The 57,671-nt window shown below is 64.2% G+C and carries 44 protein-coding genes and 1 pseudogene (1 of these 45 running past the window's edge); 22 read left to right on the forward strand and 23 right to left on the reverse strand.

Annotated features, from left to right (window positions below):
- Window positions 1-192 (forward strand): hypothetical protein (locus KUV74_RS08735; RefSeq protein ID WP_222516146.1); only part of this gene is annotated, 192 nt, incomplete at its 5' end.
- 154 nt (window positions 193-346) lie between these two features.
- On the opposite strand, the gene KUV74_RS08740 is transcribed toward KUV74_RS08735, so the two are convergent.
- From KUV74_RS08740 to KUV74_RS08760, 5 genes are all read right to left on the reverse strand, one after another.
- Window positions 347-3,262 (reverse strand): FAD-binding and (Fe-S)-binding domain-containing protein, encoded by a 2,916-nt coding sequence (locus tag KUV74_RS08740; RefSeq protein ID WP_222516147.1) that lies wholly within the window; start codon window positions 3,260-3,262, stop codon window positions 347-349.
- 85 nt (window positions 3,263-3,347) lie between these two features.
- On the reverse strand, window positions 3,348-5,411 hold the full coding sequence (locus KUV74_RS08745; protein WP_222516148.1) for a hypothetical protein: 2,064 nt from the start codon (window positions 5,409-5,411) through the stop codon (window positions 3,348-3,350).
- Window positions 5,412-5,552: 141 nt separating this feature from the next.
- Window positions 5,553-6,209, reverse strand: coding sequence for a lactate utilization protein C (locus tag KUV74_RS08750; protein WP_108449986.1), 657 nt, complete (start codon window positions 6,207-6,209; stop codon window positions 5,553-5,555).
- Complete coding sequence (locus KUV74_RS08755; protein ID WP_108449987.1) at window positions 6,206-7,636, reverse strand: LutB/LldF family L-lactate oxidation iron-sulfur protein; 1,431 nt, start codon at window positions 7,634-7,636, stop codon at window positions 6,206-6,208. The genes KUV74_RS08750 and KUV74_RS08755 overlap by 4 nt, the downstream gene beginning before the upstream one ends.
- Window positions 7,633-8,388 carry a (Fe-S)-binding protein gene (locus KUV74_RS08760; protein WP_045992224.1) on the reverse strand — a complete coding sequence of 252 codons (756 nt, stop codon included), beginning with the start codon at window positions 8,386-8,388 and terminating at the stop codon, window positions 7,633-7,635. The genes KUV74_RS08755 and KUV74_RS08760 overlap by 4 nt, the downstream gene beginning before the upstream one ends.
- A gap of 428 nt (window positions 8,389-8,816) precedes the next feature.
- Between KUV74_RS08760 and KUV74_RS08765 the strand changes: the two genes are divergently transcribed.
- From KUV74_RS08765 to KUV74_RS08775, 3 genes are read left to right on the forward strand one after another with little or no spacing between them, the layout of a single operon-like run.
- Window positions 8,817-9,593, forward strand: coding sequence for a GntR family transcriptional regulator (locus KUV74_RS08765; RefSeq protein ID WP_045992225.1), 777 nt, complete (start codon window positions 8,817-8,819; stop codon window positions 9,591-9,593).
- A 3-nt stretch (window positions 9,594-9,596) separates the two neighbouring features.
- A complete protein-coding gene (locus tag KUV74_RS08770) occupies window positions 9,597-11,492 on the forward strand; it encodes an ATP-binding protein (RefSeq protein ID WP_222516149.1) in 1,896 nt (631 codons plus the stop codon).
- Window positions 11,489-12,877: a sigma-54-dependent transcriptional regulator gene (locus KUV74_RS08775; protein ID WP_213227304.1), complete on the forward strand. Its 1,389-nt coding sequence runs from the start codon at window positions 11,489-11,491 to the stop codon at window positions 12,875-12,877. The genes KUV74_RS08770 and KUV74_RS08775 overlap by 4 nt, the downstream gene beginning before the upstream one ends.
- Here the strand turns inward: KUV74_RS08775 and KUV74_RS08780 are convergent.
- The 3 genes from KUV74_RS08780 to KUV74_RS08790 all read right to left on the reverse strand — a co-directional run bounded on the left by KUV74_RS08780 (window position 12,841) and on the right by KUV74_RS08790 (window position 16,163).
- Window positions 12,841-13,524: a metal-dependent hydrolase gene (locus KUV74_RS08780; RefSeq protein ID WP_045992228.1), complete on the reverse strand. Its 684-nt coding sequence runs from the start codon at window positions 13,522-13,524 to the stop codon at window positions 12,841-12,843. The genes KUV74_RS08775 and KUV74_RS08780 overlap by 37 nt on opposite strands.
- Before the next feature lie 672 nt (window positions 13,525-14,196).
- Entirely contained in the window at window positions 14,197-14,781 is a 585-nt protein-coding gene (locus KUV74_RS08785) for a gamma carbonic anhydrase family protein (RefSeq protein WP_222516150.1), read from the reverse strand.
- A 41-nt stretch (window positions 14,782-14,822) separates the two neighbouring features.
- Window positions 14,823-16,163, reverse strand: coding sequence for a sodium-dependent transporter (locus KUV74_RS08790; RefSeq protein WP_045992230.1), 1,341 nt, complete (start codon window positions 16,161-16,163; stop codon window positions 14,823-14,825).
- A gap of 111 nt (window positions 16,164-16,274) precedes the next feature.
- Here KUV74_RS08790 and prlC point away from each other — a divergent pair, with 111 nt between their 5' ends.
- From prlC to KUV74_RS08810, 4 genes are all read left to right on the forward strand, one after another.
- Entirely contained in the window at window positions 16,275-18,323 is a 2,049-nt protein-coding gene (gene prlC, locus KUV74_RS08795; protein WP_045992231.1) for an oligopeptidase A, read from the forward strand.
- Window positions 18,324-18,383: 60 nt separating this feature from the next.
- Complete coding sequence (locus KUV74_RS08800) at window positions 18,384-18,632, forward strand: YheV family putative zinc ribbon protein (RefSeq protein WP_045992232.1); 249 nt, start codon at window positions 18,384-18,386, stop codon at window positions 18,630-18,632.
- 277 nt (window positions 18,633-18,909) lie between these two features.
- The gene (locus tag KUV74_RS08805; RefSeq protein WP_045992233.1) at window positions 18,910-19,902 is read left to right on the forward strand and encodes a TAXI family TRAP transporter solute-binding subunit; all 993 of its coding nucleotides are present in this window, start codon (window positions 18,910-18,912) and stop codon (window positions 19,900-19,902) included.
- 73 nt (window positions 19,903-19,975) lie between these two features.
- Complete coding sequence (locus KUV74_RS08810) at window positions 19,976-22,162, forward strand: TRAP transporter permease (RefSeq protein ID WP_124805095.1); 2,187 nt, start codon at window positions 19,976-19,978, stop codon at window positions 22,160-22,162.
- Window positions 22,163-22,412: 250 nt separating this feature from the next.
- Here KUV74_RS08810 and metF read toward each other — a convergent pair whose 3' ends face one another.
- A complete protein-coding gene (gene metF, locus KUV74_RS08815; RefSeq protein WP_222516151.1) occupies window positions 22,413-23,261 on the reverse strand; it encodes a methylenetetrahydrofolate reductase [NAD(P)H] in 849 nt (282 codons plus the stop codon).
- A gap of 248 nt (window positions 23,262-23,509) precedes the next feature.
- On the opposite strand from metF, the gene KUV74_RS08820 reads away from it, so the two are divergent.
- Window positions 23,510-24,439: an AEC family transporter gene (locus KUV74_RS08820; RefSeq protein WP_108131759.1), complete on the forward strand. Its 930-nt coding sequence runs from the start codon at window positions 23,510-23,512 to the stop codon at window positions 24,437-24,439.
- A gap of 35 nt (window positions 24,440-24,474) precedes the next feature.
- Here the strand turns inward: KUV74_RS08820 and KUV74_RS08825 are convergent, their stop codons facing one another.
- The 6 genes from KUV74_RS08825 to metK all read right to left on the reverse strand — a co-directional run bounded on the left by KUV74_RS08825 (window position 24,475) and on the right by metK (window position 32,863).
- Window positions 24,475-25,128, reverse strand: a complete 654-nt coding sequence (locus tag KUV74_RS08825; protein WP_222516152.1) for a glutathione S-transferase family protein — start codon at window positions 25,126-25,128, stop codon at window positions 24,475-24,477.
- Window positions 25,129-25,402: 274 nt separating this feature from the next.
- The gene (locus KUV74_RS08830) at window positions 25,403-26,206 is read right to left on the reverse strand and encodes a UDP-2,3-diacylglucosamine diphosphatase (RefSeq protein WP_045992239.1); all 804 of its coding nucleotides are present in this window, start codon (window positions 26,204-26,206) and stop codon (window positions 25,403-25,405) included.
- A gap of 269 nt (window positions 26,207-26,475) precedes the next feature.
- Entirely contained in the window at window positions 26,476-27,903 is a 1,428-nt protein-coding gene (gene ahcY, locus KUV74_RS08835) for an adenosylhomocysteinase (protein ID WP_222516153.1), read from the reverse strand.
- Between the two features lie 39 nt (window positions 27,904-27,942).
- A complete protein-coding gene (gene ligB, locus KUV74_RS08840) occupies window positions 27,943-29,997 on the reverse strand; it encodes an NAD-dependent DNA ligase LigB (RefSeq protein WP_222516154.1) in 2,055 nt (684 codons plus the stop codon).
- Window positions 29,998-30,272: 275 nt separating this feature from the next.
- Complete coding sequence (locus KUV74_RS08845; protein WP_222516155.1) at window positions 30,273-30,740, reverse strand: hypothetical protein; 468 nt, start codon at window positions 30,738-30,740, stop codon at window positions 30,273-30,275.
- Between the two features lie 902 nt (window positions 30,741-31,642).
- A complete protein-coding gene (metK, locus tag KUV74_RS08850) occupies window positions 31,643-32,863 on the reverse strand; it encodes a methionine adenosyltransferase (RefSeq protein ID WP_045992242.1) in 1,221 nt (406 codons plus the stop codon).
- A 371-nt stretch (window positions 32,864-33,234) separates the two neighbouring features.
- On the opposite strand from metK, the gene tkt reads away from it, so the two are divergent.
- Window positions 33,235-35,226, forward strand: coding sequence for a transketolase (tkt, locus tag KUV74_RS08855; RefSeq protein ID WP_222516156.1), 1,992 nt, complete (start codon window positions 33,235-33,237; stop codon window positions 35,224-35,226).
- 165 nt (window positions 35,227-35,391) lie between these two features.
- Here the strand turns inward: tkt and KUV74_RS08860 are convergent, their stop codons facing one another.
- A complete protein-coding gene (locus KUV74_RS08860; protein ID WP_222516157.1) occupies window positions 35,392-36,444 on the reverse strand; it encodes a class I fructose-bisphosphate aldolase in 1,053 nt (350 codons plus the stop codon).
- A 174-nt stretch (window positions 36,445-36,618) separates the two neighbouring features.
- Between KUV74_RS08860 and KUV74_RS08865 the strand changes: the two genes are divergently transcribed.
- From KUV74_RS08865 to KUV74_RS08890, 6 genes are all read left to right on the forward strand, one after another.
- Complete coding sequence (locus KUV74_RS08865) at window positions 36,619-37,002, forward strand: CidA/LrgA family protein (protein WP_045992245.1); 384 nt, start codon at window positions 36,619-36,621, stop codon at window positions 37,000-37,002.
- Entirely contained in the window at window positions 36,999-37,715 is a 717-nt protein-coding gene (locus KUV74_RS08870) for an LrgB family protein (RefSeq protein ID WP_045992246.1), read from the forward strand. The genes KUV74_RS08865 and KUV74_RS08870 overlap by 4 nt, the downstream gene beginning before the upstream one ends.
- Before the next feature lie 136 nt (window positions 37,716-37,851).
- Window positions 37,852-38,880, forward strand: coding sequence for a type I glyceraldehyde-3-phosphate dehydrogenase (locus tag KUV74_RS08875; RefSeq protein WP_222516158.1), 1,029 nt, complete (start codon window positions 37,852-37,854; stop codon window positions 38,878-38,880).
- A gap of 67 nt (window positions 38,881-38,947) precedes the next feature.
- Window positions 38,948-40,111 carry a phosphoglycerate kinase gene (locus KUV74_RS08880; protein ID WP_045992248.1) on the forward strand — a complete coding sequence of 388 codons (1,164 nt, stop codon included), beginning with the start codon at window positions 38,948-38,950 and terminating at the stop codon, window positions 40,109-40,111.
- 145 nt (window positions 40,112-40,256) lie between these two features.
- Entirely contained in the window at window positions 40,257-41,321 is a 1,065-nt protein-coding gene (gene fba, locus KUV74_RS08885) for a class II fructose-bisphosphate aldolase (protein WP_222516159.1), read from the forward strand.
- 72 nt (window positions 41,322-41,393) lie between these two features.
- On the forward strand, window positions 41,394-43,172 hold the full coding sequence (locus tag KUV74_RS08890; RefSeq protein ID WP_222516160.1) for a hypothetical protein: 1,779 nt from the start codon (window positions 41,394-41,396) through the stop codon (window positions 43,170-43,172).
- Between the two features lie 130 nt (window positions 43,173-43,302).
- Here KUV74_RS08890 and KUV74_RS08895 read toward each other — a convergent pair.
- The 3 genes and pseudogenes from KUV74_RS08895 to KUV74_RS08905 form a co-directional block, all read right to left on the reverse strand.
- Window positions 43,303-44,855 (reverse strand): annotated as a pseudogene (locus KUV74_RS08895) (IS3 family transposase).
- An 84-nt stretch (window positions 44,856-44,939) separates the two neighbouring features.
- Window positions 44,940-46,028, reverse strand: coding sequence for a hypothetical protein (locus KUV74_RS08900; RefSeq protein WP_222516161.1), 1,089 nt, complete (start codon window positions 46,026-46,028; stop codon window positions 44,940-44,942).
- A gap of 549 nt (window positions 46,029-46,577) precedes the next feature.
- A complete protein-coding gene (locus KUV74_RS08905; protein WP_052704310.1) occupies window positions 46,578-46,865 on the reverse strand; it encodes a DUF4235 domain-containing protein in 288 nt (95 codons plus the stop codon).
- 250 nt (window positions 46,866-47,115) lie between these two features.
- Between KUV74_RS08905 and KUV74_RS08910 the strand changes: the two genes are divergently transcribed.
- From KUV74_RS08910 to KUV74_RS08935, 6 genes are all read left to right on the forward strand, one after another.
- Window positions 47,116-47,808 (forward strand): HAD-IA family hydrolase, encoded by a 693-nt coding sequence (locus KUV74_RS08910; protein ID WP_045992255.1) that lies wholly within the window; start codon window positions 47,116-47,118, stop codon window positions 47,806-47,808.
- 258 nt (window positions 47,809-48,066) lie between these two features.
- The gene (locus tag KUV74_RS08915; RefSeq protein ID WP_108131775.1) at window positions 48,067-49,152 is read left to right on the forward strand and encodes a LacI family DNA-binding transcriptional regulator; all 1,086 of its coding nucleotides are present in this window, start codon (window positions 48,067-48,069) and stop codon (window positions 49,150-49,152) included.
- Window positions 49,149-50,111 carry a sugar kinase gene (locus tag KUV74_RS08920; protein ID WP_108450004.1) on the forward strand — a complete coding sequence of 321 codons (963 nt, stop codon included), beginning with the start codon at window positions 49,149-49,151 and terminating at the stop codon, window positions 50,109-50,111. The genes KUV74_RS08915 and KUV74_RS08920 overlap by 4 nt, the downstream gene beginning before the upstream one ends.
- A 200-nt stretch (window positions 50,112-50,311) precedes the next feature.
- Window positions 50,312-51,289 (forward strand): 2-hydroxyacid dehydrogenase, encoded by a 978-nt coding sequence (locus KUV74_RS08925; RefSeq protein WP_222516162.1) that lies wholly within the window; start codon window positions 50,312-50,314, stop codon window positions 51,287-51,289.
- A 26-nt stretch (window positions 51,290-51,315) separates the two neighbouring features.
- A complete protein-coding gene (locus KUV74_RS08930) occupies window positions 51,316-52,023 on the forward strand; it encodes an HAD family hydrolase (RefSeq protein ID WP_108450006.1) in 708 nt (235 codons plus the stop codon).
- Between the two features lie 241 nt (window positions 52,024-52,264).
- Window positions 52,265-53,440, forward strand: a complete 1,176-nt coding sequence (locus tag KUV74_RS08935) for an acetyl-CoA C-acetyltransferase (protein WP_108450007.1) — start codon at window positions 52,265-52,267, stop codon at window positions 53,438-53,440.
- Between the two features lie 170 nt (window positions 53,441-53,610).
- On the opposite strand, the gene KUV74_RS08940 is transcribed toward KUV74_RS08935, so the two are convergent.
- The 4 genes from KUV74_RS08940 to pnp form a co-directional block, all read right to left on the reverse strand.
- Window positions 53,611-55,152: a sodium:solute symporter gene (locus KUV74_RS08940; protein WP_222516163.1), complete on the reverse strand. Its 1,542-nt coding sequence runs from the start codon at window positions 55,150-55,152 to the stop codon at window positions 53,611-53,613.
- Window positions 55,145-55,447, reverse strand: a complete 303-nt coding sequence (locus KUV74_RS08945) for a hypothetical protein (RefSeq protein ID WP_222516164.1) — start codon at window positions 55,445-55,447, stop codon at window positions 55,145-55,147. The genes KUV74_RS08940 and KUV74_RS08945 overlap by 8 nt, the downstream gene beginning before the upstream one ends.
- Before the next feature lie 115 nt (window positions 55,448-55,562).
- Entirely contained in the window at window positions 55,563-56,795 is a 1,233-nt protein-coding gene (locus KUV74_RS08950) for an MFS transporter (RefSeq protein WP_222516165.1), read from the reverse strand.
- A 109-nt stretch (window positions 56,796-56,904) separates the two neighbouring features.
- Window positions 56,905-57,671: the end of a polyribonucleotide nucleotidyltransferase gene (gene pnp, locus KUV74_RS08955; protein WP_045992263.1), read on the reverse strand. The gene runs 1,366 nt beyond the window's last position; the window shows 767 of its 2,133 coding nt (coding positions 1,367-2,133); its start codon lies beyond the right edge, outside the window; its stop codon occupies window positions 56,905-56,907.

The following is a 57,671-nucleotide window of genomic DNA, read 5'->3' on the forward strand; positions in this document are numbered from 1 at the left end:
TTTTCGCCGTGCAAGCAATGCCTGCAGGACCCAAGAGAAAGCGAAGCGAGCCTGACGCGCATCCTGCGATGCCGTCCTGGCGACTCCGATCGAGTGGCGAGCATTTTACCGATTTCTCGCTGCCCGTCAAGTGGAGAATTTTTCGAAGACTTGAAAAAGCCTTTTCAAAACAATCACTTTTACCACCCTTAACCGCCTGTGACGTTTGCTCGTCGCCGGCAGCGGATGCGTACTTTACGCATCCCCTCCGCCCTTGGCAATACCCTTATGCAAAAAAGTTCATCGAGCTGTCTTCGGGGCGTCATCGACAGCGGTTCAGGCTTCAGTCGCGACCTGGAGCAGGGCCTTACAGCGAGACGGTGCGCTCTTCCGATACGCCCCCTTGAGCAGTCGGCTGACTCGCGCGGTCCAGCAACTCCAGTATGGAGTGATAGGTAAGACCGGAGTGCTGGGTCATGCCCATCTCGCAGGTTCTCGAATTGGAGACACCAAAGTCACAGCCCGCCACCTGCCCCGACAGATCGCGCAGCGATGAAGCCGTCAGTTCCGGTACGCGCAAGCCCTTGTCGCCGGCAAATCCGCAGCAACTGATACCATCCGGCACCACCACCTCCCTAGCACACGCACGCGCCAGCTCCACGAAGGAGTCGGTCAGCCCCTTGCGATGGCTGGAGCAGGTCACGTGCACCGCCACCTTGCAGTCCAGCGGCGTCACCTCCAGGCGCGGCAACAGGTGGTCATGGGCGAAGGCCACCGGCTCCTGCACCTTCAAGCGCTCATCCAGATGCCCCTCGACCTGCAAGCTGCAAGGACTGGTATCGAACAGCACCGGGAAACGACCGTTCTGGCTCGCGACCAGCAACTCCCGGTTGAGTTCGCGCGCCTTGTGCGTCGCCTCGTTATCCATCCCCTTGGAGGAAAACGCCATCCCGCAACACAGGTGGCCTGGCATTTCGGGAATGATGACGTCATACCCGGCTCTGTCGAGCAGACTCAGTACGATCTCCATCACCGCACGCGCCGAGTCGTCCCGCTTGTCGGCGCCAAACACCCGAGTGGCGCAGGAAGGGAAGTACACCACCGAATCGCGCGGCCCCTCGGTGGACGATGCGCCCGCCGATGGCCGCGACGACTTGAGCACCCGAATCGGGGCGGCGGCGGGTATCGCCGGTATCCACTGTGGGACACGCTTGCCGCTGGCCTTGTGAACACCCTGACTGGCTCGGGCCATCAAAGCGTCGCCGATGATCCCACGCCCCAGGCTGGCCGCACGCAGGCCGCCCCGGGCAATCTTGGTAGCCCCGGAGAAGTGACGCCCGATTCGCCTTGCCAATTCCTGCTTGCCGACATGACGTTCCTGGCGCATGGCGAGCACCATCTCGCCGGTATTGATACCGACCGGGCAGCGCGTCCCGCACATGCCATCGGCGGCGCAGGTGACATCGATATCGTAAAGCGCACTCTGCTCGAAGGCATCGCGACGCTCTCGCTCTTCATCGCTCAACTCATCCAGGGCTGCCAGGCGAGCTCGCTCGCGGGTCAGCACGATGCGCTGGCGAGGCGTCAGCGTCAGCTCGCGTGAAGGACACACGGCTTCGCAGAAGCCACACTCGATGCAGCGATCGACGATAGGGTCGGCCTCGGGCAATGGCTTCAGATTTTCGAGGTGCAGCGTCGGGTTGCGCGTCAGCATCACATCGGGGTTGAGCAGATGGCCCGGATCGAACAACGCCTTGATCTGCCACATCAGAGCATAGGCCTCTTCGCCCCACTCCAGCTCCACAAAGGGTGCCATGTTGCGGCCGGTGCCGTGCTCGGCCTTGAGCGAGCCACCGAAGTCCACGGCTACCAACTGGGCCACGTCGGCCATCAGCGCCTGGTAGCGCTCCTTCTCCCCCGGACGCTCAAAGCCCTGAGGGAAGACGAAGTGCAGATTGCCTTCCAGGGCGTGACCAAACAGCAGGGCGTCGTCGTAGCCATGGCGCTTGAACGCCTCGGTCAGGGCGGCGACACCCTCCTCCAGCCGTTCGATGGGAAAGGCCACGTCCTCGATCACCACGGTAGTTCCGAGATCACGCACAGCACCGACGGCGGGGAACAGTCCCTTGCGTACCTTCCAGTAGAGCGCGTAGCTGACCGGGTCTTCGGTGAAGGCGATGGGCTCGAGGGTGGTGATGCCTTCCAGCGCCTGGCCGACCTCCTCGATACGCGCCTCCAGCCGAGGCCCATCCTCCTCGCGGACATCCACCAGCAATGCCGTGGCGCCGTCCGGTAGCTCACGCAGCTGCTCCGGCATGCCCGGCTGCCGCTCCACCGAACGCAGCCCCGCACGATCCATCAGCTCCACCGCCGCCACGCCGGTGCCACGCAAGGCGATGGTGGCACGGCAGGCGCTGCCGAGATCCGGGAAGAAGATCAGGGCGGCGGCCTTGCGTGGCGGCTCCGGCACCGACTGATAGGTAATCCGCGTGATACAGCCCAGAGTGCCCTCGGAGCCGATCATCAGGTGGGCCAGGATATCCACACCGTCACGGAAATCCACCAGACTGTTGAGAGCGTAGCCGGTGGTGTTTTTCAGGCGATACTTGTGGCGAATGCGCTTGGCCAGCTCGAGATCGGTGCGCACATTGGTCGACAGTCGCTCCAGCCCATCGAGCAGGGCCGCATGGCTTTGACGAAAGGCTGCCACGCTGTCGGCATCGGCGGTATCCAGTACCGTGCCATCGAGCAGCACCATGCGCAGGCTGTCCAGGGTCCGATAAGTATTCTGGGCGGTGCCACAGCACATGCCCGATGCATTGTTGGCGGCGATGCCGCCGATCATGCAACTGGCGATGGACGCCGGGTCCGGCCCGATCTTGCGCCCAAAGGGCGCCAGCAGCTCGTTGGCCCTGGCCCCGATGACACCGGGCTGCAGGTCAATTCTGGCACCGTCATCAAGCACCCTGGCATCGCGCCAGCCGCGCCCCAGCTGGATCAGCACCCCATCGGTGATGGCCTGACCGGACAGCGAGGTACCTGCGGCGCGGAAGGTCATCGGCCAGTTGCCCTCGCGGCAGGCGCCAATGACTTCGACAAGCTCCTGTTCGGTCTCCGGCCTTACCACCAGGCTTGGCACCAGCCGATAGAAGCTGGCATCGGTACCGTAGGCCAGCCGGCGCAGCGGATCCTGGACCAATCGCTCGGTGGGCAGGCGTTCGGTCAGCATCGCCGTCAACTCGTCGATGGAAATGCTGGGCTTGGTGGTGGTGATGGCCGTCATGGTGCGCTCCCTGTCTGATTATTCGCTATTGCAGCCGTTCAGATACTAAAACGCCACTCCGAAGAGTGGCGTTTGGCGCTAGGGGTTAGCCCCTGACGTCGATCTGGACGATGCCGCCGCCCCCGCCATAGCCGCTGACGGTAACGTCATAGACACCTGGCTCCAGACGGGTTTCGATCAGCGACCCGAGTTGGGTACTGCCACCGTCATCGTCCTGGAAGAAGACACCCTCACCCTCGAGCTCCAACAGCGTATCCACGGCGTCGGACTGAGTCTCGATGCTGATGACGCCAGCCTCTTCGACCACCAGCTGGTAGTTGAGCCTGCCGCTGGCATCGAGCTGACCGTAAAGGGTCTCGCCGGTGTGAATCTCACCCTCGGAGCGCAGTTCGCCGCTGAAGGGCGTCTGCGACAGGCTCAGCGAGTAGGTGCCGGAGCCACTGAAGCTTCGCGCATCGACACTGTAGGTACCAGCCTCGAGGATCGCGCTGATGCGCGAATTGGTACCCGAGCCACCATCGTCATCGCTGGTGTCGATTCCTTCGCCGCGCAGGCCAAGCATGGCGTCGAAGGCGCTGGAGTTCATCTCCAGGGTCACCTCTGCGGCATCTTCCAGGGTGAAGCTGTATTGATTGACACCGCTGGCCCCCACCATGCCGCGCACCGTCTCTCCCTGCTGCAGCTCACCGCTGTTGCGCATTTCGCCATCGAAGGCAGTGACGTCGGTCTCCAGTCGGAACATGCCGGAAGCGACACCCGAGTAGCTCGCCACCTCGATGCGATAGCTGCCGGGCTCGAGCACCTCGCTCAGCCGCGAATTGGTACCACCGCCGCCGTCATCGTCGCTGAGCGACACACCGTTGCCCTCGAGATAGAGCTGGGTGTCGAAGGCAGAGGAAGACAGTGCAATCGTCACCTCGGAGGGCTGCTCGATGTCCAGGGTGTAGGCGTTAGGTTGAAACCCGCCGGCCATGCCCTGCACAGACTCACCTGGCTCGATGGCCCCTTCGTTCTTCAATTCGCCATCGAAGGGAGAGGTCGAAAGCTCCAGCGAATAGCCGCCGGACTCGCCCCCGTAGCCGCTGACCACCACCCGGTAGTCGCCCGGCATCAGCACGCTGTCGAGATGAGAGTCGGTACCGCTGTCCGAATCATCGACCTCGATATTGGTCTGGCCGCCGCGTACCCGCAGCACGGTGTCGAAATCGCTGGAGGCGAGCGCCAGATTGACGCTGGTGGGCTCGTCGATCTTGAGGCTGTAGGTGTTGCTGGAGGAGGCGTCGGCCAGGGTACCGGTGATGCTGTCACCGGCGCGCAGCGGTCCGGCATTACGCTCGCCGCTGGAAAGATCGGCTTGCTGCATCGACAGACGATAGCCGTCACCGACGCTGACGAAGTCATCCTGGCATTCCACGTCCACGCGTTCCTTGACCGGCTGACCTGGCGTCACACGCACCTCATAGTCACCAGGATCGAGGAAGGTCTTCAGAGTCTGCTGGTCATCACCGCAGCGCGCGGCCTTATGCTCGACACCATTGCCACTGAGCACCAGCGATGCGTCAGACGCACCGGCCAGCACCAGAGAGACCTGGCGAGCCTGCTCGAGCGAGAAGCTGTAGCTCGCCGCCTCGCCTCCCAGCGCCCCGACGACGTCCTGATCGTCGCCCAGCGTCTCGGATGCCTGGGCCTCACTCGGCTTCAGCGAGTAGGGGCCAAAGCCTGCCATGTCGTCGCTGCTGACGACCACCAGCGAGCACCCCTCGGCGGAAGACAGCAACAGCGATGCCGGCGCCTCCTGGGTGCTGCTCGCACCTCCCTGCCACTTGCCGTCTTCGGAATACACCGAGAGGCTGGCGGCAAAGGGTGAATCGAGCCGGTACAGCACACCAGATTCGGCCTCGCCGCAGACCCAGCGACGGTCGTGACGCGAGCCATCCTTGAGGTTGATCCCGCTTTGCGAGGTCAATTCGCCCTCAATCGCTTCGCCCAGCGCAACATCCGGCGCCTCGACAAACCGCCCGCCCTGGCTACCGCCGTCGTCCTGGCATCCGCTCAGCAAGACCGCCATGGACACCCCGCTGATCACCAGCAACGGGGAAATGGCCTTGCAAAGTGGGCGTTTCGACCCCGGACACTGCTGCTTGGACATGCCTGCCTCCATCAGTTGAATTTCGCTTCCTGCGCCGACAACAGAACATCGTCGGGAACGCACACTATAGCCAACTTGCATGACGCGCGTCAGGACGCAAACCACTCCGATGTCGCAGGTGTCGCACGCGAGCACGGTGAATCAGGCGTCGCGCAGGATGACCACCAGTTCTCTTGGACCGTGTACGCCGTAGGCCAGCGTCTGCTCGATATCCGAGGTCTTGCTCGGCCCCGAGATCAGCAGCGCATTGGTCGGCATGGCGCTCGCCCAGCCTTGCCCAGTGACGACATCGAAGAAGGTGTCCTCGACGCTATCGGCATCGAGCACGGCGATATGCAAAGGCGGCACCAGGCTCAGCAGACGCGGTTCATCCGGGGTCGGCCACAGCCACAGACTGCCGGTCTCGGCGATGGCGCCACGGGTGGACGTAAGGCCAGCCTCGACGCCGTCGAACAGCTCACGCTTCCAGCCCTCGATGTCACGGTCGGCGTCGACCAGCTCGACCTCATGATCCGCCAGGGCCTCACGGGCCTGCTGCGCTACCGGATGCTCCCGGCCCAGCGCCAGGCGCTTGACGCCTTTGTCCGCCAGCACCCTGGCGAGGGTCTCGGTCCAGCCGGCAGAGTCACAGTGAATCACCTCGCCATGCACCGAGGAGATCCAGTGCTCGAAGCGCTCGAGTCGTTCGTGGCGCGACCACTGGCGCCCGGTGACCACGCCGAAGTCACTGTCGGGGGCCGACAGCGGTCCGCCCTGGCGATCGCGCAGGCGACCCAGAATGTTGTCTCTGGCACTCATTCGCCCTTCTCCTTGCGATGACGCTTGATCAGCGTGTGAAGTGACGTCTTGGCCGGCTTCGGGGCGCTGCGGTACTGCGTCCAGGGCCCCAGGTGGGACGGCGCCAGCGCACGGAAGCTGCCGGCGACCAGGGTAGCGCCTCGCCAGGCTCCGGGATGGGTAGCCAGCCACTGCCAGCTCTTCCACGCGGCGACCTCCTTGCGCGAGCGCTTGACCCCGGCACCGGGCACATTGCCGACGCCGTCGCCCACGGCCTCACGCCGCAGACGCACCAGCAGGTCCGGAATCGGTATCTTGACCGGGCACACCTCACCGCAGGCGCCGCACAGGCTCGACGCCGACGGTAGATCCTTGGTCGCTTCAAGCCCCATCAGGTGCGGCATCAGGATGGCGCCGATCGGCCCCGGGTAGGTGGTGCCGTAGGTGTGACCGCCGACCCGGGTGTACACCGGGCAGTGGTTCATGCAGGCGCCGCAACGGATGCAGCGCAGGGTGTCGAGCAGTTCATCGTCCTGGTAGACCCGCGAGCGACCGCTGTCGACCAGCACCAGATGCACCTCTTCGGGGCCGTCATGTTCGTCGGCCTTGCGTGGAGAACTGATCATGTTGAAGTAGGTAGTCACGTGCTGGCCGGTGGCAGAGCGCGTCAGCAGGGCGTAGAGCGGCGGCACGTCGGCCAGGTGCTCGACCACCTTCTCGATGCCGGTCACGGCGATGTGCACCGGCGGCGCGGTGGTGGTCAGGCGCCCGTTGCCTTCGTTCTCCACCAGGCACAGGGTACCGGTCTCGGCCACCGCGAAATTGACCCCGGATACCCCGACATCCGCCGTCATGAAGCGCTCGCGCAGCTGGGCCCTGGCCGCTGCGGTCATCGCGTCCACGTCGGTGGTGCGCTCGGTGCCAGTGCGCTCGTGCATGATATCGGAGATTTCACCGGTATTGAGGTGAATCGCCGGCATGATGATATGAGACGGCGTCTGCTCGTTGAGCTGCACCAGATACTCGCCCAGATCCGACTCCAGGGCATCGATACCCGCCTTCTCCAGGTGGGCGTTCAGGTGCATTTCCTCGGACACCATGGACTTGCCCTTGATCACCGAGGACGCGCCATGACGCTGACAGATCTCGGTGATCAGCTCGCAGGCCTGCTCGCCATTCTCCGCCCAGTGCACGCGGATGCCATTGGCCTCGCAGTTGGCCTCGAGCTGCTCCAGCAGGTCGGGCAGCTTCGACAGCGCACGTAGCCGGATATTGGCCCCCAGCTCACGCAGGGTCTCCAGGTCCCAGTCGTCGAAGGCCTTGCGCCGCTTGCCCATCAGGCCGTCCATCGCCTTGCGGAAGTTGGCACGGATCTGCGGATTCTCCAGCGCCTCGTGGGCCTGGCGATGGAACGCCTGGGGAGTAAAGGTCTGTACAGGCTGGCTCATGAGGTCCTCCGCCACAGATAGGAAGCGATGTGCTCGCCTTCGAGCGTGCTGTCGCGGTGGGCCAGACGCCCGGCGATGTTCATCAGACAGCCACAGTCGGAGGTCACGAAGCGCTCGGCGCCGGCGGCTTCGATGGCACGGCTCTTGTCTTCGACCATGGCCCCGGACACCTCCGGATGGCGCACCGCAAAGGTCCCGCCGAATCCACAGCATTCGCTGGCCCGCTCCTGCTCCACCAGCTCGACCTGGCCGAGCTTGGCCAGCAGCGCGGGGCCGGTCTCGGCGAGTCCCATTTCGCGACGGGCGCTGCACGAGGTATGCATGGCGACCTTCTCCGGCGCGCCTCGATCCTCAAGCGTCAGGTGGCAGACGTGCACCAGGAATTCGGTCAGTTCGAACACCCGATCGGCGACCTCCCTGGCCCTTGCCTCCTCGGGGGTGCCGGCAAACAGCGAGGGATAGTGGGTGCGCATCATGCCGCCACAGGAGCCGGACGGCACGATGATCGGCCAGGGCTCGGGGAACAGGTCGAGCTGGGCCCTGGCCACCGCCCTGGCCTCGGTGTGGTAGCCAGAGGTGTAGGCGGGCTGGCCGCAGCAGGTCTGGTCGTCGGGGAAGATCACCTCGATCCCTTCACGCTCGAGCAGTCGAACGGCATCGAGGCCAGCCTCGGGATAGAGCATGTCGATCAGACAGGTTCCGAACAGGTAGACCTTGTCGGGGCGAGGGGGATAAAGCTTGACGGCGGTCATCGCGGGGTCCTCAGGGTCAGGCACGGCAGGACGTTGTCGTTGTTCCCGGTATCAATAGCGGCACAACAGAGGCGAGCAGGCTACCGCTGCACGCCTCGTCTGGACCGCCGGAACCGAGGCCCCCGGAGCATCATCGGTCTTGCCAACGACCGCCAGGGATAGAGTTGGAGTAAATTGGTAAAACCAATTGACAACGCCGAATCTAGGCACAGTAGGTTCGCTCTTCCAGAGTGTCAAACCAGACGCCGATTTTTGCTCGGACTTTGCGCTATACTTTGGTCTATGTCTCGACGGCCGTGAACGTAACAGGTTGATAATCTGGGAAGAACGAGGATCAGGACAGGCAACAGGACAACCTCGTTTATTGGTAATACCAATTAGTTGTCGTTACACTGGCGGCCTCGTTCCCACGTCGATGATAAACCGCCATGGCCTACCAGCCCGTGCGCCAGCCTCGCCTGGCCGATGTGATCACCGAGCGCCTCGAGGCGCTGATTCTGGAAGGCAGCCTGACCCCCGGCCAGCGCCTGCCCCCCGAACGCGAACTGGCCGAGCGCTTCGGCGTCTCGCGCCCGTCGTTGCGCGAAGCGATCCAGAAACTGGCCGCCCGCGGCCTGCTGGTCAGCCGCCAGGGCGGTGGCACCTATATCACCGAGGCCCTCAACAGCGGCTACAGCGACCCGCTGCTGGAGATGCTGTCTCGCCACGGCGAGTTCCACCTGGACCTGCTCGAATTCCGTGACGCCATGGAAGGCCTGTCAGCCTACTATGCGGCGCTGCGCTCGACACCCACCGACAGGGCGCTGTTGATTCAGCGCTTCGAAGAGCTCGAGACGTCCTTTCTCGGCGAGGATCCCCAGGGTGAGGCCAAGGCCGACGCCGCCTTCCACCTGGCGATCGCCGAGTCCGCCCACAACGTCCTTCTGCTGCACACCATTCGCGGCATCTTCCACCTGCTGGAACGCAGCATCGTCGACAATCTCGCCCATCTGTTCGAGAAGCCGGAGGCACGCCCCCGCCTGATGCAGCAGCACCGGGCACTGCTCGACGCCATCCTCGAGGGGCGCGCCGAAGACGCCCAGGCGCTGGCCCACGAACACCTGGTCTACGTCGAAGAGGGTCTGCTCGAGATGGAGCGCGCCGAGACCCGCTCGCAGCGAGCGCTGCGGCGTGCCCAGGTCATGCCGCCGCGCCGGTCGCGTTAGTCGATGCGACGCTGGTCACGCTGGCTGAATCGCCGCACCCTGGCGCTGGCGCTGGCGCTGGGTCTCGCCCTGGTGCTGTGGCAGAGCGCCACCCTGGCCCGTGAGCAGGCGCTGGCCTCGCTCAAGCGTGATGCCGATACCGAACTCAGGCTTTCCGCCACCGGCCTGACCGGTTACCTGTCACGCCACGAATACCTGCCGGAGCTGCTCGCCACCCGGGAAACCGTCAAGCGATACCTGAGCGCCCCGGACGGCCAGGACGTGATGCCGCTTAACCGACTGCTCAACCGTTTCCGCAGTACCACCGGCGTCTCCGACATCTACCTGCTCGACGCCGAGGGCACCACCCTGGCGGCCAGCAACTGGCACCGCCCCGACAACTTCATCGGCCAGAACTATCGTTTTCGCCCCTACTACCAGGACGCCATCGCCGGGCACTACGGCCGCTTCCACGGCCTCGGCGTGGTATCGATGGATCGCGGCTACTACTTCTCGGCACCGGTCTGGCTCGACGAGGTCAATCCCGACGCCACCCCGGCCGGGGTCATGGTGGTCAAGGTCCGCGTCGATACGCTGGAGGCGAGCTGGCAGAGTCCGGGGACCAGCCTGCTGGTGGTGGACCAGAACGGTATCGTGTTCATGGCCAGCCAACCCGAGCTGCGCCTGACCTCTCTCACCCCGCTGGCGCCACCGCGCCTGGCCGAGCTGCGCGACTCGCGGCGCTACGCCGATGAAGCGCTGAAGCCGAGCGGCCTCGAGGTCGTCGATCACCTCGCCAACGACGCCAGACTGGTGGGCTTCGACAGCGGCCCGCTGGCGTCCGGGCACTACCTTGGCGTCACTCGGGACTTTCCCACCCTGGGCTGGCAGATGCATATCCTCAAGCCCATGGCCCCGGTGATCGAGGCCCAGTGGCAGGCGATGCTGATGGGGGGTGGTCTATACGGCCTGCTGGCGCTGGCCGGAGGCATCGGCTGGCAGCGCCACCGACTGCGCCGGGAGCGCGAAGCCTTCGCCGAGCGTGAGCGCACCACCCTGGCGCAAGCCCGCGACGAACTCGAGCGCAACGTGGCCAGCCGGACCCGCGACCTGCTCGCCACCAATCGCCGGCTATCCGACGAAATCGAGGAGCGCCGACGCACCGAGGCGACTCTGCGCCAGACCCGTGACGAGCTGACCCAGGCCGCCAAACTGGCGGTGCTCGGCCAGCTCGCCGCCGGCATCAACCACGAGCTCAATCAGCCACTGGCGGCCATCCGCGCCTACGCCGAGAACGCCCGGGGCTTTCTCGCCCGACAGCGCCACGACACCGTCGACGCCAACCTCGGCGAGATCATCGAACTCACCGGCCGCATGGCCGAGATCAGCGCCCAGCTACGCCAGTTCTCGCGCAAGAGCGGTGAGCCGCCAAGCCCGGTGTCGACCCGCGCCTGCCTCGACTACGCCCTGCGCCTGTTCAAGGCACGCCTCGGCGAGCAACAGGTCGAGGTGGTGTTCGACACCCCGGAGGAAGCGCCCTGGGTACTGGCCGACCTGGTCAGACTCGAGCAGGTGCTGGTCAACCTGATCGGCAATGCCCTTCAGGCCATGGCACAGACGCCGTCACCACGCCTGATACTGGGCGTGGCCGCCGCCGATGGCCGCGTCAGGCTATGGGTCGACGACAACGGCCCCGGCGTCCCCGAGGACCAGCGCCGCCAGGTGTTCGAGCCCTTCTACACCACCAAGGCCCCCGGCGCCGGACTGGGGCTCGGGCTGTCCATCTCCGCACGGATCATCGATGATCTCGGCGGCCGCCTGCAGGCCGGTGTCTCGCCTCTGGGCGGAGCACGCTTTACCATCGAGCTGCCCCAGGCCGAGCACGTCCTCCCGCCCCACGATGAGAGCCACGCCACATGACCGACGAAGCCCCCGTGATGATCATCGACGATGAAGAGCACCTGAGGGTCACCCTGGGCCAGACGCTGGAACTGGCAGGCTATCGACCGCTGCCCTTTCCCAGCGCCGAACAGGCCTTGGCCACCCTGGACCGGGACTTCAGCGGGGTGGTGATCAGCGATATCCGCATGCCCGGCATGGACGGCATGAGCCTGCTCAGAGAGATTCGTCAGCGCGACCCGGACCTGCCGGTGGTACTGATTACCGGTCATGGCGATGTATCCACAGCGGTGGAGGCCATGCGGGAAGGCGCCTGGGACTTTCTCGAGAAGCCGTTTCCCGGTGAACGCCTGGGCGAGGTCGTGCGGCGAGGCGTCGAGAAGCGTCGACTGAGCCTGGAAAACCGCTTCCTCAAGGCCGAGCTCGAGGCCCAGCAGACCGCGCCAGGCCCACGTCTGGTAGGGCGCACCCCGGCGATCAAGCGGCTGTCGTCGATGGTCCAGCGCATCAGCCAGGTCGAGGCCGACGTGCTGCTGTTCGGCGAGACCGGCGCCGGCAAGGACCTGGTGGCCCGCGCGATCCACGAGCGCAGCGCCCGAGGCGGCAAGCCCTTCGTCGCCATCAACTGCGGCGCGGTGCCCGAGAGCACCATCGAATCCGAGCTGTTCGGCCACGAGAAAGGCGCCTTTACCGGCGCGGTGGAGCGGCGCATCGGCAAGTTCGAGCATGCCGCCGGCGGCACCGTCTTCCTCGACGAGATCGAGTCCATGCCGCTGGCGCTGCAGGTCAAGCTGCTGCGGGTACTGCAGGAGCGCCAGGTCGAGCGCCTGGGCAGCAATACCCCGGTGACACTCGACATTCGGGTGATCGCCGCCACCAAGATCGACCTCAAAGCGGCCGCCGAGGCCGGCGAGTTCCGCGAGGACCTGTACTACCGCCTCAACGTGGTGACCCTGATGATTCCGCCGCTGCGCGAGCGCCGCGAGGACATCCCGCTGCTGTTTCACCACTTCGCCGCGGTGGCCGCCAGCCGCAGCGGCATGGAAGCGCCGCCGCTGGACGCGGCCGGCGTCACCGCGCTGCTGGCCCACGACTGGCCCGGCAACGCCCGTGAACTACGCAACCTGGCAGAGCGCTACGTGCTGCTCGGCAGCACCTGCGACTACCGCCTCGACGCCTTGATGGAAGGCGTCGGCAGCGACGGTGGCGAGCTGCCGCTGCCCCAGCAGGTGGAGCTGTTCGAGAAACAGCTGGTCAGCCAGTCGCTGGCCCGCCACCACGGCCGTATCAACGAGGTCTGCGAGCACCTGGGACTCCCGCGCAAGACCCTCTACGACAAGCTCAAGAAGCACGCCCTCAAGCCCGACGACTATCGCCAGCGCCCCGACACCAGCGCCACGCCCTGATCGACCAGCCCCTGCAGCGCGTCCCAGGACGGCAGCCAGGGCGCCAGACTCAGGGTCACGCACAGCATCGCCAGAGAGTTGCCGGGATCACCCCAGTCAAACGGTTTGAAGGCGGTGCCGAAGGAACGTTTCAGTCGCGCCCCGTTCAGATCCACGCTGTAGAGCTCATCGAGCAACAGATGGATGGCAAAGCCAAAGGTCAGGGCGCCGCCGTGGGCCCAGGCCATGGCGTCCGGTGGTGCGAACAGATGGTGGCTGAGCGCCGCGGTCGCCAGGCCGCACATGGCCGCGGCCAGAAGCGAGTGCCAAAGCCCCCGGTGGACGGTGAAGCGGGCAAAGATCGCGCCGGCCACATAGCGCACCGCCAGATAGATGGCGCCGCACACCAGCAGCAAGGTGCCGTCGGAGAACCGCTCCTGCAGCATCACCGCGCCGGCCACCACCGCCGGCACCGCCATCAGATTGAAGATCAGCCGGATCGCCTTGGAGCTGTCGGAGTCGATATCGGGGAGGATGCCGCCCAGGGTCGTCAGCGCCAGCATCGGCAGGCTGTCGAGCGCCGACCACAGCCCCGCCTGCCAGCCGCCATGGGCCAGCACCGCGCCGCCGGCGGCGGCCACGCTGAGGTGGGTGCGGAAGTTGGCCATGCCGGGCGGGCTCCTCGAAAAGGCATATACTGGATAAATGACCAGATTATCGCCCGGCAGTTCAATAGAAACAATCGGTTGAGTAAAACGCGGGGAATTCGCATCTTGCACCTTGCCGCACTCACAGCCTCAGCCTCACGAGCAGCGGCAGCGGCAGCGGCAGCGGCAGCGGCAGCGGCAGCGGCAGCGGCAGCGGTGCCCATGATCCAGTCTTCGCGACGCCGCGTAGGCAAAACGCCATTCCACTCTGGTGAATTCGCCTCGCTTCTCCTCCGCATCGACTTACTGGCGCACGAGCCCTCTGCCTCGTGGTCCAAAGTGCTGCAATTATTCTATGAATCCAGGATTCAGAACTTTATGGAATTCGATCGGTGACAAACTTTGGAGTCGATGGCTATTTGGCCGTTCTTGCTGACAGCGACTTATTTGGCACAATCGCCATTCTCTGCTTTATCGTTGCACTGCTGGGATTATTTCGTCGCTGTCGAGAAAGCCTCCTTTACAGGATGGTTAGCTTTTTTCTAATGATGACAATTTTTGTCATGCACTCGGTCGGCAGCTATTTCTTGAGCGTTGGAACGGCATGACACGCAACATTTTAGATCGGAACGCTGCATCCAAAATGTTGCGGCCATTTGAACACTGTCACTCACACGGTACTGTGTCCGGGGGCTATCCGGCCGAGGCCAGGTACTGATCCTTGAGCTTGACGTAGTTGCCTGCGGTGTAGGGGAAGAAGGCGCGCTCAGAATCCTTCAGCGGGCGCAGCGCCTTGGCCGGGTTGCCGGCGTAGACGTGGCCGCTTTCCAGGCGCTTGCCGGGGGGCACCACCGCACCGGCGGCGATGATCACCTCGTCCTCGACCACTGCCCCGTCCATGACGATGGCGCCCATGCCGACCAGGATCCGGTTGCCCAGGGTGCAGCCATGCAGCACCGCCTTGTGGCCGATGGTGACTTCATCGCCGATGGTCAGCGGCCAGCCGCCTTGATTGAAGTCGCTGGCGTGGGTGATGTGCAGCACGCTGCCGTCCTGCACGCTGGTGCGCGAGCCGATGCGAATCCGGTGCATGTCTCCGCGAATCACCGCCATCGGCCACACCGAACAGTCGTCGCCCAGCTCCACGTCACCCAATACCATGCACTGGGGGTCGATATAGACCCGCGCGCCCAGCCTGGGGCTTACACCCTGCCAGGAACGGATCACCGGATACCCCGGCGTACCATCGTGCGCTTCCGTTGCCACCCTGTCTGCCATCGCTGTCTCTCCTGAAGGTTGTGCGCCGGTCGGTCGCGGCACTACAGCAGACCGCTGAACAGCACCACCAGTACCAGCGGAATCGACACCCAGCGTACCACGGCGCGCCACACGCGAAAGCCATTGGGCCCCGCATCCAGCGCCCGCAGCGCTTCCTGCTCAGGCATCACCCAGGCGGCAAAGATGGCGATCAACAGACCGCCTAGCGGCAGGAAGATCTCCGGCGGAATGGTGCTGACCACGCCGAAGAAGTTCATCTCCCCGATCAGGTGGACGTCGCTCAGACTCGAGAACGACAGCACGCACAACAGCCCCACCAGCCATACGCACAGGCCCACCGCCAGGGCGGCCATGCGCCGCGACAGCCCCCAGCCCACCAGGGTCGAGACCATCGGTTCGGCCAGGTTGATCGATGAAGTCCAAGTCGCCAGCAGCAGCAGCAGGAAGAAAAGTCCCAGCCAGAAGGGACCACCGGGCAGCTCGGCGAAGGCCACCGGCAGGGTCACGAATACCAGTCCTGGACCCTCCCCCGGATCCATGCCCTGGGTGAACACCACCGAGAAGATCGCAATACCGGCCAGCAGCGCCACCAGCACATCAAGCACCGCCACCGCGCCGGCGGCGCCAGGCAGGCTCTGGTGGTCGGGCATATAGGCGCCGTAGGCCATCAGCGCGCAGGCCCCCACCGCCAGGGTGAAGAAGGCATGTCCCATGGCGTGCACCAGCACCATCGGCGTCAGCGCCGAGAAATCCGGGGTGAACAGCCAGGCCATGGCCGGACCGAAGCCGTCCATGGTCACGGCGTGGCCGGCCAGCACGATCAGCAGCAGGTAGAGCGCCGGCATCAGCAGGTTATTGAGGCGCTCCAAGCCCTTGGCCACGCCGGCGGCGACCACCACCATGGTCATCACCAGAAACAGCGTATGGTTGAGCGTCATCCGCAGCGGGTCAGCCAGGAAGGCGTCGAAGCCTGCGCCGATTTGCGGCGCGCTCTGGCCAGCGAAGCCTCCGCTGAAGGCCTTGACCATAAAGTCGATGGACCAGCCGGACACCACCGAGTAAAACGACAGGATACAGAACACCGTAAAGGCGCCGAACAGCCCCAGCCACTTCCAGTGGCTCGAGGTGCCGCGCTGACGCGCAAGCTCAGCGAGCGACTGCATCGGGCTGCGCCGACCGGCCCGGCCGATCATGATCTCTGCCATCATCACCGGCAGGCCCAGCACCACCACGAAGCCTACATAGAGCAGCAGGAAGGCGGCGCCCCCGTTCTCCCCGGTGATGTAGGGGAAGCGCCAGATATTGCCAAGACCGACGGCGGCCCCGGTCACGGCCAGGATAAAGGCGCGGCGCGAACTCCAGCGTTCCAGCGTTTGGTTCATGGTCTTTCGGTGTCCAGATCGAGAAAAACGAAGGCCGCAAGACTAGCACATTGAAACCGCCGGCAGTCGCCCGCATTTACTGAACCATTGTCGAATTCCCGAGAGGTGCCCATGTCCCGCAATCCGCTGCTAGAACGCCACACCCTGCCGCCCTTCGGCGAAATTCGCCCGGAGCACGTCGCCCCTGCGGTGGAAGCACTGCTCGAGGAGCTGCGCGAAGGCGTCGAGAAGCTGGTGGCCGAAGCCGAGCGCGACACCCCCAGCTGGGACAGCCTGGCGGCGCCGCTGGAAGAGATGAGCGATCGCCTGGCCCAGGCCTGGTCGCCGGTATCGCACCTCAACTCGACCATGAGCACACCGGAGCTGCGCGAGGCCCACGACGGCTGCCTCGAGAAGCTCTCCGCCTACAGCACCTGGATCGGCCAGCACGAAGGCCTGTTCCGCGCCTGGCAGGCGCTCAAGGACAGCCCGGCCTTCGCCGAGCTCGACGAGGCTCGCCAGCGCTCGGTGGACAACGCCCTGCGTGACTTCCGCCTGGCCGGCGTCGACCTGCCGGCAGACAAGAAACAGCGCTCGGCGGAAATCCGCACGCGCCTGTCGAGTCTGTCGAGCACCTTCTCCAACCAGCTGCTTGACGCGACCCAGGCCTGGGCGCTGGAACTCGACGATGACAGCCGTCTGGCCGGCCTGCCCCAGAGCGCCCTGGACACCCTGGCGGCCAACGCCGAGGCCAAGGGCAACAAGGGCTATCGCATCACCCTGGACTTCCCCAGCTTCTTCCCGGTGCTGAGCTACGCCGAAGACCGCGAACTGCGCCGTGAGGTCTACACCGCCTTCGTCACCCGGGCCTCCGAGAAGGGCCCCAACGCAGGCGAGTACGACAACGCCCCGATCATGGAAGAGACCCTGGCGCTGCGCCGCGAGATGGCCGAGCTGCTGGGCTTCTCCAGCTACGCCGACTACTCGCTGGCGACCAAGATGGCCGACAGCCCCAGCGAGGTCATCGGCTTCCTCGACGACCTGGCCAGACGGGCCCTGCCCCAGGGCCAACAGGAATTCAGCGAGCTCGAGGCCTTTGCCCGTGACGAGCTGGGGCTCGAGGAACTCGCCCCCTGGGATGTGGGCTACGCCAGCGAGAAACTGCGCGAGGCCCGCTACGCCATCTCCCAGGAGCAGCTGCGCCCCTACTTCCCTGCGCCCAAGGCGGTCGCCGGGCTGTTCAGCGTGGTCGAGCGCCTCTACGGCGTGCAGGTCGAGCAGGACCCCGATGCCCCCAGCTACCACGAGGATGTCAGCTTCTACCGGGTGCTCGAGAACGGCCAGCCCATCGCTGGCTTCTATCTCGATCTCTACGCCCGTGAAGGCAAGCGCGGCGGCGCCTGGATGGACGAGTGCCGGGTGCGTCGCCGCCACGGCGTCGAGCTGCAGCTGCCGGTGGCCTACCTGACCTGCAACTTCACCCGCCCGGTGGGCGACAAGCCGGCGCTGTTGACCCACGACGAGGTCACCACCCTGTTCCACGAGTTCGGCCACGGCCTGCACCATATGCTCACCCGCCAGGAGGTGGCCGACGTGTCGGGCATCAACGGGGTGGCCTGGGACGCGGTGGAGCTGCCGAGCCAGTTCATGGAGAACTTCTGCTGGGAGCGTGAAGGGCTGGACCTGATCTCCGGCCACGTCGACACCGGCGAGCCGCTGCCCGACGAGCTGTTCGACAAGCTCACCGCGGCCAAGAACTTCCAGTCCGCCATGGGCATGCTGCGCCAGGTCGAGCTGTCGCTGTTCGACTTCCGCCTGCATCTGGAGCCAGCAGCGCCGTCTGCCGCCGACATCCAGTCGCTGCTGGACGATGTCCGCGCCAAGGTCTCGGTGGTACCGCGAGTCGAATTCAACCGCTTCCAGAACAGCTTCGGCCACATCTTCGCCGGCGGCTATGCGGCGGGCTACTACAGCTACAAGTGGGCCGAGGTGCTGTCCGCCGACGCCTGGAGTGCCTTCGAGGAGGCCGGCACCTTCGACGCCGAGACCGGCACTCGCTTCCGCCGCGAGATCCTCGAGCAAGGCGGTGCCAGGGATGCCGCCGAACTGTTCAAGGCCTTCCGCGGCCGCGAGCCGAGCATCGAACCGCTGCTGCGCCACAGCGGCATCCGCGCCGCCTGACCATCCGTCTCGTCGACGCCCCCGCCGCCAGCGGGGGCGTTGCCATTTGTGGAGACCGACATGACCGTCAAGAAACGCTTTATCGCCGGCGTCGTCTGCCCCCGCTGCGCCGCCATGGACCGTATCCGCGCCTGGGAGCAGAACGGCGTGCGCTACCGTGAGTGCGTCAGCTGCGACTTCTTCGAACAGCTACCGATCGAGGACGACGTGGTCGAAGAGCTCGCCACCCGGGTCAACCAGGACTCCGAAGCCCCCGCCACTGAAGAGATCCAGCCGGTTCGCATTCTCGACCCCGGCAAACGCCACTGATCCAGCGCGCGACGCTTTTACGCCCAAGGGTGTGCGGATATCCGCACACTCTAATTCGGCAAACGTGCGAAACTTCGGACAAAGGCCTTGTCGACATTTTCGACCAATGTCTAAAGCGACTTTTATAACCAACTGATTTACAGATAAATCCTTGGGTCGGGCACACCCCTTGCGATACCTCTTGCGTTGACCGACGTCCGGTCAGGCTCGGTCTTGGCGTCTAGGCTTGAGACCGCAGCACGATAACCACAACGTCCATCGCATTGGGAGACATTGCATGAGCACCTCTACCCGGCTCCTCACCGGCGTCCTCGCCACCACCTTCGCCGGCACCCTGCTGGTGTCCGCTGCCGCCCAGGCAGACCGTGAAGACTGGCCCGAAAGCTTCACCGTGGGCACCGCGAGCCAGGGCGGCACCTACTTCGTCTACGGCTCCGGCTGGGCCAACCTGGTCGCCGACCAGCTCGGTCTATCCGGCGGCGGCGAAGTCACCGGTGGTCCGACCCAGAACCTGGCGCTGGTGCACGGCGGCGACGTGGCCTTCGGCCTGACCACCATGGGTCCCGCCTCCGACGCGGTGAACGGCAAGAGCCCGCTGGCCCCCGGCGTGAAGATGGACAACGTCTGCGCCATGTTCCCGATGTACGAGACCCCGTTCTCCATCACCGCCCTGTCCGACAGCGGCATCACCTCGATCTCCGAGATTCCCGACGGCGCTCGTATCGGCTTCGGCCCGGCAGCCTCCACCTCCGACACCTACTTCCCGGCCATCCTCGAAGAGCTGGGCGTCAACTTCGATCGCCGCAACGGCGGCTGGTCTGACCTGGGCGGGCAGCTGCAGGACGGCCTGCTCGACGTGATCGCCTTCGCCGCCGGCATTCCGATCCCCGCGGTCAGCCAGCTCGAGGTGCAGACCGACGTCAACATCGTCGAATTCACCGAGGAAGAGCAGCAGCAGGTCCTCGACAAGTTCCCGGTCTCGGCCTTCCAGATCCCGGCCAGCACCTACACCACCCTCGAGGAAGACGCCCGTGCGGTGTCCATGTGGAACTTCGCCATCGCCGGCTGTGACCTGCCCGAGGACTTCGTCTACGAGGTCACCAAGCTGACCATGGAAAACAACGACAAGATGCTCGACGTGCACCGCAGTGCCGCGACCACCATTCCCGAGAACATTCAGTACAACACCGTGCTGCCGTTCCACCCCGGCGCCGCGCGCTGGTACGAGGAAAACGGCTACGAGATCGATCCGTCCATGATCAAGCAGTAATCAGGATCACCCGCCCGCGGCCAGTCCGCGGGCGGGCACCCGGCCGGTCGTCCGTTTCTCAAGGTATCGCTCCATGACCCACACCCCAGATTCTCCCCGCGACGAGGATGCGACCGACGCTTCGGTCGAACCCATCGTCGCCTCGGGCGTCGACGACGAAGCCGTCGAACCCAATCGCCGTGTCTTCCAGGGCGGCAAGTGGTGGCTGTTCGGCGTACTCGCCGTGGCCTACACCGTCTTTCACCTGGTCTCGCTCAATATCTACCCCATCGAGACCTGGTCGTTTCGCATCATCCATATCGCCGGCGCGCTGATCCTCGGCTTCGGCCTCTACACCGGCTCGCGCTTCGTCGAGGACGGCCAGGACGGTGCGCCGCGCTGGGCCAGCGTGATCGCCCTGGCGTTGCTGCTGCCCGCAGGCTACGCCCTGATCCAGGTGGTGCTGATGCAGCAGACCATGGCCGGCGGCGCCATGCGCATCGAGCCGGCCATCGAAAACTGGCACTACGGCGCGCCGCTGATCCTGGCCACCGTCGGTGCCATTGCGCTTTCCTGGTTTCCCCGTCAGGCCCGCCACCAGTTGCTGTTGGCCGACGTCGTGTTGATGGTATGCGCCGCCGCCGTGGCCGGCTACCTGCTGGTGGTTTTCAACAGTCCGCTGCGCGCCTCCACCGGCACCTCCTTCGCGCCCATGGGCATCAGCTGGGCCGCCATCTCCGGCTCGCTGCTGATCCTCGAGTTGACCCGCCGCGTCGCCGGTCTGGCGCTGGTGGTGATCTCCGCCATCTTCCTGGCCTACGTCTTCATGGGCCCCTGGCTGCCAGGCTTCCTCGGCTACCCGGGACTGTCGCTGGGGCGCTTCTTCAGCCAGGTCTACACCGACGCCGGCATCCTCGGCCCGACCACGGCGGTGTCCTCCACCTATATCATCCTGTTCATCATCTTCGCGGCCTTCCTGCAGGCCTCCAAGGTCGGTGACTACTTCGTCAACTTCGCCTTCGCCGGCGCCGGTCGCGCCCGTGGCGGCCCCGCCAAGGTCTCGATCTTCGCCTCCGGCCTTATGGGCATGATCAACGGCACCAGCGCAGGTAACGTAGTGTCCACCGGCTCGCTCACCATCCCGCTGATGAAGAAGGTCGGCTATCCGGCCAGAAGCGCAGGCGCCATCGAGGCGGCCGCCTCCACCGGTGGCCAGATCATGCCGCCGATCATGGGTGCCGGCGCCTTCATCATGGCCGAGATCACCGGTATTCCTTATACCGAGATCGCGGTGGCCGCGCTGATCCCGGCGATCCTGTACTTCGCCTCTGTCTACTTCATGGTCGACTTCGAGGCGGCCCGCAAGGGCATGCGCGGCATGCGCAAGGAAGAGATTCCGCAGTTCTCCAAGCTGATCAAGCAGGTCTACCTGTTCGCCCCGATCATCATCCTGATCACAGCACTGTTCATGGGCTACTCGGTGATTCGCGCCGGCACGCTGGCGACCGCCTCCGCCGCTGTGGTGAGCTGGCTGTCACCCCACAAGATGGGCATTCGCTCCATCCTGCGGGCCCTCAGCCTGGCTGGCACCATGTCGATCCAGATCATCGCGGTATGTGCCTGTGCCGGCCTGATCGTCGGCGTCATCGCCCTGACCGGCGTCGGCGCGCGCTTCTCGTCGCTGCTGCTGGGCCTGGCCGGTGTCAGCCAGCTGCTGGCGCTGTTCTTCGCCATGTGCATCTCGATCCTCTTGGGCATGGGCATGCCCACCACCGCCGCCTACGCGGTAGCCGCCTCGGTGGTCGCCCCAGGCCTGATCGACATCGGCATCCAGCCGCTGGTGGCGCACTTCTTCGTGTTCTACTTCGCGGTGGTCTCGGCAATCACCCCGCCGGTGGCGCTGGCCTCCTACGCGGCGGCGGGTATCTCCGGCGACAACGCCATGGGCACCTCGGTGGCCTCGTTCAAGATCGGTCTGGCAGCCTTCATCGTGCCGTTCATGTTCTTCTACAGCCCGGCCATGCTGATGGAAGGCGACTGGCCCCAGATCCTGCGGGTCGGCACCACCGCCACCATCGGCATCGTGCTGCTTGCGGCCACCGTCCAGGCCTGGTTCTTCGGACCGGTGAAGGCCTGGCAGCGGCTGGTGATGCTGATCGGCGCCCTGTGCCTGATCTACGGCGGCATCGTCACCGACCTGGCGGGGCTGGCCATCGCCATCGGCCTGTTCGTGATGCAGCGCGCCAGCGGCGGCGGCACCCGCAGCGCCACCGCAGGCTGAACCCTGCCCCCCTTTATAACCCCGCACCTTGAGCCCCGCCCTCTGGCCCCGCCCCATGGCGGGGCTTTTTCGTGCCTGGGACTCCCCTCATGACGACGGCCGCCCGCCGTTAGCCTGCGCCCAACCGCCAGGCTTCTTCGTTTCTCTACCCTCCCCCAGAACGACGTCGGCCCCGCACAGGGCGGGGCCGACGTTCTTGTTGTTGTGGTCGCGACTGGCTAGCGCGACCCGTCCAGCGTTGTTGTTGGTGTCATGAGCGGCCGGTGATGTTGTCGACGATCTTCAGCGTCGGCTCGGCCTGGTTGAGGGTGTAGAAGTGCAGTCCCGGGGCGCCGCCGTCGAGCAGGCGCTGGGCCAGGCGCGAGATCACCTCTTCGCCGAAGTCGGCGATGGCGGCGCTGTCATCACCGTACGCCTCGAGCTGCTTGCGAATCCAGCGCGGGATCTCAGCACCGCAGGCGTCGGAGAAGCGCGCCAGCTTGGAGTAGTTGGTGATTGGCATGATGCCGGGGATGATCGGTGCTTCCACGCCAAGCTGGCGGGCCCGCTCGACGAAGTGGAAGTAGGCGTCGGCGGTGAAGAAGTACTGGGTGATCGCCAGATTGGCACCGGCATTCATCTTGCGGGCAAAGTTCTGCAGATCCGACTCGAAGCTCGCCGCCTGGGGGTGAGACTCCGGGTAGGCCGCCACCGCAATCTCGAAGTGATCGCCGGTCTCCTCGCGGATGAACTCCACCAGCTCATTGGCGTAGCGCAGCTCGCCGATGCCGCCCATGCCGGAAGGCAGGTCACCGCGCAGGGCCACCAGGCTGTTGATGCCCTGGGCCTTGTAGTCGGTCAGCAGCTCGCGCAGCTGGGCCTTCTCGCTGCCGACGCAGGACAGGTGCGGCGCGGTGGTGATGCCGCACTCGCGCACCGCATTGACGGTGGCAAGGGTGCGATTCTGGGTGGAACCGCCGGCACCGTAGGTGACGGAAAAGAACCGCGGGTTGCGCTCGGCCAAGAGGTCCCGGTTGCGCATCAGCTTCTCCCGCCCGGCGTCGGTATTCGGGGGGAAGAATTCGAAGCTGATGCCCAGCGGGTGCTCTTGTGCGCTCATCTCGGGGTCCTCGTGAAGCGTGTCGGGCTACCGCAAATCGGCGGCCGTAAAGGTGATGGGTGCCATTGTGACGACTCGGCCTCACCCCGACCAATGAAAGTTTCGCGGGTAAACTTCAATTCTCTTCATATAAGAAAGGGGAGACTCATAACCATGTGTTCTAAAAAATGACCTCGGCAGCCGGCCCGGGCTGACACCGGCGCGCCCAGACGGCATGATACGGGGCCTGGCACCCAAGGATGATGAACATGGCCGTCGACCCGACCTCGCTGATGGGCCCCCTGTGGACCCTGCTCGCCTTTGTCGCCCTCGGCGTCCTGTCCGCCAGGCGGCTCAAGGTCGACCCTCGTCCCATCGCCACCCTGCTGATCTACCTGATCGCTCCGCTGACCTTCTTCCGCGCGCTGGTACTGGGCGGTCCGACGCCGGTCTACCTCGCCCTGACCGCTGCCCTGTTCGTGATCGCAAGCCTGGTGGCCGTGCTCATCAATCGGCTGGGCAAGCGCTGGCTGGGGGATGAGGAAGGCTCGGTGCTGGCGTTTTCTGCCGGTACCGGCAACACCGGCTACTTTGGTCTGCCGGTGGCGCTGGTGTTGCTGCCCCCCTCCGGCGTCACCCTGTACCTGTTCTGTGCACTCGGCGTCACCCTTTACGAGTTCACCGTCGGCTTCTATCTAAGCGCCCGCGGCCGCTTTACGGTGCGTGACAGCCTGCTCAAGATCGCCAGGCTGCCGCTGATCTACGCCTTTCTGGCGGCGCTGCTGGTGGAAGGAGTCGGCATGACGGTGCCAGCGGCGGTGACCGATGCCATGTCGGTGTTTCCGGCAACCTACACCCTGCTCGGCATGATGATCATCGGCATGACCCTGGGTCGTGTTTCCGTGCGCTCGCTGGATGGGCGCTTTATCGGCGCCTGCGTGGCGGTGCGTTATGCCCTGTGGCCACTGCTGATGCTGGGTGCCGTCCTGTTGCTCAAGGCCACCACCGGGCTGTCACAGGACATGGCGTTGGCGCTGCTGTTGATCGGGGTGGTGCCCATGGCCGCCAACGTGGTGGTAGTGGCCATGGAACTCGGCATCGCGCCCGAGAAGGGCGCCCTGGCGGTGTTGATCACCACCCTGGCCGCGCCGCTGGTGATTCCGCTGTACCTGAGCGGGATGCTTGGACTGGTGCAGTGAAGCTGAAAGGCGAAAGTCGCTAGCGCCGAGAGTGACTAGCGGGGAAACACGGGCGCTACCAATACCGCCTTGCCGGAAGGCCGCGATCTCAGACGCTCCACGTAGGCTCGGACATTTGGCGCCGCCTCCATCAGCGAGGAGGCGGGCGGCGTGGCCTCCAGATAGTCGAGCATCGGCGCCGCCAGGGCATCGGCCAGGGTGAAGCCATCACCGACGAGAAAGTCTCTCCCCGCCAACTGGTGTTCCAGGATGGCCAGTATCCGTGCCACCTCCGGGGCCGCCTCGCGAACCCGGTCTTCCCTCACCTCGCCATTGGGCCCCTTGGGAAAGACCAGTTCCAGCAGGTAGCGCCGCACGATGGCCTGGTCGGCCTGGGTGGCCAGCGCAGCACACCACTGATCCACCTGAGCCCGCGTCCAGTCACCCCTGGGTAGCAGGTCGGGCCCATCGAAGGCGCTCTCCAGGTAGCGGCAGATGGCAACGCTCTCGTACAGGCGCCGTTCGCCGTGAATCAGCACGGGAATCTTGTCGAAGGGATTGAGCGCCTTGAACTCCGGTGAATGCAGCTCGACCCGACGTCCTTCGACCTCCATCCCGACACTGTGCTCAATGCCCTTCTCATGACACACCAGCATCACGCTGCGCACGAAGTTCGAGAACGCGGGACCCACGATATGTACGCTTGCCATGCCAACCTCCTGGTTACCAGACGATAAACCGCCGGCCCTTGCCGATATATACGCCGACGTGTGCGCGAGTCGTGCTCGCTCGTCTTGCAGCATGGCCGCTGGCAGCATGAGTTCAACAACTTATTTTTACGCCGCAGACGACGCCACATGGCAGGCACGGTCAATGACCCGCGGCTGAAGAAGAAATTGCGGGTGGCCAGCAGAACGCTGGCGAAGGCCAGCGCCCCGCCCGTTAGACAAATCGAAGTGGTGAAGGAAGGCTCGAAAGCGCTCCTCAGGCCCCCGCCAGGGCGCCCTCGGGGCAGGCGCGGGGCATCGAAGGCTCGGCCTCGATCACCTGCCCTTCCCAGTCGATCAGCGCCAGGCTGCCGTCGGGGCGCTCGATCAGCGCCGTGCAATGCTCCACCCAGTCACCGTCGTTGCAGTAGAGCACGCCGTCCTGGGCACGAAATCCGGCCTTGTGGATATGCCCGCCGACGTAGCCATCGAGTCCTTCCCGGGCCGCCTGGTGGATGGCCGCCTGCTCGAACTGTTCGACATAGCGCTGGGCCGCGCCGATGCGCCCCTTGACCGCCGCCGCCAGCGACCAGTAGGGCAGGCCCAGCAGGCTGCGCGCCTTGTTGCACCAGCGATTGAGCGACAGCACAAACTGATGCATGCCATCACCCAGCGCCATCAGCCAGGGGGCCAGGCGCACATGGGTATCGAACTCGTCGCCGTGGCTGACCAGCAGACGTCGACCATCGGCGGTCTCGTGGATCGCCCGGCGCTCGATGCGCACCCTGTGCATACGGATGCCACACAGCTGACGCAAGGCAGCGTCGTGGTTGCCGGGGATGTAGATGATCTCGCATCCGCCCTTGGCCAGGCGCAACAGTCGCCCCACCAGACGCTGCTGCTCCGCCGGCAGCGACGCCCGACGGTGCATGGCGATAAGGTCGATCACATCCCCTACCAGATACAGGCGCTCCGGGCGCACGCGGCGCAGCAGCCGCGACAGCAAGGCGGCCTGGCAATCCCGGGTGCCGAGGTGAAGATCGGAAATGAACAGGGTACGAGCGGTCAGTGATGTGGCCATGGGCAGTCTCCTGTGACGCCCACCCAGCCTGTCCTGTCCCGGTGACACTGCCGTGGCGCGACCATGACGAAACGATGACCGGTGCCGTCCCCTGCCCCGCTATTCCCCGCGCTCGCCCCAGGCTGACTACCCAGCCCTGATTCCCCACCCTGCACCGCCCTGACCAAGGCACGCAGGGCAGGCACAGCCCTCTTTCCGGAAAGCCTGGGCCTGGAGTGAACCTGGTGCGTCAACGTGGTCGAGCGCAGGCACTCTTGATAGGCCAAGCCTCAGTAACGATAGTGGTCTGGCTTGTATGGCCCCTCCACCGGCACTCCGACGTACTCCGACTGGGCCTCGGTCAGCTGGGTGATCACGCCGCCAAAGCCCTCCACCATGTAGCGTGCCACCTCCTCGTCGAGATGGCGTGGCAGCACCGTGACATCGATCATGCCGTCGCGCTCGTCGGGGCCCAGCTCGGCAAAACGCCGGGCATACAGATGCATCTGCGCCAGCACCTGATTGGCGAAGGAGCCATCCATCACCCGCGAGGGGTGGCCGGTGGCGTTGCCCAGGTTGACCAGACGCCCCTCGGCCAGCAGGTAGATCACATTGCGGCTGTCGGGATCGTACGTCTGCCCCGGCCCGGCGTCGCGGTAGATCTTGTGCACCTGGGGCTTGACCTCCTCCCAGAGCCATTGCTTGCGCATGAAGGCGGTATCGATCTCGCTGTCGAAGTGGCCGATATTGCAGACCACCGCGCCATTCTTGAGAGCGCCCAGCATGGCGGCGTCACAGGCGCCGATATTGCCGGTGCAGGTCACCACCAGGTCGGTCTTGCCGAGCAGTTCGAGATCGAGACTGTCGACGCCACGATTGACACCGCCGCGATAGGGAGAAACCACCTCGAAGCCATCCATGCAGGCCTGCATGGCACAGATCGGGTCGATCTCGGCGACCCGCACGATCATGCCTTCCTGGCGCAGCGAGGCCGCCGACCCCTTGCCCACGTCCCCATAGCCCATCACCAATGCCTGCTTGCCCGCCAGCAGGTGATCGAGCCCACGCTTGATGGCGTCATTCAAACTGTGACGGCAGCCATACTTGTTGTCATTCTTCGACTTGGTGACGGCGTCGTTGACGTTGATGGCCGGCACTTTCAAGGTGCCTGCCCTGAGCATCTCGAGCAGTCGATGGACACCGGTGGTGGTCTCTTCACTGATGCCGTGGATGGCGTCAAGCTTGTCCGGATGTCGCTCGTGCAACAGCAGCGTCAGGTCTCCGCCATCATCCAGCACCAGATTGGGGGTCCAGCCGTCGGCGCCATCCACCGTCTGCTCGATACACCACCAGAACTCGTCCTCGCTCTCGCCCTTCCAGGCAAATACCGGGATGCCTGCTGCGGCGATGGCCGCGGCGGCGTGGTCCTGGGTGGAAAAGATATTGCAGGACGACCAGCGTACGCTCGCACCAAGGTCGACCAGGGTCTCGATCAGCACCGCGGTCTGAATCGTCATATGGATACAGCCAGCGATACGTGCGCCCTTCAGCGGCTGGACCTCACGGTACCGGGCCCTGAGGGACATCAAGGCCGGCATCTCGCTTTCGGCGATGCGAATCTCGCGGCGCCCCCAGTCGGCCAGGCCGATATCGGCGACCCGGTAGTCACCCTGACGCTGAGCCCACTGCGCCCTTTGCGAAGCCTCGGTCGGAGTCATGCTCGCCTCCTGCTGGTTATCCAGCCTTCACTATAGGAGTCACCATGGCGGACTCGCCAACCAGGGCGCTGCGCAGATCTCTAGCCGGGCGCCAGCATCACTTTTCAGTCGAGTCGCTGAGGGGGAAGCTGGTGCGCGGTGTGAGAGACTAGCTGGAGAGCGGTTCGAAGGGCTATGCGAAGGGCTATGCGAATGGCCATGCGAAGGGCTAGCTGAGCCCGGCGTGGCAATCGAACGTGTCGCGTCATCGTCGAAGGCCCCGACGAAGCCAGCAATACCGGCGTCGGCCAGTTGCCGCGCCAGGGCGTCGACCTCGGGATGCGATAGAAACGCGCGCCAGCGCCTGGCGCCGACATCACCGACGCCGGGGCGGTGGCGCCAGCCGGCTGCGTCCAACGCAGACAGCGTGCGCCAGGAGTCGTGCTCGGAGATACCCCCGGCCGAGGGCGCTCCCAGGGCGCTTAGCCACCGCGGGAAGCCGCGATGGCTGGTCTCGGAGAAGGCAACACCAAGACGCTCTGCGGTGACCTTGCCGATGCCGCTTGCCTGGGCCAGTCGCTCTGGCGACAGTTCCCGCCAGTCCAGCAACCCCGCCACCAGGCCAGCGTCCACCAGCGCCTTCCAGGTGCCTTCCCCGACGCCGTCGAGATCCAGCGCCGATGAATCACTGAGCCAGGCCAGGCGAGCCAGAAACTGCTGCCGGCAGCCCGGGGTCGGGTGCCAGCAACTCAGCAGGTGAAAGTCCGATTCCGCGGGAACCTCGAGGTCAAGCCTCTCGGCTGCGCGCCAGGCCACCCCCTTAAGCTGAGGGATGATCAGCCCGGCCAACTCGATGATCACCTGATCGCCGGGCCGCAGATCCCACTCACGCCAGCGTGACAGGCTCCCCAGGCTGACCTGGCTCAGCCTGCGTCCATCCACCTCCACCGGCACAAGCCGGGCCACCGGGGTGATGCGACCGCTGCGACCAATGCGGAACGCTATGTCGGCTACCTCCGCCAGGGCCTCTCGCGGTGGATACTTCCAGGCCAGTGCCCAGTGCGGCGGCTCGGCCTGCCAGGTCACACCGTCGGGCCTGCGCCCACGCCGTAGTACCACGCCATCGGTGGCGAAGGGCAGCGGCGAGCGATACCAGCGCTCGCGCCAGGCGGCGGCGTCCTCCTGGGATTCAACAGGGTGGGTGTATCGCGATATTTGACCCAGGCCCAGGCGCTCGAGCCCTGACAGTCGCTCCTCGAGCGCCCGCGGCCCCATCGGCCAGGACCAGACGAACAGACCGATACGCTGGCCCAGCGCAGGGGACAACTCATCGCGGGCAAGCCAGCCGGCCACATGGGAGCGTGCCCCTGCCCCGCCATCCCGCTGCTGGACATGATCTTCAAGGCGCTCATACAGCTCCCCCTGAAACACCAGACCATCGCCGTCGGCAAGCGACTGCCAATCACCTGCCAGGCGCTGGGGAATCGACGGGATGACCGCGGCATGGCGTGTCCAGTCCTGGCCGGTCCGCCCGTCCCCACGACTGTACACGCCCGCCAGGCGGCCTTCGTGATAGACAAGGCTGACCGCCACGCCATCTACCTTGGGCTGAATCCAGACATCGGTAGCGCGGTCGGCCGGTGCCGCAGGCGGCGAGCCTGGACCTTCAGTCACCAGCCAACGCTGCACCTCGGCAGCGTCCTGCGCCTTGCGCAGCCCAGTATGCGCCACAGGATGGCGCTGCCAGGGGATGGCACTATCCGCTGTCGGCGCGGAAGCCCTATCCTTGAAGTCCGCCACCTCGAGCTCGGGAAAACAGCGCTGGAGTTCGCGCCACCGACGTTCGGTCTGGTCGAACACATCATCGCTGACCGGCGAGCTGCCGTCCTTTCGGTAGGCCTGCTCCCACTGCCGCAGGTGGCTGGTCAACTCGGTGATGCGACTGGACGCCGTGCTCGCCGTCCAGTCAGGACAGCTGGCGTTGGCCCACGACGGCAGGACCAGCGACACCACGAACAGCAGGCATCGCCAGCTGGCTGAGGAATGGAGAGACGAGAGGGTGGTGCTTTTCTGACGAGATACGAAACTCTGACAAGAGACGAGACGCCCGGCCATCTGGCCCTCCTTGGTCACGACCGAAGGTCACCATCGCAGACCACGACCTGACATGACGGCCGAACGCCTCGGCCGAACGCCTCGACCGATCGGCACGTTCGAACGGCGTGATCAGACGGCATACCTGAACGGCGCGGCTGTACGGAGAGCCCGTATGCTGAGGTGCTACTGGCGACGCTTTCTCAGATGGCGATCGGTACGTCGTACCGACCACCATGTCAGCACCAGCAACGGCGAGGTGATGGCGACGCCGAGCAGCACCTGTTGACCGATGCTCATAATCGAATATCTCCCAAGGGTTCGCTCTCGAACATCGTTGCATCATGCCCCAGGCACGAAAGGCGCTGCGTCGACAGCACAAAGGCGGGCACGCTCAGTGCAATGACGATGACGGCGGTCAAGAGTCCCTGGTGCTGAAGCAGAATCATCATGATGGCGGCGGCAGTCACCAGAAACGTTGCCAGTGCGGCGGTAGCCTCCAGCGCCAGCTTGGTCATGAATAGCTCACGATACTGGAGATAATCATCGTCACCTTCCGGCGATACCACGTCATGGGAGTATCGCCCTCCAGCCTCAGTGGTCCCGTCATCGCCAGCCCCCTTGCGCGACGGCGACTCCTTGCGCCAGAGTTCCTGCTGTGACGCCAGCCTGGTTCGCGAGCAGGGCGGGTCCGCGTGAAGACGCTGAAAGTGCCCCTGATGATGGCGCTGATAGAAGTGATAGTGGTGCCTTGCTTCGCCCATCTTCTGATCCCCCTGTCGTTGCTACCGTCTTGGCGCAGCGCTCATGTCCCTGATCCTGTCTCACCCGCACATCGGCTCTTCTTCGTGCCGCCCGGGGCACCAGCCAGTATTCCTGTCACGGGCGCTATGGCCTCTTTCCATCGTGCCGACCACACCATCGTGCCGGCCACACTTCAATCGTGGCCAAGACATGTGCTTCCACGAACCGCCTTCTGTCCAGCGCCCCTAATGCCAAGGACATGGATATATACCGACGTCCAACTCACACAGGCCATATATGCCTGTCGCCGAAAGCGCCTCTTTCCTGACATCTTTCAGGCGGCTCGCCGGCGTTTTTTATCGCTAATCATTCTCACGTTCTGGCCGCCTTCCAACCGCTTTCTAACCGTTTTTCCGGCGACGTGGGCGTCACTTTCCCGTGCAGGCCACTTGGCCGCCGATGGTTTCTCGAACAGCGGTTTCTCGACAGTGGTTTCTCGACAACGATCTGGCGATGGACAACGACACATCGAACCTTTGACTACCGAGAACCAACGACCATCACTGGCTGCCTGACAGATGATGACGCGCTGATGCGATACCGCGCTGCCGACTAAGCGGCATCTGCATCCTGTCTCCATCTAATATTAGCCGTGAGCCAAAGGCTTCTCCGCCCGCATGCGCGGATATGAAAAGGAATGAGATGATGTCGCCGTTTGACGCATAACCCGGCGACAAAGAGGTAGGCAAAGACGCACAATTACCACCAGGTCACCAGAAGACTTGCGACCGCTCTGCCAACGTCTCTTCGCACATTCGCGGCCCCCCCGCCGCCACAATGCGACAAGGCCCGCCTGGCGAACCAGGCGGGCCTTGTCATGTCGGCAGGCGCGGACACCGTGCCGATACTGCCGGATGAGGGCTCAGATACCGGCGGCGGCGCGCAGAGCGTCGGCCCGGTCGACCTTCTCCCACGGGAAGGCGGTAAAAGTCTCGGTGTGGATCTCGCCTTCGGTATCGGTCCAGCTATAGCTGGTCTCGAAGGGCTCACGGCCAAAGTGACCGTAGGCTGCGGTCAGCTGATACATGGGATGCAGCAGATCCAGCATGCGAGTAATGGCATTGGGGCGCAGGTCGAAGTGATCGCGCACCAGCTCGACGATACGTTCGTCATCGATACGACCGGTGCCGAAGGTGTTGATCGACACCGAGGTCGGCTCGGCGACACCGATGGCGTAGGACACCTGGATCTCGCAACGCTCGGCCAGTCCCGCCGCTACCACGTTCTTGGCCACGTAGCGGCCGGCGTAGGCGGCGCTGCGGTCGACCTTGGACGGGTCCTTGCCGGAGAAGGCGCCACCACCATGTCGCGCCATGCCGCCGTAGGTGTCGACGATGATCTTGCGCCCGGTCAGGCCACAGTCACCCACCGGGCCGCCGATGACGAACTTGCCGGTCGGGTTGATGTGATAACGCGTGCTGTCGGACAGCCACTCCGCCGGCAGTACCTGCTCGATGATCTCGCGCTGGACCATCTGGCGCAGCTGCTCCTGGTCGATGTCCGGATCATGCTGGGTGGACAGCACCACGGCATCGACCGCGCAGGGCTTGCCGGCATCGTCGTAACGGAAGGTCAGCTGGCTCTTGGCATCGGGACGCAGCCAGGGCAGCAGGCCACGCTTACGCAGCTCGGCCTGGCGCTCCACCAGCCGATGGCTGTAGTGGATCGGCGCCGGCATGTAAGAGTCGGTTTCGTTGGTGGCATAGCCGAACATCAGGCCCTGATCACCGGCGCCCTGATCCTCGGGCTTTTCGCGATCGACGCCCTGGGCGATTTCGACGCTTTGCTTGCCGATCAGGTTGAGCACCCCGCAGGTCTCGCCGTCGAAACCGACGTCGGAGGAGGTATAGCCGATATCCATGATCACCTTGCGCACCAGCTCCTCGAGATCCACCCAGGCGGAGGTGGTGATCTCGCCGGCCACGATGGCGACACCGGTCTTGACCAGGGTCTCGCAGGCCACACGGGCATTCTTGTCCCGCGCGATCAGGGCATCGAGCACGGCATCGGAAATCTGATCGGCAATCTTGTCCGGGTGTCCTTCGGACACGGACTCGGAGGTAAACAGGGAGTATTCGCTCATGGCGTCCTCGACCCTCTGTAGGATAATCGGCAGGCGGGCCTGGCAAGATGGAAACGGGAGCGACCGTGATCGACGATCGCACTATGCAGATTCCGCGTGGACCTGGCGGGACGAAATTCTACACGCTCGACCGTCCGGTTCCTAGCGACAGGCCGGGCCATGGCAGACCCTGCCAGGCATGGATCAAGTCCCCGGCATTTGATGGATCTGTCATTTCCGGCGACAATATGTCCCCGATCGATCCGCGCCGCCCCTCCCGCCCTCGTTGTCCACAGGCACGACAGGCGGCGCCTATCCTTGACGCCGCTGCGCCGCCCCCACCGGGCAGGCCAACGTCAGATTGCCACTTTGCCCCAGGCGAGGAGCCCTCAATGCCGTCCCGTTTCGAACTGGCCAACGCCATTCGCGCCCTTTCCATGGATGCCGTCCAGAAGGCCAACTCCGGCCACCCCGGAGCCCCGATGGGTATGGCCGATATCGCCGAGGTGCTGTGGAACGACTACCTCGTTCACAACCCTGACGATCCCAAGTGGGCCGATCGCGACCGTTTCGTGCTGTCCAACGGCCACGGCTCCATGCTGCTGTACTCCCTGCTGCACCTGTCAGGCTACGACCTGGGTCTGGAAGAACTGCAGAACTTCCGCCAGCTCCACGCAAAGACCGCTGGTCACCCCGAGTACGGCTACGCTCCCGGCGTCGAGACCACCACCGGCCCCCTCGGCCAGGGCCTGGCCAACGCCGTCGGCATGGCCATGGCAGAGCGCACCCTGGCGGGTCAGTTCAACCGCCCGGGCCACGAGATCGTCGACCACTACACCTACTGCTTCCTCGGCGACGGCTGCCTGATGGAAGGCATCTCCCATGAGGTCGCCTCGCTTGCCGGCACCCACCAGCTCGGCAAGCTGATCGCCTTCTACGATGACAACGGCATCTCCATCGACGGCGAGGTCGAAGGCTGGTTCACCGACGATACCGCCAAGCGCTTCGAAGCCTACGGCTGGCACGTGGTACCGGCGGTGGACGGGCACAAGCCCGAGGAGATCAAGGCCGCCATCGAGATGGCCCGCACCCAGCAGGATCGCCCGACCCTGATCATCTGCAAGACCGTCATCGGCTTCGGCGCCCCCAACAAGCAGGGCAAGGAAGAATGCCACGGCGCGGCACTCGGCGAAGAGGAAGTCGCAGCGGCGCGCAAGCAACTCGACTGGCCCCACGCGCCCTTCCATATCCCCGAGGATATCTACCAGGGCTGGGACGCCTGCGAGCGTGGCCAGAAGCACCAGGCCGACTGGCAGGCTCGCTTCGAGCGCTACCAGCAGGAGCACCCGGAGCTGGCCCGCGAATTCCTGCGTCGCCAGAAGGGTGAATTGCCGAGCGAGCTCAACAGCGAAGCGCTGGTCGAGGCCGCCCAGGAGAAGGGCGAGTCCGTGGCCTCACGCAAGGCCTCGCTGAACTGCCTCAACGAGCTCGGCCCGCAACTGCCGGAGCTGCTGGGTGGCAGCGCCGACCTGGCGCCTTCCAACCTGACCTTCTGGAAGGGTGCCGAGGCCATCAGCGCCGAAGCAGCAGGCGGCAACTACCTGCACTACGGGGTCCGCGAGTTCGGCATGGGCGCCATCATGAACGGCATCGCCCTGCACGGCGGCTTCGTGCCCTACGGCGCCACCTTCCTGATCTTCATGGAGTACATGCGCAACGCCGTGCGCATGGCGGCGCTGATGAACCAGCGTGCGATCTTCGTCTACACCCATGACTCCATCGGTCTGGGCGAGGACGGTCCGACCCACCAGCCGATCGAGCAGCTGACCAGCCTGCGCACCACCCCGAACCTGTGCACCTGGCGCCCCTGCGACGCGGTCGAGACTGCTGCTGCCTGGGCCCACGCGGTCAAGCGCAGCGCCGGCCCCACCGCGCTGGTGCTGTCCCGTCAGGGCCTGCCCCACCAGCAGCGCAGCAAGAGCCAGCTGGCCAACATCCAGCGCGGTGGCTACGTACTCAAGGACAGCGAAGGTACCCCTGAGCTGATCCTAATCGCCACCGGCTCCGAGGTGACCCTGGCCATGCAGGCCGCCGAAGCCCTGGAAGCAGAAGGCAAACAGGTGCGCGTGGTATCGATGCCGGCCACCGACGTCTTCGACAGCCAGGACGCCGACTACCGTGAGTCCGTACTGCCGCGCAGTGTTCGCGCTCGCCTGGCCATCGAGGCCGGCCATCGCGACTACTGGAGCAAGTACGTGGGCCTCGACGGTGACACCATCGGCATGTCCAGCTTCGGCGAGTCGGCTCCGGCGGGCGACCTGTTCAAGCACTTCGGCTTCACCGTGGACAACCTGGTGGAACGCGCCAAGACCCTGCTGGGTTAAGTCCAGCGCGGACCGGCACGCCCGGCCTGTTGCGACCGAAAGCGTGACCAGCAGAAACGAGCAGGGGCACGGCTTACGCCGTGCCCCTGCTGTATCTAGCGACCTTGATGGTCGGCCTAGGCGGCCTGATCCTCTATCCTGCGCGGTTGTTGAGGCAGGCTTGGATCAGGCGATGGTGACATCCGGCGCCAGATAGACGTCCTGAATGGCGTTGAGCAGGCTTACCCCGTCGCGCATCGGCTTCTGGAAGGCCTTGCGACCGGAGATCAGGCCCATGCCACCGGCCCGCTTGTTGATCACCGCGGTACGCACCGCCTGGGTCAGATCGCCTTCTCCGGTGGAGGCACCGCCGGAGTTGATCAGCCCGGCACGCCCCATGTAGGCGTTGGCCACCTGATAGCGGGCCAGATCGATCGGGTGATCGCTGGTCAACTCGCTGTAGACCTTCTCGTGGGTGTTGCCGAAGCCGATGGTACGATAGCCATCGTTGTTCTCGGGCAGCTTCTGCTTGACGATGTCCGCCTTGAGCGTCGCCGCCAGGTGGACCGCCTGACTGGTGAGGTCGGAGGCCACATGATAGTCGGTGCCCTCATGCTTGAAGGCCGGGTTACGCAGATAGGCCCACAGCACCGTCACCATGCCCAACTCGTGGGCGCGCTCGAAGGCCGCGCTGATCTCTTCGATCTGGCGACGGCTCTCGGGGGAACCGAAGTAGATGGTCGCACCCACGGCGACGCACCCCATGTCGAAGGCCTGGTCGACCTCGGCGAACAGGGTCTGATCGTAGATCGCCGGATAGGTCAGCGTCTCGTTGTGGTTCAACTTGAGCATCATCGGGATGCGGTGGGCATAGCGGCGCGCCACCGACGACAGGCCACCCAGGGTAGAAGCCACGGCGTTGCAGCCGCCCTCGATCGCCAGCTCCACAATGTTGGCCGGATCGAAGTAGATCGGGTTGGGCGCGAAAGAGGCGCCAGCGGAGTGTTCGATCCCCTGATCCACCGGCAGGATGCTGAGGTAACCGGTGCCGCCCAGGCGGCCATGGTTGAACATCGACTGCATGCTGCGCAGCACCGCTGGCGATCGGTCGGAGTCCATCATCACCCGGTCGACGAAGTCCGATCCCGGCAGGTGGAGTTGCTCCTTGGCGATACCGCGACATTCATGAGTCAAAAGGTCCTCTGCCTCGGCACCCAGCCAGCTGGCAATATCACTCATCATCAATCTCCCTGTCATGCCCGACCCAGTCGGGCGGTAGGCGAATAGTCAGTCTACACAGGGTAGCGGATGACGCGCTGCAACGAGAGCCCCTGCTGACCAAGGCACCATGAGTCGGCACAATGGCTCAATTCCCCTGGCCCCGGCCAGTGACAATGACCCAAGAGGATTGCAATGTCCGTGTTACGAGGCTTTTTATGGCTTTCGCTGCTGTGGCTGGTCGGCGACCTGGTGGTCAGCCTGGGTGAACTGCCGCTGTCCCCCGGCGTCGTCGGACTGATGCTATTGACTGGTGTCTTCGTACTACGAGGCCGCATGCACGAAGACGTGGCAGCGGCGGCACAGCCGCTGATCATGCTGCTGGCGATGCTGATCATGCCCGGCGTGGTCGGGGTGTTCTGGGTGCTCGACCAGATCTCGGGGCACTGGCTCGCCGTGGGGCTGGCGCTGACCCTGGGCACCCTGTTGAGCGTTGCCAGCACCCTGTGGCTGATGCGCCGCCTGCTGCCGGCGACGCCCTCCGAGGCGACCACCACCGCCCAAGGAAAGACCTCATGAACCTCGCCGTGGTCGATCACCTCGATACCCCGATGCTGGCCATCGCCCTGTCCATCGGCGCCTACTTGGCCGGCATGGCGCTGTTTCGGCGGCTCGGCTCTCCCGGCTGGTGCCCGCCGGTACTGCTGGCCTCGTTGCTGCTCGCCGCGACGCTCAAGGCGGCCGGCATCGCCTACGTCGACTATCGCCAGGGCGCCCAGTGGCTGATGCTGTTGCTGGGCCCGGCCACGGTGGCCCTGGCGGTACCGCTCTACCAGCAGATGCACCACATACGCGCGCTGTGGAGGCCGCTGCTGGTCTGCCTGCCGGTGTCGACGGTGCTGGCCGCCTGCTATGCGTTGCTGATCGCCTGGGCACTGGGGGCGCCGCCGGAACTGCTGGCCTCGCTGGCACCCAAATCGGTGACCGCTCCCATCGCCATGGGCATCACCGAGCGCCTGGGCGGCTCCGTGCCGATCCTGATGGGGGGATTGTTGATCACCGGCGTCGCGGCCACCGCCTGCGTCAGCCTGTTCGGCCGGCTCTTGAAGATCACCGATCAGCGCCTGCTGGGGCTGGCGCTGGGCATCAACGGCCACGCCATCGGTACCGTACGCGCCTTCGAGCTGGGCCCCACCGCCGGTGCCTTCGCTTCTCTCGGCATGACGCTGACCGGGGTGTTGACGGCACTGATGATGCCGCTGGCCTGGCGCCTGGCCGGCATGCTCGGCTGAACCGATTCAGCTTTATTTTTATGCTACCTGCGCGGTTTTATGCCCAGTGTGACGCCGCTGGAGCCGCGACGCGCGGGGCGATTTGAGATAGACTTTCGCGCCTGTGTCCATCCCTCCGTGGAGAGTATCGAGCCCCATGGCCCAGCGTATTGCCATCAATGGCTACGGCCGCATCGGCCAGTGCGTCCTGCGAGCCCTCATCGAACGCAACGACCCCAGCTTCGAGGTGGTGGCGATCAATGAGCTCTCGGGACTCGATACCATTACCTACCTGACTCGCTACGACACCACCCACGGACGCTTCCCCGGCCGGGTGGAAAGCCGCGACGGCCATCTGATCATCAACGGGCATGCGATCCGGGTGCTGTCCGAAGATGACCCTGACCGCCTGCCCTGGCGGTCACTCGGCATCGACCTGGTGCTGGAGTGCTCCGGCAGCTTCAAGGATCGCGCCACCGCCGAGCGCCATCTCGCGGCAGGAGCCGGCCGGCTGTTGTTCTCCCAGCCGGCAGAAAGCGACGTCGACGCCACCATCGTCAGCGGCATCAATGACGACGACCTGACGCCCGACGTCCGGGTGGTCTCGGCAGCGTCCTGCACCACCAACTGCCTGGTGCCGATCCTGACCGTGCTCGACGAGGCGCTGGGCATCGAGCACGGTGTGACCACGACCATTCACTCGGCCATGAACGACCAGCCGGTGATCGATGCCTACCACCAGACCGATCTGCGCCTGACCCGCTCGGCGATGCAATCCATCGTGCCGGTGGACACCGGCCTGGCCCGAGGCATCAATCGCCTGATGCCGCACCTGGCGGAGCGCTTCGAGTGCCTCCATGTACGGGTGCCGACGATCAACGTCTCGGCCATGGACATGTCCATCTGCGTCAAGCGCGATACCTCGGCCAGCGAGGTCAACCGACTGCTGCGCGAGGCCAGCGAGTCACGGCTTCCTGACCTGCTGGGGTATACCGAGGAGCCCATGGCGTCCATCGACTTCAACCACGATCCCCGCTCCGGTATCGTAGACGCCACTCAGACGCGGGTGGCCGGTGGCCGCCTGCTCAAGCTGCTTTGCTGGTTCGACAACGAATGGGGCTTCGCCAACCGCATGCTGGACGTGGCCGGGCGCCTCGCCAGCCTTCCCCGGGTTCCCGAGCGATGACACTTCCACTGACCAGCCGTTGCCATTCGCTGTCTCCCTCAGACTTTCCAGACGAGGATCTGCCGACATGAACGTGCGCAAGATGACCGATCTCGACCTCAAGGGTCAGCGGGTACTGATTCGCGAAGACCTCAACGTACCTGTCAAACACGGCCAGGTGACCAGCGATGCCCGTCTGCGCGCCAGCTTGCCGACCATCAAGGCAGCTCGCGACGCAGGTGCCAAGGTGCTGCTGATGAGCCACCTGGGCCGCCCCACCGAAGGAGAGCCCGCCGACGAGTTCACCCTGGCACCGGTGGCGGCCTACCTCGGTGACCTGCTGGACTGCCCCGTGCGCCTGGTGACCGACTATCTCGAGCAGGAACCGAGCCTGGAAGACGGCGACGTGGTACTGCTCGAGAACGTGCGCTTCAACCAGGGCGAGAAGAAGGACGACGAAGCCCTGGCCAAGCGCTACGCCGAGCTGTGTGACGTCTTTGTGATGGACGCCTTCGGTACCGCCCACCGTGCCCAGGCCTCAACCCACGGGGTGGCCCGCTTCGCACCGACCGCCTGCGCGGGCCCCTTGCTGGCCGCCGAACTCGATGCCCTGGAAAAGGCGCTGGCGACTCCCAGGCGCCCGATGACCGCCATCGTCGGCGGCTCCAAGGTCTCGACCAAGCTCGAGGTGCTCAACGCCCTGTCCGAGAAGTGCGACCAGCTGATCGTCGGCGGCGGTATCGCCAACACCTTCATCGCCGCGGCGGGTCACAACGTCGGCAAGTCGCTTTACGAGGCCGACCTGGTGGACAAGGCCAAGGCGCTGATGGCCAGGGTCGAGATTCCGCTGCCCACCGATGTGGTCGTGGCCACCGAGTTCTCCGACTCCGCCGAAGCCGTCACCAAGCCGGTGGACCAGGTCGCCGACAACGAAATGATCCTCGACATCGGCCCGGATACCGCCGCCCGCCTGGGCGACATGCTCAAGAGCGCCGGCACCATCCTGTGGAACGGCCCCGTCGGGGTGTTCGAGATCGACCAGTTCGGTGGCGGCACCGAGGCCCTGTCCAAGGCCATCGCCGAAAGCGACGGCTTCTCCATCGCCGGCGGCGGTGACACCCTGGCAGCCATCGACAAGTACGGCATCGCCGAGCAGGTGTCCTACATCTCCACCGGAGGCGGCGCCTTCCTCGAGTACGTCGAGGGCAAGGAACTGCCGGCGGTCAGCGCCCTCGAGGCGGCCGCTCGCTGAGGTTTGCCGAAAAAGCAGCGGCGCTCGCCGGTGCTTTCTACCAAGCCTAAGCCCCGGGGCCGGCCATCGCCGGCCCTTTGACAACCCAAGCGACATGGGCGCGACAGCATCGCGCTCTCGACCTCTTCAAGAATCAGGTACCTCCATGGCACTCGTCAGTATGCGCCAATTGCTGGACCACGCCGCCGAACATGGCTACGGCGTGCCGGCCTTCAACGTCAATAACCTCGAGCAGGTTCGCGCCATCATGGAAGCCGCGGACGCCACCGATTCCCCGGTGATTCTGCAGGCCTCCGCCGGCGCCCGTAAATACGCCGGCGCCCCCTTCCTGCGCCACCTGATCCTGGCCGCCGTGGAAGAGTTTCCGCATATTCCGGTGGTCATGCACCAGGACCACGGCACCAGCCCCGCTGTGTGCCAGCGCTCGATCCAGCTCGGCTTCTCCTCGGTGATGATGGACGGCTCCCTGGGCGAGGACGGCAAGACTCCGGCAGACTACGACTACAACGTCGACGTCACCCGCCGCACCGTCGAGATGGCCCACGCCTGTGGCGTCTCGGTAGAAGGTGAGCTCGGCTGCCTGGGCAGCCTGGAAACCGGCATGGCCGGTGAGGAAGACGGCATCGGCGCCGAGGGCAAGCTGAGCCACGACCAGCTGCTGACCGACCCGGAAGAGGCCGCCGACTTCGTCAAGGCCACCGGCGTCGACGCCCTGGCCATCGCCATCGGCACCAGCCACGGCGCCTACAAGTTCACCCGTCCGCCCACCGGCGACACCCTGTCGATCCAGCGTATCAAGGAAATCCACGAGCGCATCCCGGACACCCACCTGGTCATGCACGGCTCCTCCAGCGTGCCCCAGGAGTGGCTCGAGGTGATCAACGCCAACGGTGGTGCCATCCCCGAGACCTACGGCGTCCCGGTGGAAGAAATCGTCGAGGGCATCAAGCACGGCGTGCGCAAGGTCAACATCGACACCGACCTGCGTCTGGCCTCGACCGGTGCGGTACGTCGCTTCCTGGCCGAGAACCCGGCAGAGTTCGACCCGCGCAAGTTCCTCAAGCTTACCGTCAGCGCCATGAAGGACATCTGCATCGCCCGCTACGAAGCCTTCGGCACCGCCGGCAACGCCAGCAGGATCAAGCCGATCAGCCTGGAGGGCATGTTCGAGCGCTACGCCCGTGGCGAGCTGGACCCCAAGGTCAACTAGCCGAGATGACCATTTGCCGTTCCTCAGCCAACACCGAGGAACGGCATTTAAAGGAAAGGAAAGGAAAGGAAAATGGTCACCCTTAAAACAATCGTCGAAAATCCAGAATCAGCCGAAAAACTCAATGCAGCTTTCGCTGATCTAAGAGCAGATTTCGAACTAGATCTTGAAACAAGCAAGGAAAATATTGACAATCTTATAAGACTACATGTAAACACAAAAAACAACCTAGACTCACTTGCCTCCTCTTCCAAACTTTCAAGTGGTGTTCTAGAGGGTCTAAGAGGAACAGGAAAAACCCATTTAATGTTGTTGTCTCGCCACAAAATAAACAAGAAACTATTTGAGGAAAGGAACTTTTGTGTATACATAAACTTAAAGAGATTCAGCACTACCGAATCACCAAATGAAGATGTTTTCAATCGATCATTTGCTCTATTCGTGATAGAAAATATTATCAACCAAATCTCCCTTGAAGCAAAAGCCACAGGAAAAAGCAGTTGGCTAAGCACTTTGCTGAGTAAAGAAGAAAAAGAAAAAAGAGATTTCATCACCCAACTTTCTGAGGCAATCGATACCGCATATGAGTGTGCGCTATCTTGCCTTTCCGGCAATGCGACGCTCCATAATATTGGCACATCCACGAATACAATTATTCAAAAAACAGAGGAGGCGAAGCAATCAATAAACGAGCTCAAAACAAAAGCTTCAGCATTAAACCAGTCCGTCAATTTAAACTTAAAGGACTCAACAAAAAAAAGAGACATATCAGAACAAGAAAACTCATCTATCGAAGAAATCTATTTTGACATAAGCCAATTCCATTCGTCCCTAAAAAAAATAATATCTTCACTCAATCTTAGATCACTCATCTTTTATTTTGATGAGTGGGAAAAGCTATACGAAACCGGAAATTTTCAAAGAAATTCAGCAAAATTTATAAACAAAATTATTGACACACCGATTTACTGCTGGATTGCTTACGTCCCCTACAGGGGGCTTCTCTCACCTTTATCTATTGGCGGAGACCTTCAGCATAGCATCAACCTAGACAAAGACCTCATTATTGAGAGGTCAAAGGCTGACAAAACAGGGTGTATTGAGTACTTCACCGATTTCATCAACCGAAGATTAAACCTTAGCTTTAATGATAGTTCGGTAACATGTAAAACATTAATCAACACCCCTAAAAAAATGGAACTTCTCATCCTAGGCTCCATGGGGAATACACGCGATTTTGGAACCATTCTTCTTACCGCATGGCAAAATTTCAAAAATTACAGAACCGGTAAGCTTGGGAGAGGAAAACCATATCAGTATATAAGCGAATACCATATAAAAGAAGCTATAAAGCAAGACGGACGTAAAAAGTTACAGAACATTGAAGGTGACCACAACACTATTCGAGTCTGGAACGATATCGTCGATTATATTAACGAAAAAAAATACAGTCATTTTGCCATACCTGAAACATCAGAAAAAAAAGAATCACTTGGCGAAAGAGAATATTCAGAGCTTTTCTACCAGAGAATACTTCACATAAGGAAAACTGGAGTCGAACCTAAAGACACCACCCCCGAATACAAACTATCAATACTCGCACCGAGCTTTTCGGTTACCCAAGAGAATCAATCAAAAATCAAGTATGTCACAGAAAGCAAAGAAATTGACAGCCGAATACGAAGATACATCTTCGACCCAACGAAGATAATCAACTTGATTAGAGTGCAAGAAGGAAGGATACATCCATGTATAAACTGTCAAACAAACATAAACTCTGAGAAAATGAAAGCCGCATGGGAATCTAATACCTGTCCGTTCTGCGGTGGAAACATATACAATAAAAACTAATATAGTCTGGCGCGTAAAATTAGAACATAAAGTACTTAAAGCTTCATGGGTTGGCCGGCATGTTCGAGCGCTACGCCCGTGGCGAGCTGGATCCCAAGGCGATGCCTGTCAAGCTTGTTGGAACGCGGGATCACGCGGCTTCTAACCGCTGATCCTGCATGAAGATTGGATCTTCCTGATCGGGGTTCAGCCAGGCCGTCCGACGTGGCGTCCAGTTGCGGGTAGCGCCGCTCCACCGTCCGGGATGTTGCCGTTTCGCCTCAGCATAGATGGCATCCCGCCTTGCCAGAACCTAGTCATCCTGGCCGGCATGCCGCTCCTCTGGGGTGACGAAGCGGATGGCGCTGTGGCGGTGCTCGTGGTTGTACCAGCGCAAGAAGCCGGTCACCCACTGCTGCGCCGCTGACAGGCTCTCGTAGCCGTCCGACGGGTAGTCAGGCCGGCACTTGCATGTCCTGAACAGCGACTCCGAGAAGGCGTTGTCATTAGAGACTCGGGGGCGGCTGTACGACGGGGTGATGTTCAGTCGCTGCAGTGTCGCCTGAAGCGTCGAGCCTTTCATGGCGGAGCCATTATCAGCATGCAACACCAATGGTTTGTTGATGCAGCCTTCGCGCAACACGGCGCGCTGGATGACCTCGCTGCTGTTGCCCATGGACTCCTGGTCGAAAACCTCGGCATCAACGATCTTGCGGCTGTATATGTCGACGATCATGTAGAGGTAGTAGAACTGCCCACGCACCCGGGTCGGTAAGTACGTCACGTCCCAACTCCAACAGGCATTGGGGCGTGTCACGCGGTGTCGCTGAGGATCCCCCTTTGGGCGTGGGGTACGAGCGCGGCCACGCTGGTGCTGCTCGCCGCACGCCCGGAGGATGCGGTAGTAGCTGGACTCTGACGCCACGTATAGCCCTTCCTCGTCCAGCAGCCGCGGCACGATCTGCCCGGGCGGCAGGCTGGCGAACTCGGGACGATGACAAATCTCCAGCACTTGCTGACGCTCTTCAGGTGACAGGGCATGGCGCGGGACAGGTCGCACGGCCTGAGGCCGTCGATCTTGACCGCCCCGACCCCAGCGGCGGTAGGTGTTGGTACCGATGCCGAGCTCTGCGCACGCGGTTTGCAGGCGGGCTCCCTCGGCACGCGCCTCATCGATCAGCTGTACGGCGTCCTGGCGATCTGAAGTGCTGATCATTCGTCCTCGTCCCCCCAGATCGCTCGGGCCTTTTTTCGTAGCGCCAAGAGGGCTGCGGTTTCCGCGAGAGCGGCCTCCTTGCGGCGCAGCTCACGCTTGAGATCCTTGTTTTCCTGGCGGTCCGCCTTGCGGGCTTCATTCTGCTGCTTGGAGACGACTTCACTCCGGTCGTTGGCGCCTTCGCAGCTCGCCCGCCAGCGCTGAATCTGTTCAGGATAGAGGCCGCGCTGCCGGCAGTACTCGGCACGCTCGGCTTCACTGAGGGCCGCCGTCTCCAGCACTGCGTGGAACTTGTCCTGCGAACTCCAGCCCTCGGGATCATCGCTCTGGTCAGGTAGCAAACGGCCCGCTTGGCGAGCCTTCTTACGCCAGTTGTATAGCGTGGCTACTGAGATACCTTCTTCTTGGGCCACCTCCGCCACCGTGCGGTTATGTGGCGGGAGCAGCTTCTTGAGGATGGCTTCTCGGCGCTCGTCGGAGTACTTCATTGGAACCTCATCACGCCCCCATGGTTCAGAGTCTAACAGCTGCTGAGGCTCCAACTAGCTTGGCAGTGGGGGGGGGGTCGGCCTTCAGCAGGTGGACTCTTCCAGCCGTCGCCGCAACGGAATATTGGCCTCCGTGCGGGCCGAGGACACCGGTAGCTCGGCGCGAATGTCCTCGATGGCATTGAGCAGCGGCTCCAGCGCGGTGAGATGACGCGGGGCGCGCAGTCGCCGCTCCAGCGCGCGATAGACTTCATCGGGGTCTTCCCCCGGTGCCTGGCTCGAGGTAAAGGGCGCCCGCAGTGCGGAACTCGCCGCCGAGACCGGCTCGAACAAACGAGCGTAGGGGTCTTCGCCGGACCAGGTCAGACACAGCAGATGATCCCGGGTGACCTGAACGTTCAGTTCCGGATAACTGCGGGCAAGACGCACGAGACAGTCAACGACATCATCGGTAAGAAACGCTGCCAGGGCGTCATGCTCCGCCGTGCAGGCGACGAAATAGCGAGAAAAGGCACCCTCTCCCCAGCGTTCGCCGGTGGAACCGTGGTGCAACAGTCGCCACTTGCCCTCTCGCGGGTTGCAAAGATCCACCGCCGCCACCTCGAAGAGATCGCAGATCAGGCCGTTGCGATGATAGGTCCGACGGTCCTTGTCCATGCCCTCGTCATAGGCGAAGCGATAGACCCAGTATTCGCCACCGACGCGCTCATCGGCCGCCCTGCGGCAGTACTCAAGCTCGCCATTGTCCGCATAGGTACGCTGAAAGTCGGTGATCTTTCGCCGGAGCGTCGTCAGCATCGCATCAAGATCGACATCGGGCTCGGCCAGTCGAAAGTCGAGCTCCGCCGCTCGCCGCACCAACAGTCGCAGGAAGTCGGCCACCCGCTCGGTGGCGTGCCAGTCGAAACCCAGCAAGGCTGCCCCGACCAGCGCCAGCGGAATCAGCCACGGCCAGGAGAGCCCTCCCGCCAGGGTGATGATAAAACCGAGCGTGCCCAGCAACAGGCAGAGAAGCCCCAGCGCCAGAATCGTGGAGGAAGGACGCGGATTGAGCGACACGTCCTCGTCCCGGGCGCGATCCAGAATCTGGATCAGCGACTCCCGTGACCTAGCCGCTTCCGCAGCATGCTGCTCGCGGCGCGTAAACCGATAAGCCTTCCATAGCGGCGTCATCGTCGCGCCTCTCCTTCGCTCATGGTGATAGCTCTCTTGATGGCAACCTTGATGACAATGATGTCTGCAACAGCAAGTCTAGTGTCCACCAAGACCTGGGCGCCCCTTGGCATGGCCACATCAGGGGTACACGGGCCGTCCCCATGGAGAGTGAAACACATCCTTCGGATAACGCCCGGCTGCAGCTGTGCTGAAGCGATAACCTAAGCGCACTTCGGCGCAATCAATACGTGGTAGCAGCCGGGGACGTCAGCACAAGAATCGTCGCCTGACCCGCGCGTTCGATAACCGTCAACGGTACTCGCGCCGGCGACCGGTTGCCCTTGAATGCAGCACGCCACTTCATCGACCAGATATCGGAAGCGTTGTTCCTGCGAAGGGGTAAGTACTGTTCAATCAGGCATTGCAGAGGCCCGCGTCTGTACCCAGGGAACGCCCGAGGTCGCCAAATTTCAGCAGCCAGGCATCGGAGGGTAAAAGAAGGTTAGGCACTACCTCAGCAAGCAACGCAACAAGGGGCGGTGGGCGACGCCCCTTGCTGTACTGTGATCAACGCTTGCCGGGCAGCAGCCTGGCAGAACGCCCGCCCTTGCGGGTCTTGTCCAGCGCCTTGCGCCCGGCGCTACGGCCCACTACGCGGGCCACGCCGACCATCACGCCGGTGGCGGCTCCCCACAGGATCGCCTCGCGCCACTCGACGTCGTCGCGATCCGGATTTTCCGGCGGTTCCTTGTCCGACACCTTTTGATAGGCACGCTTGGCGGCCTTGCGTGACATCACGCTGGCCCCCACCGCGGCCGCGGACCCCACGATGGACCACAGTGTCTCTTCTTTCATGAGTACCTCCTTGAACCATGGCCGGGGCCATCCCGCCCCGAGAATGTGGTGTTTCGAACACCGCTGTGTTTCAGCATAGCGAAGAGGTCCTCGTCGCCTCAAATCCCCCATTTCCGCACCGCAATAGTGCGGACTGCGCAGCGTGAAAAAACAGTGTTCAAAAATTGTGGTTTTCGACTTCGAACACAGGCAGACTCCGCAGAAATCTGCAACACTGTTCGATAACGCAACGAATCGCGAGGTCGCCTCCATGGCTCGCCCCCTCTGCCTGCTGTTCGACTGTGACGGTACCCTGGTGGACAGTGAACCCCTGCTGGCCGCCGAGATGGCCGTCAGCCTCTCCGCCGCCGGACTGCCGTTCCGGGCCGAGGACTATATGGGCGACTTTCGCGGCGCGCGCTTTCGCAACATCGTCGCCACCCTCGAGGCACAACATGGTCAGGTCGATCCGGACCACCTCGAGGTGCTGGAAGCGAGCATGCGCGCCAACCTCAACCGCCGCCTGGCCACCGACCTGACCCCCATCGCCGGTGCCACCGAGGCCCTCGCCGCGCTGTCGCACTACCCCATGGGCGTGGTTTCCAACGGCCCCGAAAACAAGGTGCGCACCTCGCTTGCCACCGTGGGCCTGACCGAGGTGTTCGGCAATCGCCTGTTCAGCGGCTACACGGCCAACTGCTGGAAGCCGGACCCCTGCCTGTACCTGCATGCCGCCAGCATCATGGGCTTCGCCGCCGAGGACTGCATCGCCATCGATGACGCCATCGTCGGCGTCAACGCGGCCCTGGCCGCAGGCATGACCGTGGTCCACCTCAATCGCTTCGCCGATGCCGAAGAAACGCCCGAAGGCGCCCACATGATCACCAGCATGTTCCAGCTGCCGACGGTCATCTCACGGCTGCAGAAGGATCGCGACAGACACGCCATGCTCTCCAGCGGCTAAATTCCGCTGCATATACCCTGAGGCCCGGCAATTGTCGGGCCTTTTCATTGCTCTACATCACCTCAAGACCATTGTCTAAGGCACGCCTTGTTGCTGGCTTCGGCCTTTAGCGCCTAAGCTTGTTAGCCAATGGGAACGTTCCCATACGGACTTCTCGACGTCCTGCCGTTGTCGCATCACCTGGCCTGCTCACCTCGACAGGGCTCGCCAGCGTCGCCCTTGTAAACGGACGATGCCATCTTATCCAAGAGCCGCCCCATGAATGACCGCCGTCGACCCGCCACCATCCTCGAAGTCGCCCGCCAGGCTGGCGTCTCCAAGACCAGCGTCTCGCGCTACTACAGCGGTGAACGAGAACGGCTGTCCGGGGCCATGCGCGAGCGTATCGTCGCTGCCGCCACTGCGCTGGGCTACCAGCCCAATCCCATGGCCCGGGGCCTCAAGGGAGGCCCCTCCGGCCTGGTCGGCATGCTGGTGGCCGATATCCGCAATCCTTTTTCGGTGGCGATCATGCATGGCGTCGAACAGGCCTGTCGTCAGGCGGGACTGTCGTTGATGGTGTGCAACAGCGATAACGACCTCGAGCAGGAGCGCCAGCAGCTGGCGCTGCTGTCGTCCTACCGTATCGAGGGCCTGGTGGTAAACGCGACCGGCCGCCACAGCGACGCCCTCGCCCAGCTGGCCGACAGCGGCACGCCGTTGGTACTGCTCGATCGCAGCCTCGCCGACGTCCATGCCGACGAGGTAGGGCTCGACAACGACGCCGCCATCGACATGGCCATCGCGCACTTGCGCGAACAGGGCTACGGGCGCCTGTTGTTCATTACCGAACCGCCGGCCCAGGCCAGCTCTCGTCAAGCTCGTCTGGAGCGCTTCAACCAGCGCTGCCGTGACGGCTCGCTATCCGGCGACACCCTGGTCATCGAGCTTGGCGATCGCCAACGCCTGGACCAGGCATTGGCTCGATTTGTCGATAGCGCAGGCGATTCCCGCCCGGCGATCCTCTGCGCCAATGGCCAGGTAACCCTGGCACTGACCCGACGCATGAAGGCCCTCGGCTACCTCCTGGGAGAGATCGGGCTGATGGGCATCGACGAGCTAGAGTGGTGTGACCTGACCGAACCGGGCATCACCACCCTTGCCCAGCCCACCGGTGCCATCGGTCAGGCCGCCGTCGACTGCCTGCGCGCCCGTGCCGTCGGGCCTCGGCAGGCGCCGCAGCGTGCGACCTTCGCCCCGACGCTGACGGCAAGGGGCTCCACCCAGCCCGCTGCCACCCCTTCCGCCACTGCGGAGCCTTCCTCAGTGTCCTCTTCGTCTTCCACCTCAGAGACCTCCTCATGAACCAGAACACTCCTGACATCCTTACCTTCGGCGAGGCCATGACGCTGTTCGCCGCCGACGCCCCTGGCGACCTGGCCGAGGTCGAGCGCTTTTCGCGCAGCTGTGCCGGCGCCGACACCAACGTGGCCATCGGCCTGTCACGGCTGGGCTTCAAGGTGGGCTGGCTCAGTCGGGTCGGCGAAGACTGTTTTGGCCGCTACCTGCGTGCGAGCCTGGAGCGCGAAGGCCTCGACTGTCGCCACCTGATCACCGACGCCGAGCACGCCACCGGTCTGGTGTTCAAGGAGCGCGCGGTGGGTGGCGCGGACCCCAGAGTCGAGTACCGTCGCCACAACAGCGCCGCCAGCAAGCTGTCGCCGGCCGACGCCCAGGACGTCGACTTCAGCACCCTGCGCCATCTGCACGCTACCGGCATTCCGCCGGCGTTGTCCGCCAGCTGCCGTGAACTCTCGCAGTTTTTGCTCGAAAAGGCCCGCCAGCATGGCACCAGCGTGTCCTTCGATCCCAACCTGCGCCCGACCCTGTGGGCCAGCGAAAGCGAGATGCGCGACACCCTCAACGGCCTGGCCGCCCAGGCCAACTGGGTGCTGCCCGGTCTGTCCGAGGGCCAGTTGCTGACCGGCCAGACCAGCGCCCACGATATCGCCGGCTTCTACCTGGATCAGGGTGCAGATGCCGTGGTGATCAAGCTAGGTCCGGAGGGCAGCTACTATCGCGGCACCCTGACAGGGCAAGACGAAGCCTTCACCGTGGCCGGCGTCCCGGTGGAGACGGTGGTTGATACCGTCGGCGCCGGGGATGGCTTCGCCGTGGGCTTCGTCAGCGCCATGCTCGATGGTCTCGATCCACGCCAGGCCCTCAAGCGCGCCAACCTTATCGGCGCCGAGCAGGTCCAGGTACCGGGCGACATGGAAGGACTCCCCGACCGCAGCCGCCTGAGCCAGCTCGAAGACGCCTGATCCGTAGACGCAACGATGGCCCACCGAAGGAAAGCCTGCGGTGGGCTCCGATCCTGGCCAGCCTCCTGCGCTGGCACTCCCACCTCCCTGGGCAGGTCAACAAGACAGACTCCCCCCTGTTGTGCGACAAAGGTCCATTCTCGTTACGACAATAGCGACAACGACAGATACAACGACAGCTACACCAACAAGAGCTCCCCATGACCAAACGCATCCTGGTATTTCGCGAGATCAACCAAGAGCAGCTCGACGCCCTGCGCGAGGAGTTCCACGTGGACTACCTGCCGGGCGTCTCGCATACCGAGGACCCGGCCTTTGTCGACGCCCTGTCACGGGCTCATGGCCTGGTTGGTTCAAGCCTCAAGATCACCTCTTCGCTGCTCGACAGGGCGCCGAACCTCGAGGCTATCGCCAGCATCTCGGTGGGCTACGACAACTATCCCGTCGACGAGCTGACCCGCCGCGGCATCCTGTTGTGCAACACCCCTGACGTCTTGACCGAGACCACCGCCGATACGGGCTTTCTGCTGATCATGAGCACCGCTCGGCGGGCCGTCGAACTGGCCGAGCTGGTCAAGCAGGGCAACTGGAAGGAAAGCATCGGCAAGCCGCTCTATGGCAGCGACGTCCACGGCAAGACTCTGGGCATGGTCGGTATGGGCCGTATCGGCGCCGCCATCGCCCGCCGCGGCGCCCTGGGCTTCGGCATGAAGATCCTCTATACCAAGGCCTCACCCAAGCCTGAGCTCGAGCGAGAACTCGGCGCCCAGCGACGCGAGCTGGAAGAGCTGCTCGAGCAGGCCGATTTCGTCTGCGTCACGGTGCCGCTCTCCCGCGAGACCGAAAAGCTCTTCGGCGCCGCCGAGTTCCAGCGCATGAAGCCCGGCGCCATCTTCGTCAACCTGGCCCGTGGCAAGGTGGTAGACGAAGCCGCCATGATCGCGGCGCTGCAAGACGGCACCCTGCACGCCGCCGGCCTCGACGTCTACGAGCAGGAGCCGCTGCCCGCAGACTCACCGCTGCCGCACATGGCCAATGTGGTCGCCCTGCCCCATATCGGCTCGGCCACCCACGAGACGCGTACCGCCATGGCCCAGCGCGCGGTGGACAATATCCGCCTGGCGCTCCAGGGTGAACGCCCGCTGAGCCCGGTCAATGACGAAGTGCTGAAGCGCTGATTCCCCCCTCTTCCCGCGAGGTATCCATGTCCGACACCACCGCCCCCCTCTGCCTGCTGTTCGACTCCGACGGCACCCTGGTCGACAGCGAGCCGCTGCTCGCCCGGGCCATGGCCGAGACCTTCCCCGACTTCGGCCTGCCGTTCACGCCCGAGCAGTACATGGAGGAGTTTCGCGGCGTGCGCTTTCTCGACATCGTGCTCGAACTCGAGCAACGCTTCGGCGCCCTCGATGACGCCCGGCGCGACGTCATGGAGGATCGCCTGCGGGACAATATGGCCGCGCGCATGAAGGCCGAGCTGACCCCGGTTCCGGGCATCCCGGAAGCCCTTGCAGCGCTTTCCGGCCACCCCAAGGCGGTGGCCTCCAACGGCCCGCTGGCCAAGATCCGCCTGGCCATGGCAACCAGTGGACTGGCGCCGCACTTCGGCGACAATCTCTACAGCGCCTACGAGTTGCAGGTGTGGAAGCCGGACCCCGGGTTGTATCTCGCCGCCGCCGAAGGCATGGGCGCCGAACCGGAGAACTGCGTGGTGATCGACGACGCTGCGGTAGGGGTGGAAGCCGGACTCAAGGCCGGCATGCAGGTCATCCACATCAACCACTTTCCCGACGAGGAGCACACCCCGGAGGGCGCCATCGCCATCACCCACGCCAGCGAACTGGTGACAGCCATCGAGCGCTTGAACCTGGAGCGGCGAGGCCACCAGCGGGGCGTCGCCGCCACCGAGTGACCGGGCCAGGGCGCTGCGAGACACTCGTCCAGGCCCCCCCAGGCCAACCGGTGGTCTTTTCGCCACTCTTTGCTACTTTAGCGATCGTCGGTGCTCTATGCGCGATTGACCACAACGGCTCGCGAATTGATCTTGATCGCTATACTAAAGTCCCCCGTCGAAACCGGGCATACAGGGATTGCCGCGTTGCACAAGGCTCCCTATGCTGACGGGACAGCCCCTTAAAGTCAGGAGACACTCCATGCAAGAAGTGGTGATCGTTGCTGCACGCCGTACCGCCGTTGGCGCCTTCGGTGGCTCCCTCGCCGGCATTCCCGCCAGCGACCTTGGCGCCGCCGTGATCAAGGACGTGCTGGCACAGACCGGCGTCAAGCCGGAACAGGTCGACGAGGTCCTGCTGGGGCAGGTGCTGACCGCAGGTGTCGGCCAGAACCCCGCCCGTCAGGCGTCCATCAAGGCAGGCCTGCCCGACGCCGTGCCCGCCATGACCATCAACAAGGTCTGTGGCTCCGGCCTCAAGGCCCTGCATCTGGGCGCCCAGGCGATCATGCTCGGCGACGCCGAGGTGATCATCGCCGGCGGTCAGGAAAACATGTCGGCTTCCCCGCACGTGCTGCCCAATTCACGCAACGGCCAGCGCATGGGTGACTGGAAGGCCATCGATACCATGGTCCATGACGGCCTGTGGGACGCCTTCAACAACTACCATATGGGCATCACCGCCGAGAACCTCGGCGAGAAGTACGGTGTCACCCGCGAGGAGATGGACACCTTCGCCGCCGCCTCCCAGCAGAAGGCCGCCGCCGCGATCAAGGAAGGCCGCTTCAAGGGCCAGATCGTGCCGATCGAGATTCCCCAGCGCAAGGGCGACCCGGTGGTCTTCGACACCGACGAGAACCCGCGCGAAGTGTCCGCAGAAAAACTCGGCACCATGCGTCCGGCGTTCAAGAAGGACGGCAGCGTGACCGCCGGCAACGCCTCCTCGCTCAACGATGGCGCCGCCGTGGTCATGCTGTGTTCCGCCGACAAGGCCAAGGAGCTCGGCCTGGAGCCGCTGGCACGCATCAAGGCCTACTCCAACGCCGGCGTCGACCCGGCGATCATGGGCATCGGCCCGGCCCCGGCCACCCGCCGCTGCCTCGAGAAGGCCGGCTGGAGCATCGATGAGCTGGATCTGGTCGAGGCCAACGAGGCCTTCGCCGCCCAGGCCATCTCGGTCAACAAGGAACTCGGCTGGGATACCGACAAGATCAACGTCAACGGCGGTGCCATCGCCCTTGGCCACCCGATCGGCGCCTCCGGCTGCCGCGTGCTGGTGACCCTGGTCCACGAGATGATCGCCCGCGACGCCAAGAAGGGCCTTGCTACCCTGTGTATCGGTGGCGGTCAGGGCGTGGCGCTCGCCATCGAGCGCTGATCGGCGCCTCGACGCCTCGACGCCAGAGGGCGCTGACCGACAGGCCCTCGTCAATCAAGCACTTGCGAAGTAAGCACTGCCCAGATAGGCCCCTGCCCAGCAGGGGCCTTTTTCATGCCACGTTGAGCGCCCCCCCATGACGCGCTCGCTGTCGCCTCGGGCGCCAGGGATCACACCCCGTTGTCTACCGCCCTTCCTCTTGTCGCTCGGCCATGACGCTCTTCCCGGTGGGCTCCCCACCGCTTCTGCGACCAGGCCGGCGCCGCCAGACGGAAGAAGCGCTCGACCACTGATTCATCGGTGGGGGCGCTTGCAAGGCTCGTCACGACGAACACCGGCAGGTTGACCAACAGCCCCCAGAAGCCGGCATGGATGCCCAGCGGATGCGGCCACAGGGTGATGCAGGCCACCGTCACCACAAAGCCCGCCAGGATGCCGGCGGTCACGCCGCGAGCGTTGGCCCGGGGCCAGAAGAACATGCCGATGAAGGCTGGCAGCACCTGGGAGGCGAAGCCGAGACCGATCAGCAGGATCATCACCAGGCTCCCCGGCTCGGCGATCGCCAGCGGCGCGATCACCAACGCCATCAAGGGCACGATCAAGCGCTTGGCCCAGCGCCCGGCACGCTCATCGCTGAAGCCGGCCCAGGGCCCTATCACGTCGCGGCTGAGGCTCAGCGCCACCGAGTGGATAAAGGGCTCGGACGAGGACATCGAGGCGGCCAGGGTGCCGGCGCCGAGCAGCCCTACCAGCAGCACTGGCAAGTTGGCCATGGCGTACTCGAGCACCACGGTATCGGCACGCTCGAGCCCCGGCAGGGCGAAGACGCCGATAAAGCCCACCGTGACCAGCGGCAGGATCACCAGATAGTAGCTGGGCAGCCAGGTGGCAGAGAGCCGTAGGGTGCGCGCCGAGGTAGCGCTCATCCACTGGGTCCACACCGGCGGCATGAACGACAGCATCGAGACGATGATCGAGGTGGTCCAGAAGGCAAAGCTCATGTCGCCACCGGCGCCGGGAAGGGTCAGAAACGCCGGGCGCTCGGCGAGGGCCTGACGGTACACCTCGTCAAATCCCCACTGACCGGTGGCGCTGTGGGTGGCCCACAGACCGACGGACCAGGCCACCGCGAACATCAATATGCCCTGGAAGACGTTGGTACGACCGATGGCCCGCTGTCCGCGCAGGGTGAGATAGACCGCAATGGCGCCCAGCACGATCACCACCCCCAGCCAGATCGGGATGCGCCCACCACTCATCACATTGAGGATGTAGGCCGAGCCGATGGTCTGCAGCACCGCGTAGGCCAGCGAGCCGATCGCCATCACCAGCGCCGCCAGCGCACCGAGCCCCGGACTCTGGTAACGATCGGCGATGGCACTGGCCTGGGTAACATGGCCGAAGTGGGCACCGAAAGCCCACACCCGGGGGCCGAAGTACCAGGCCACCAGTGCCAGATAGCCCAGGTAGACCACCACGTAGAACACCGGCACGCCCTTGGCGTAGGCCCAGCCCGGCGCCCCCATGAAGGTGTAGGCACTGACGCTGCCGGCGGCGATCAACAGATACAGTGTGACCGGGCCCATGCTGCGCCCGGCCACGCCCCACTCCTCCAGCGCGTTCGACGAGCGCCCGGCGCGACCGCCCAGGCCGATGACCAGGGCCAGCAGGACGTAGCCAAGGGTCAGACTCAGCGGCAACCACTCACTCATCGTCGACCTCGCCCTCTCCCACTTTTCCGATCCTTGCGCCTTTTTCGCCATTGCCAGCTTGCTCGCCGGCTTCGTCCTGACCCCGATGGAGCAGACGATTGCCCAGCAGCATCGTCAGCGTACAGCCGACCAGGATCAGGTAGCTCCAGGCCACCAGCGCCGGCAGGCCCAGCACCAGCCGCGCCTGATTGACCAGCGTGATCACGGGCCAGATACCCGCAGCAAAGACGGCGACGGCCGCCACCAGCACCAGCCAGCCACGCAGGCTCGCTGGCACAACAAGGGAAGAAGACATCGAGGCTCCTCGACTCACGGTAAGTCCATCATCAAACAACAAGAACGAAAGCGAGCCGAGGTTACCCTCTGCCACGACTCGCCATAAGGGCTGACGCCCTGCGCCATGCCCGGGATCAAGTCCGCGAAGACGTCCCGGGCGGCCTGGTTTCCTGCCGGCTGACCACCCGCGCAGGGGTCACGGCGATCAGCAGCGCCGCCGCCACGAACAGCCCTCCCGCCGCCAGCAGCACCGCCGATAGCCCGAGCGCATCCACCACCTGGCCGCCGGACAAGGCGCCGAGGCCTATCGACAGGTTGAACACGAAGGCCATCATGGCGGTGGCCGCCTCGGGATTGGTGGCCGAGCGCAGGATCCAGGTCTGCAGGCTGACCGAGATACCGCCGAACACCAGCCCCCACAACATCAGCAACACCGTGGCGCTGAACGGGCGGGTACCCAGCCAGGGAAAGGCCAGGGTCGTGGCCGCCAGCACCAAGGGTATCAGCAGCACCGTGAGGTAGGGCCGGCCACCGGCGAGGCTACCGGCAATGAAGTTGCCGGCGAGTCCCGCCGCGCCAAACAGCAGCAGCAGGCGAGAGACATCGCCCAGCGCTACCCCGCCAAGACGCTGCAGGATAGGGCTGACGAAGGTGTAGGCGCCAAAATGGCCGACCACGATAAGCGCGGTCGCCAGGGCGCCGATGCACACGCCGGGCACCCTGAGCTGGCCACCAAGACTCGCCAGCCGTACCGGCTTGCGGGCGGGCAGGCTCGGCAACAGGCGCCACAGCCCGATGCACACCACCACACTCAGGCCGCCAAGAGCGGCGAAGGCGGTGCGCCAGTCACTGACGTCGCCCAGCCAGGTCCCCGCCGGCACCCCCAGCACCGTAGCCGCGGCGACGCCGCTGAAGATCAGCGACATCGCCCGCGGCACCTGCTCGAGCGCCACCAGTCTGCCGGCGAGTCCGCCGGCGATGGCCCAGAAGCCACCGATGCAGCAGCCGATCAGCACCCGGGTGGCCAGCAGCCAGCCAAAGCTGTCCATCAACGCACCGAGGACACTGGCCAGGGCCATCAAGGCCATCAGCCCGGTCAGCAGGTAGCGACGATCGAGGCGCCCCACCGCCACCGGCAACAGCGGCGCGGCGAACGCCGCCACGACGCCAGGCACGGTGATCATCAAACCCGCCTTGCCCTCGCTAACGTCCAGCGAGGAAGCGAGCTGGGACAACAGCCCGATGGGGAGCTGCTCGGCGGTCACCAGCAGAAAGATGCCGGCCATCACACTGACCACGGCCCACCAGTCGCGGCGACGGGTGGTGGCCTTGGCGGGCGCGGCCGAAGAGGAATCGAGTTGCGTCATGTCCATCTCATTACCGCCCGCTGATCGCGCCGACAGGCCGAGATCAGCGGGACACACACAAAAACGCCCCCGTGGCGTCAGCGACGGGGGCGTCAGACACCGAGTGCGATCAGATCTCGGTTTCGGCTTCCTCGGCTTCGAAGGCAGCCTTCTCTTCTTCGGTCATTTCCTTGATCGTCAGCTTGACGCGATTGCGGTTGTCGATGTCGAGCACCTTGACCACGATCTCGTCACCCTCATTGAGGTAGTCACGCACGTCATTGACGCGCTCGGGCACGATCTGGGAGATGTGCACCAGGCCGTCGGTACCCGGCATGATGTTGACGAAGGCGCCGAAGTCGGCGATACGCACCACCTTGCCGCGGTACAGCTTGCCGATTTCCGCCTCGGCGGTGATCGCCAGTACGGTATCGATGGCCTTCTTGGCGGCCTTCTTGTCCTCGGCGTAGATGCGCACGGTACCATCGTCGTCCAGGTCGATGGAGGCGCCGGTGTCGTCGCAGATCTTGCGAATGGTGGCGCCACCCTTGCCGATGACGTCGCGGATCTTGTCCGGGTCGATCTTGATGGTGGCCATGGAGGGCGCGTTGTCGGAGACCTCGGCACGGCTCTCGGCGATCACGGTGTTCATCTGCTCGAGGATGCTGATGCGCGCCTCATGGGCCTGGTTCAGGGCCGTTTCCATGATCTGCTCGTCGATACCCTCGATCTTGATGTCCATCTGCAGGGCGGTGACACCCTCGGCGCTGCCGGCCACCTTGAAGTCCATGTCACCGAGGTGATCCTCGTCGCCGAGGATGTCGGTCAGCACGGCGTAGCCGTCAGCGTCCTTGACCAGGCCCATGGCGATACCCGCCACCGGTGCCTTGATCGGCA

It is taken from the genome of Halomonas sp. DP1Y21-3 (assembly GCF_019801245.1).
Lineage (GTDB): Bacteria > Pseudomonadota > Gammaproteobacteria > Pseudomonadales > Halomonadaceae > Halomonas > Halomonas litopenaei.

Bases quoted from the DNA above. Each gene is read 5' to 3' on its own strand.
- KUV74_RS08830 (WP_045992239.1), bottom strand. From the start codon at position 26,206: ATGGCCACATCACTGACCGCTCGTACCCTGTTCATTTCCGATCTTCAC.
- KUV74_RS08890 (WP_222516160.1), top strand. From the start codon at position 41,394: ATGGTCACCCTTAAAACAATCGTCGAAAATCCAGAATCAGCCGAAAAA.
- KUV74_RS08935 (WP_108450007.1), top strand. From the start codon at position 52,265: ATGCAAGAAGTGGTGATCGTTGCTGCACGCCGTACCGCCGTTGGCGCC.
- KUV74_RS08820 (WP_108131759.1), top strand. From the start codon at position 23,510: ATGGCCGTCGACCCGACCTCGCTGATGGGCCCCCTGTGGACCCTGCTC.
- KUV74_RS08925 (WP_222516162.1), top strand. From the start codon at position 50,312: ATGACCAAACGCATCCTGGTATTTCGCGAGATCAACCAAGAGCAGCTC.
- KUV74_RS08950 (WP_222516165.1), bottom strand. From the start codon at position 56,795: ATGACGCAACTCGATTCCTCTTCGGCCGCGCCCGCCAAGGCCACCACC.
- KUV74_RS08775 (WP_213227304.1), top strand. From the start codon at position 11,489: ATGACCGACGAAGCCCCCGTGATGATCATCGACGATGAAGAGCACCTG.
- metK (WP_045992242.1), bottom strand. From the start codon at position 32,863: ATGAGCGAATACTCCCTGTTTACCTCCGAGTCCGTGTCCGAAGGACAC.
- KUV74_RS08930 (WP_108450006.1), top strand. From the start codon at position 51,316: ATGTCCGACACCACCGCCCCCCTCTGCCTGCTGTTCGACTCCGACGGC.
- prlC (WP_045992231.1), top strand. From the start codon at position 16,275: ATGTCCCGCAATCCGCTGCTAGAACGCCACACCCTGCCGCCCTTCGGC.
- KUV74_RS08920 (WP_108450004.1), top strand. From the start codon at position 49,149: ATGAACCAGAACACTCCTGACATCCTTACCTTCGGCGAGGCCATGACG.
- KUV74_RS08865 (WP_045992245.1), top strand. From the start codon at position 36,619: ATGTCCGTGTTACGAGGCTTTTTATGGCTTTCGCTGCTGTGGCTGGTC.
- KUV74_RS08880 (WP_045992248.1), top strand. From the start codon at position 38,948: ATGAACGTGCGCAAGATGACCGATCTCGACCTCAAGGGTCAGCGGGTA.
- KUV74_RS08755 (WP_108449987.1), bottom strand. From the start codon at position 7,636: ATGAGCCAGCCTGTACAGACCTTTACTCCCCAGGCGTTCCATCGCCAG.
- KUV74_RS08870 (WP_045992246.1), top strand. From the start codon at position 36,999: ATGAACCTCGCCGTGGTCGATCACCTCGATACCCCGATGCTGGCCATC.
- metF (WP_222516151.1), bottom strand. From the start codon at position 23,261: ATGAGCGCACAAGAGCACCCGCTGGGCATCAGCTTCGAATTCTTCCCC.
- KUV74_RS08905 (WP_052704310.1), bottom strand. From the start codon at position 46,865: ATGAAAGAAGAGACACTGTGGTCCATCGTGGGGTCCGCGGCCGCGGTG.
- KUV74_RS08785 (WP_222516150.1), bottom strand. From the start codon at position 14,781: ATGGCAGACAGGGTGGCAACGGAAGCGCACGATGGTACGCCGGGGTAT.
- KUV74_RS08860 (WP_222516157.1), bottom strand. From the start codon at position 36,444: ATGAGTGATATTGCCAGCTGGCTGGGTGCCGAGGCAGAGGACCTTTTG.
- KUV74_RS08800 (WP_045992232.1), top strand. From the start codon at position 18,384: ATGACCGTCAAGAAACGCTTTATCGCCGGCGTCGTCTGCCCCCGCTGC.
- KUV74_RS08845 (WP_222516155.1), bottom strand. From the start codon at position 30,740: ATGGGCGAAGCAAGGCACCACTATCACTTCTATCAGCGCCATCATCAG.
- ahcY (WP_222516153.1), bottom strand. From the start codon at position 27,903: ATGACTCCGACCGAGGCTTCGCAAAGGGCGCAGTGGGCTCAGCGTCAG.
- KUV74_RS08790 (WP_045992230.1), bottom strand. From the start codon at position 16,163: ATGAACCAAACGCTGGAACGCTGGAGTTCGCGCCGCGCCTTTATCCTG.
- KUV74_RS08915 (WP_108131775.1), top strand. From the start codon at position 48,067: ATGAATGACCGCCGTCGACCCGCCACCATCCTCGAAGTCGCCCGCCAG.
- KUV74_RS08745 (WP_222516148.1), bottom strand. From the start codon at position 5,411: ATGTCCAAGCAGCAGTGTCCGGGGTCGAAACGCCCACTTTGCAAGGCC.
- ligB (WP_222516154.1), bottom strand. From the start codon at position 29,997: ATGGCCGGGCGTCTCGTCTCTTGTCAGAGTTTCGTATCTCGTCAGAAA.
- KUV74_RS08765 (WP_045992225.1), top strand. From the start codon at position 8,817: ATGGCCTACCAGCCCGTGCGCCAGCCTCGCCTGGCCGATGTGATCACC.
- KUV74_RS08780 (WP_045992228.1), bottom strand. From the start codon at position 13,524: ATGGCCAACTTCCGCACCCACCTCAGCGTGGCCGCCGCCGGCGGCGCG.
- KUV74_RS08910 (WP_045992255.1), top strand. From the start codon at position 47,116: ATGGCTCGCCCCCTCTGCCTGCTGTTCGACTGTGACGGTACCCTGGTG.
- KUV74_RS08770 (WP_222516149.1), top strand. From the start codon at position 9,597: ATGCGACGCTGGTCACGCTGGCTGAATCGCCGCACCCTGGCGCTGGCG.
- KUV74_RS08750 (WP_108449986.1), bottom strand. From the start codon at position 6,209: ATGAGTGCCAGAGACAACATTCTGGGTCGCCTGCGCGATCGCCAGGGC.
- KUV74_RS08940 (WP_222516163.1), bottom strand. From the start codon at position 55,152: ATGAGTGAGTGGTTGCCGCTGAGTCTGACCCTTGGCTACGTCCTGCTG.
- tkt (WP_222516156.1), top strand. From the start codon at position 33,235: ATGCCGTCCCGTTTCGAACTGGCCAACGCCATTCGCGCCCTTTCCATG.
- KUV74_RS08760 (WP_045992224.1), bottom strand. From the start codon at position 8,388: ATGACCGCCGTCAAGCTTTATCCCCCTCGCCCCGACAAGGTCTACCTG.
- KUV74_RS08810 (WP_124805095.1), top strand. From the start codon at position 19,976: ATGACCCACACCCCAGATTCTCCCCGCGACGAGGATGCGACCGACGCT.
- fba (WP_222516159.1), top strand. From the start codon at position 40,257: ATGGCACTCGTCAGTATGCGCCAATTGCTGGACCACGCCGCCGAACAT.
- KUV74_RS08740 (WP_222516147.1), bottom strand. From the start codon at position 3,262: ATGACGGCCATCACCACCACCAAGCCCAGCATTTCCATCGACGAGTTG.
- KUV74_RS08900 (WP_222516161.1), bottom strand. From the start codon at position 46,028: ATGACGCCGCTATGGAAGGCTTATCGGTTTACGCGCCGCGAGCAGCAT.
- KUV74_RS08825 (WP_222516152.1), bottom strand. From the start codon at position 25,128: ATGGCAAGCGTACATATCGTGGGTCCCGCGTTCTCGAACTTCGTGCGC.
- KUV74_RS08945 (WP_222516164.1), bottom strand. From the start codon at position 55,447: ATGTCTTCTTCCCTTGTTGTGCCAGCGAGCCTGCGTGGCTGGCTGGTG.
- KUV74_RS08875 (WP_222516158.1), top strand. From the start codon at position 37,852: ATGGCCCAGCGTATTGCCATCAATGGCTACGGCCGCATCGGCCAGTGC.
- KUV74_RS08805 (WP_045992233.1), top strand. From the start codon at position 18,910: ATGAGCACCTCTACCCGGCTCCTCACCGGCGTCCTCGCCACCACCTTC.